This is a genomic window from Streptomyces sp. A0642, from assembly GCF_004795105.1.
Taxonomy (GTDB): domain Bacteria; phylum Actinomycetota; class Actinomycetes; order Streptomycetales; family Streptomycetaceae; genus Streptomyces.
This window is the reverse complement of the sequence record NZ_SSBL01000015.1, coordinates 115,084-165,600: the sequence shown is the minus strand read 5'-3', so window position 1 is coordinate 165,600 and position 50,517 is coordinate 115,084. Positions and strand designations below refer to the sequence as shown.

Sequence of the window (50,517 nt, the reverse complement as noted above, 5' to 3'; positions counted from 1 at the left end):
GCCGCCCATGCTGAAAGTGGGCCTGACCGGTGGTATCGGAGCCGGCAAGAGCGAAGTCTCCCGGATGCTCGCCGGATACGGAGCCGTCCTGATCGACGCCGACCGGATCGCACGCGAGGTCGTCGAGGAGTTCGGCAGCGGCATCCTCACCGCCGAGGGGACCCTGGACCGCCCGAAGCTCGGGTCGGTCGTCTTCGCCGACAGCGAGCGCCTCGCCGCCCTCAACGCGATCGTCCACCCGCTGGTGGGCGCCCGCTCCGCCGAGCTGGAACGTGCCGCGGGCCCGGATTCCGTGGTCGTCCACGACGTCCCCCTCCTCACCGAGAACGGCCTCGCCCCGCTCTACGACCTGGTCGTCGTCGTCGACGCGGCGCCGGAGACCCAGCTCGACCGGCTCGTACGCCTGCGCGGGATGACGGAGCAGGAGGCGCGCGCCAGGATGGCCGCCCAGGCCACCCGGGAGCAGCGGCGTGCGGTGGCCGACCTGGTCATCGACAACGACGGACCGCTCGCGGCGCTGGAACCGCAGGTCCGCACGGTCTGGGCGGAGCTGACCCGGCGGGCCGCGGCCGCCTGACGCCGGGCCGGGACAGTTGAAGCGGCCTGACGCCGGGCCGGGGCAGGCGAGGCTTCCCGACCCCCGCCGCGGAACACGGGACGCCGGGCCGGTGTTCACGTGACGATGGATGAGGGAAGGATGCGACTGTGCCCGAGAGGAACCCGGAAACCCATGTCATCGACTTCCGCGCGGCTGAGCAGCTTCTCGCCGCGCGCGATCCGCGTGGCGCGGTCCACCTGCTCGACTCGGTGATCGCCTCCCACCCGGAGAACACCGCCGCCCGGCTGCTGCGCGCCCGCGCCTTCTTCGCGGCAGCCCAACTGCGCCCCGCTGAGCTCGAGTTCGAACTGGTCCTGGAGCGGGAGCCGGACAACGCGTTCGCGCACTTCGCGCTCGCCCGCACCTTCGAGCGCTCCGGCCACCCGGAGCGGGCCAGACGGCACTTCCGGCTGGCGGCGGCCCTCGACCCGAACCCGGAGTATCTGAGGGCGGCCCGCTTCGACGCGGAGGGCTGACGGGCTCGCACCGACGCGGAGGACTGAGGGCTCCAGCTCGCACGTCCAGCGCCTGTACCGCCGCCGCGCTCTCAGCGCTCGCGTCGCGCCGACTTCCCGTGATCGGGTTCGTACGGCGGGATGGTGCGGCCCGGCTGGTAGTGCGGGCCCTGACGCATGCGGTGGACGACGACGGCCAGGTCGGTCAGGACCAGCAGGAGGAGCACCCCGCAGGCCGCGGCCCAGCCGGGCCGGCCGTTGAGGCTGAAGGCGATAAGGCCGAATGCCGCCCAGGCCGTGCCCCACAGACTCAGCCAGAGCCGCATCCGCAGAGGACTGCGGGCAGTCGTCGGTTCGTTACCGGTACGCATCGCGATCGCCTCTCCTCCCAGCATGGACCCGCGACGGTGCTCATGCGGTGATCCGAGGGAAAAAAGTGGGGTGGGCTGGGAACGGCACGGCGCGGGAGGACGGCACCGGATCGTGAACGGCGCAGCTGGGAGGACGGCGCGGTCCGCAGGTCCCGGGTTCGCGGGCGTCCGCCCGGTCGTCGGTGCTCAGCCGGCGGGCGGTTGGGGTGAGGGCCGGGGAACGGTGCGCGGGTCGGGGGTACGGCGAGTGCCGGCCGCTCGCCGGGGAACGGCGGGTGCCGACCGTTCGTTCGGCCGGTATGAGTGGACGAGTGGTGCGTGAGGGGTATTCAGGGTCGGGGCCCGGTGCGATCACCCCGGACGGCTGCGCGGTCGAGCTGTACACCCGCCTGGCCGTCGCCGACGAACCGGACGTGATCGCAGCGGCCGTCCCCGCCGGAGCGAGCATTCTGGAACTGGGCTGCGGGGCGGGCCGGGTGACGCATCCGCTGGTCGGCCGGGGCTTCGACGTCACGGCGGTGGACGAGTCGGCGCAGATGCTGGAGCAGGTGCGGGGCGCGCGCACGGTGTGCAGCCCCATCGAGTCCCTGGACCTCGGCGACGAGACCTTCGACGTGGTCATGCTGGCGTCCTTCCTGGTGCATGCGGGCGACCACCAGGTGCGGGACGGGCTGCTGCGGACCTGCCGGAGATATGTGCGCGACGGCGGATCGGTGCTGCTCCAGCGCGAGGGCGAGGACTACCACGCCCGACTGCCGCGTGAGCGCGTCCATCCGGCCGGGTACACCACGCGGATCGTCTCCTCCGAGCCGGTGGGGGACGGGGTGCGTTCGGTGCGCGCCGAGTACGACTTCGCGGACGCGCGCTGGACCCAGACCTTCCTCTCGCGGCCGCTGTCGAAGGAGCAGTTCGAGGGATATCTGGAGGCGGCCGGGCTGCGGGTGGACCGCTATCTGACGGACGACGGTGTCTGGGTGCGGGCTGTGCCCGAGTAATCGGGCGGCAGGTGTCGGGGCGCGCGTCCGGGTGCGATGCGGGCTGTGCCCGAGTATTCGGGCGGCGGGGGTCGGGGCGCGCGTCCGGGTGCGGGCTGCGCCCGAGTGTGGGGGCGGCGGGGCGGATTCGCGGGTGGCGGAGCGATGAGTTGTCGGCGGGTGAGGGGTCTGACCTTGTGTGAGCGACACCGCGCACCGCTTCCCCGAGGAGACCATCATGTCCGAGTCCACGACGGCCGCATCCGCGTCTGCCGCCCCCTCTTCTCCCGCTGCCGCCGGCCGCCGTGGCCGGGGCGCCGTCGCGCTGAATGTGGCGCGCTACGTCCTCGCCCTGTTCCTGGGCTTCAGCGGCGTCGCCAAGCTGATCGCCCATGAGTCGGCTGTCGAGTCCTTCGACCGGATGGGCTGGGGCCACGGTGCCATGTACGCCATCGGCGGGCTGGAGACGGCCGGGGCGATCGCGCTGCTGATCCCGGTCCTCGCCGGAGTGGCGGCCATCGCCTTCTGCGGACTGCTGGCCGGCGCGTCCATCGTCCAGTTGACGCTGCTCGACCCGCCGAACGCGGTCATGCCCGCGGTGCTCATCGTGGTGATGGTCCTGATCGCCCGGGACCGCCGGGACGGAACGGCGGCCCTGGTCGCCCGGGTCCGCCGCAGTGCGTGAGGCCGATGCCGGAACGGGCAGGTACCGGGAGCGCCGCCCGTCAGGGCCGCGCACCCGGTACCTGCCCGTTCCGGGGTTCCGGGAGCTCCGAGTTCCGGCGTCCCGGGAGCTGCGGCGGTCAGTGCACCGTGGTGAAGCTCCGCCACGGCCGCGCGCTGGGCGCGTTGACGTCGGAGAGCGTGGTTGCGACGTACGTCGTGCCCGGGCCGGTGCAGTCCCGTGTGGGGTACAGGATGATGTCGATCAGGGTCTCGTTGAACACTTTCTTGGCTCCCGCGGGGGCGAGCCGGTGGCATCCCTTCACCGAGGGGCTGTTCACCATGATCACGGCGTCCCGCTCGGTCGTGTAGATGACCGGACCGACAGCGGTCCGGCCGAGGCCCGAACAGCCCGCGACGGTGAGGGTCAGGAGCGCGGTCCCGGCGGCGATGCCGAGACGGCGGCGTCGGTGGTCGATCACGGGCATGGGCGGGTCCTCGTCTGTCTCGTCCGGCTCATCCGTACGCACTCCGTCACGCCACTCCGTACGCCACGGAGGGACGTGCTGACGCTGGTCACCCTGCCCGCTCCGGGTGGGCCCGGCATCCGGGGAGAGGCCGGGCGGGGGACGGGAGCGCGGGCGGAGGTTCGCCCGATGACAAAACGGGGCATAACGTGGTATTAGCGCCTGATGTGGACGGTGCTTGACAGGGAGGGCGTCCGGTACGGCGCGAGGCAGATGTTCCGTTCTTCCGGCCGGCAGGGGGCCGTCATGGTCCAGGAGCTCTTGATCGCAGCGGTCGGGGTGGTGTCGGCGGGCGCCGTGTACACGGTGGCGGCCGCCCGGATCGTCAAGCAGTACGAACGGGGCGTCGTGCTCAGGCTCGGCCGACTCCGCGACGATGTGCGCGGGCCCGGCTTCACGATGGTGCTTCCCGGCGTCGAGCGGCTTCGCAAGGTCAACATGCAGATCGTGACCATGCCCGTGCCGGCGCAGGACGGGATCACCCGGGACAACGTCACGGTGCGCGTGGACGCGGTCATCTACTTCAAGGTGGTCGACGCGGCGAGCGCGGTCGTCGAGGTGGAGGACTACCGGTTCGCCGTCTCGCAGATGGCCCAGACATCACTGCGTTCGATCATCGGCAAGAGCGATCTGGACGATCTGCTCTCCAACCGGGAGAAGCTCAACCAGGGCCTGGAGCTGATGATCGACAGCCCCGCGGTCGGGTGGGGCGTGCAGATCGACCGGGTGGAGATCAAGGACGTCTCGCTGCCGGAAACGATGAAACGCTCCATGGCCCGCCAGGCGGAGGCCGACCGTGAGCGGCGTGCCCGGGTCATCAACGCGGACGCGGAACTCCAGGCGTCCAGAAAGCTGGCCGAGGCGGCATCGGAGATGTCCGCGCAGCCCGCGGCGTTGCAGTTGAGGCTGCTGCAGACGGTGGTGGCCGTCGCCGCGGAGAAGAACTCCACCTTGGTGCTGCCCTTCCCGGTGGAACTCCTCCGCTTCCTGGAACGGGCCCAGCAGCCTGCCCCGCAGCAGACCGCCCAGCCGGTCCCGCAGCCCGTGAACCCCGCGCCGGAGGCGCCGAGCACCGGGGGCGGCGGCTCACCGGACGTGCCGGCCGGACAGCCCGGTGTACGCACGCCGGAGACACCGAGCGGTGGGGCGGAGTCCGCACCTCCGTCGGGCGAGCCGCCCGCACCGGCCGAAGGTCTTCCGCCGACCGAGCCGCCCCCGCCGGCCGAAGGTCTTCCGCCGGCCCCTCCTGCTCCACCGGCGTCGGGCCCCGGCCGCCTGCGCCCCGCTACGCCGACGGTCTCGGCCTCCGATTCCGGGACGTCCCGCCCCACCGGCTCGAAGCCGCTCGCCAGGCACTGACCCCGCCTGCGGCCCCCTCTGCCCGGTCATGCTCCGGTCGCTGCCGGACCCCGTACGAGCTGCGGGCACGGCGGCGGCCGGTTCGCCGCGTCAGCCGGAATCGGGCCACGACCGCTGGCCCGGGCGTCCGACCACGGGAATCGGGCCACGTGACCGCCGACCCGGGCGTCCGACCACGGGTATCGGCCACGGGCATGGATCGGCCCCGGGCCACGCGCCCCTTGCCCGGGCGCCGTCCACCGGAATCGGCCACGGGCATCGATGTCAGACCCCCCGCCTAGACTCGCGTAGCAGAGGGATTCGGTGCGGACAGCGCTGACCAGGCACGGAAGACCGACGACACCGAGGACGCACGGGCTCACGAACGGGCCCCGGCCGGGAAGGAGGAGGGGCCGGTGGGTATCGCACCGCCACCGCAGGACGCGGCCGTCGGCCGCCTGCTGCGCTGTGCCGCAGTCTTCCTGCCCGCCGCGCTCCCGCGCGAGGGGCGGATGGCGTTCTGGGACCCGGAAGGGCACCCGCTGCCCGAGCCCGGTGACCTGTGGGGGCCCGGCGCCCTGGCAGAAGCATCCTCGGAGGCTGCGGGTTCCGCCGGGCCCGCCGAGGCGGACGGTTCGGGCGTGCGGACGTCCGAGATCACCGTCGTGCGTCGCCACGGCGGCCAAGGGGACGTCCGCCGGGAGACCGTGCCCGCCCTGCTGCTTCCCCTGGCCGAAGCCGTGCCCCTGCTGGCCCGGGCCCGCCATCTGCGCTCCGCGCACCCCGCCACCCGCTGCTGGGGCGCCGCCACGCTGCACGCGCTCCACCTGGTGTCCCGCGGCCGGATGCTCCCCGGACTGACCGCCGACGACCACGACGCCTGGCGGGCCGGACCGCGCGACGCCGAGGACGTCGCTCATCTGCGTGCCGTCGCGGCGGCCATGCCCGCCGAGGGATACGCCACCCCTCTCCCCGACCGCACTCCCCTCGAGGTCCCCGATCCCGGGCCGCTCATCGGTTCCTTCCTCGACGCGGTGGCCGACACCCTGCCCCGGACCCCTGCGGCAGCCTTCGCCATGGGCGCGCCCTTCGCCGCCCGGGAGGGCCGGCATCTGCCCGGCGCCCGCGAGTGGGCCGTGGAGGTCGCCGCAGGACTCGACGCGGGCGTACGGGTGTCGCTCCGGCTGGACCTCTCCGCGTACGAACTCTTCGACTCGGAAGACCGGCCAGACACGGAGGCCCCGGCAGACGCGGAAGGTCCGGCAGACCGGGCGCACGACGACGGCCCGGCGGGCCCGGCACGGAACGGCGGCGACGGCGCACCCGCCGCCGCACGGCATGCCGGCGCGGCCATCACCCAGGTGCACAGCCTCGCCGACCCCACCTATGTCGTCGACGCGGCCGCCCTGTGGGACGGCACGGCCGGCGAGCCCTTCGGTCCCCGGGCCCGGATCGACGCCGTGCTCGCGCTCCGCCGCGCCGCCCGCGTCTGGGCCCCGTTGGAACGCCTGCTGGAGCAGCCCGTCCCCGACGTGTTGGCCCTCACCGAGGACGAGTTGTACGAACTGCTGGGCACAGGCGGCGCGCGGCTGGCGGCCGCCGGAGTGAGCGTGCACTGGCCCAGAGAGCTCGCCCGCACCCTCACCGCCGCCGCGGTCGTGCGGCCCGCGCCCGGCTCGGCCACCGACGGCACCTCCTTCTTCGACGCCGAACAGCTCTTCGCGTTCAACTGGCAGCTCTCGCTGGGGGACCAGAAGCTGACCGAGGCCGAGATGGACGTGCTCGCCGAGGCGCACCGGCCCGTGGTGCGGCTGCGCGACCAGTGGGTCGTCGTCGACCCCGCTCTCGTCCGCAAGGCGCGCAAGCGGGAGCTGGGGCTGCTCGACCCGGTCGACGCACTCGCCGTCGCCCTGACCGGCAGCGCCGAGGTGGACGGCGAGCAGGTCGAGGCGGTGCCGGTCGGCGCCCTGGCCGAACTGCGCGCCCGCATCGTGGAGGACGACACCCTCATCGCACCGCCGCCCGGCCTCGACGCCACCCTGCGCGACTACCAGCTGCGCGGTCTGGCCTGGCTGGACCGGATGACGTCGCTGGGCCTCGGCGGCTGCCTCGCCGACGACATGGGTCTAGGCAAGACGATCACGCTCATCGCCCTCCATCTGCACCGCGCCCACCCCTCGCCGACGCTCGTGATCTGCCCCGCCTCCCTGCTGGGCAACTGGCACCGGGAGATCAACCGCTTCGCGCCCGGCGTCCCCGTACGGCGCTTCCACGGCACCGGCCGCACCCTCGCCGACCCCGACGGCGGATTCGTGCTCACCACGTACGGCACCATGCGCTCCAGCGCGGCGGAACTCGCCGCCCAGAGCTGGGGCCTGGTCGTCGCCGACGAGGCCCAGCACGTGAAGAACCCGCACTCCTCCACGGCGAAGGCGCTGCGCACCATCCCGTCCCCGGCCCGGGTCGCCCTGACCGGCACCCCCGTCGAGAACAACCTCTCCGAGCTCTGGGCCCTGCTCGACTGGACGACTCCCGGGCTGCTCGGTCCCCTCAAGGCGTTCCGGGCCCGCCACGCCCGCATCGTGGAGAACACCGGAACCGCTGCCGGGATCGCCAACGACGAAGCGGTGGAACGCCTCTCCCGGCTGGTCCGGCCGTTCCTGCTGCGCCGCAAGAAGTCGGACCCCGGCATCGCCCCCGAACTGCCGCCCAAGACGGAGACCGACCACCCCGTCTTCCTCACCCGCGAACAGGCCACGCTCTACGAGGCCACGGTGCGCGAGACCATGGCGTACATCGAGGCGTCGGAAGGCATCGCCCGGCGCGGCCTGATCATGAAGCTGCTGGCCTCGCTCAAGCAGATCTGCAACCATCCGGCGCAGTATCTGAAGGAGGAGCCGACCCGGCTCACCGGCCGGTCGGGGAAGCTCGCCCTGCTCGACGAGCTCCTCGACACGATCCTCGCCGAGGACGGCTCCGTGCTCATCTTCACCCAGTACGTGACGATGGCCCGGCTGCTCTCCGCCCACCTCACCTCGCGGGCGGTCCCCTCCCAGCTCCTGCACGGCGGTACGCCGGTGGCCGAGCGGGAACGGATGGTGGACCGCTTCCAGTCCGGCGAGGTGCCCGTCTTCCTGCTCTCCCTCAAGGCCGCAGGCACCGGCCTGAACCTCACCCGGGCCTCCCACGTCATCCACTACGACCGCTGGTGGAACCCCGCCGTCGAGGAGCAGGCGACGGACCGTGCCTACCGCATCGGCCAGACCCAGCCGGTCCAGGTGCACCGGCTGATCGCCGAGGGCACCGTCGAGGACCGGATCGGCGAGATGCTGCTGGCCAAGCGGGCACTGGCCGACGCCGTCCTCGGCTCCGGGGAGACCGCGCTGACCGAGCTCAGCGACCGCGACCTGGCCGATCTCGTCTCGCTCCGGAGGCCGTCATGAGCCCCCGCCCCCGCCCCGCCTCCGGGCCGTCGCCGGCCGCAGGGCGTGCCGCGCGGCCCGTCGCCCGGTCCCGGCCGGGCCCCGACGACCTCCGGCGGACCTTCGAGGCCGTGCCGGCGCGCACGTCCGGCGACGACGAGCCGTTCGCGGACAGCTGGTGGGGCCGGGCCTGGGTGGCCGCCCTGGAAGACCTCTCCATGGACGGTTCCCGGCTCGCCCGCGGACGCGCGTACGCGGACAGCGGGAACGTCGCCGCGATCACCGTCACCCCCGGACGCGTCGTCGCCTACGTGCACGGCAGCCGCCCCCGCCCCTACCGGGCGGAGCTCCGGCTGCGCACCCTCGCGGACCCCGACTGGGACACCTTCCTCGACGCGGTCGCCGCCCGCCCCGGCCATCTCGCCGCGCTGCTCGCCAAGGAGATGCCGTACTCCCTCGCCGACACGGCAGCCGCCGCCGGTGTCGCCCTGCTCCCCGTCGCGGACGACCTCGATCCCGGCTGTTCCTGCCCCGACCGCGGCTGGCCGTGCAAGCACGTGGCGGCGCTCTGCTACCAGATGGCCCGCCTCCTGGACGCCGACCCGTTCGTCCTCCTGCTGCTCCGGGGCAGGGGCGAGCGCGCACTCGTGGAGGACCTCGGCCGCCGCAACGCCGCACACTCCGCGCGGGAGCGGCCCGCGGCGCCCGCCACCCCGTCCGTACCGGCCCAGCAGGCGCTCGCCGACCGCTTCCTGCCCCCGCTGCCCGCCCCGTTCCCCGTGGAGCCGCATCCGGGCCAGCCGCCCTCGTACCCGGAGTTCCCCGGGGCCAGGGACCCGCTCGCCCTCGACCAGCTCGCCACCGACGCGGCCGCCCGCGCCCACGCGCTGCTCACCACCGGGGCGGACCCGCTGGCCGGGCTCACCGCCTGGCAGGACGCGGTCAGGCTGGCAGCCGCCCGTCCCACGGCCGGGCTCACCGCCACCACCCGCGCCCTCTACCGCGAACTGGCCTCCGCCACCGGCCGCAACATCACCGACCTGGCCCGGGCCGTCGCCGCCTGGCGTCAGGGCGGAGTGGAGGGGCTCGCCGTCCTGGAGACACCGTGGGACCCCCCGGCCGGCCCGTTCGACCGCGCCCGTCCGGCCCTCGCGGCGGCCGGCTTCCCGCGCTTCCAGCCCTGGCGCAATCACCTCAACCACCCCGGCGGCACGCTCCAGCTCCGCTTCGGCCATGACGGCCGGTGGTACGGCTACGAGTCCGAACCCGGCGAGGACGAATGGTGGCCCCGAGCCGCGCCGGATCCCGACCCGGTGGGCGCGCTCCTGGAGCTCAGCGGCGGCTGACCGGCCGGCCCCGTGGGCTCAGCTGTTCAGGAAGATCAGCAGCCCGATCAGCAGGACGACGACGACCGGAAGCATGATCAACCGCGCCTTGCGGAAGGACGCGTCCTCCTGCTGGGCCAGCCCCCGGCCGGCGCCGTGAGCGGCCGCCAGGTGCTCTCCGGCCATGTCGAGGATCCGCCGCGTCGTCAGGAGCGACGGCGACCAGTCGCAGTGCGTACAGACGAGGAAATCCCGGTACGGGTCGTACCGGAAATCCCGCTCCATGTTCACCGTGAAGACCTGCCCCTGCTCGGTCGTCGCGGTGAAGTGACGTATCGGCGTGCCCATGCGGCTGCTCCCCACTGGTCGGCGCCCGGTGCCCCGGCACCCGGCCGCGGAACAGTACCCGACGGCTCACGCGTCACCGCGGGCGGGCAGCACGGCGCCGACGGCGGCAGCGGCGAAACCCGGCGGAACGGGCTCGCTCCGCAACAGCGCGCGCATCCCTGCGGCTCCGGCGACGAGGCCGAGCAGCAGCATCGGGTCGGTGCCCGGGGGAGGTCCGCCACGAGCGGCGGCGCGGGCGAACACCGGCTGCTCCGGGGAGAACCGGTCGGCGAAGAAGACCGGCTGCTCCCGAAAGAGCCGGTCGGCGAAGAAGTCGCGTGTCAGCCTGGCGAGTTCGTCGTCCGGCAGGCCCGACCCCGAGGTGACGGCCCGCGCGCACCGGCGGACGCAGCCCGTTCTCCGGCGCCGTGCTCGTCGGCTTGGGACTTCACGGCGTGGCGCACCTGGCTCAGTCGGCGGCGTACGGCGGACACGCCCCGGGGGCGGCCGCGTCGCCGACCGTCGTCATCCCGTACTCGCTCTGGGCGCTGCACCGGAGCTGCGAGCGGCGGGCGTCCCGGTGGGCGGAGGCAGGGCCCTGACCGCCGGGGCGGCGTTCCTGCCGGTGGCCGTGGTGGGCGTGCACGCGGCAGCCCGCGCCCTGACCGGACGGCGTACGGCCGGCGCGTGACCGGGCGGGGCGGGTGCGTGACCGGGCGGGGCCGACGCGTGACCGCCCGGCGCCGACGGGCGCCCCGGGTGCGGCCCTCGCCCCCGCGCCGGGGTCAGAAGTCGGCCGTCGTACGCTCCTCCAGCCGTGCCACGGAGTCCTGGGCATACGCCTTCTCGTAGGCGTCGCGGATCCGCTCGATCTGGGGATCGCGCAGGCGGGCCTCGGATGCCGGGTAGAGCAGGGTCAGTTCGTAGCTGCGTTCCCGCTCGATGACTCCGTGGGAGTCCCGCCACTGTCCCCGCCCGTCCTGGATCGTCAGCCCGTTGGGGAAGCGCGGGGTGACCTCGGCGTCGATGAAGTCCAGGAACTGCCGGTCGGTCACATCGGGGCCCCCGTCCGGCCGTTCGGTGCCGAAGAACAGCCGCGTCTCGACGTAGTCCTTGCCCCGTGTCGCGGCGACCGGTGCCGGCCGGTTCTCGGCGGACGAGCCCGCACCCAGCGTGGCGTACGCGACGGGCGTGCCCACGGCCAGGGCCGCCAGGCAGGCGACGGCCGCGGCGAGCGCGGGGCGGCGCCGAGGGCGGAGGCGGACGTCCGCGGATCCCGGGCGGCGGGGAGCGGCCGGGCTGCTCGCGGCGGTGAAACGGGGGAGGGGGGAGAGGCGGGGGAGACGGGACATGGAAAGCCCTTCGTTCCAGGAGCGGGGAGGGGCGCGTACGCGCGGGGCTCACTGTCGCAAGCGGCCCCCGCCGGACAGCGGAGGGACATGGGCCGTGCGGGCGATCCACCCGAACGGGCGGGAGCGCATCGGTGCGACCGGGCGCATCCAGCACGGCAAAAACCGCTGGTGCGACCCGTGTTGTCGTTGCTAGCTTCCTGGACGTGGCGAAACTCAATCAGATCATCGCAGTGGAGAAGGGCGTCAAGTCCAAGGCTCACCAGGACCTGACGGCGGCACATCACGGCCTCCAGAAGGCCGGACTGCTGGCCGGCATCTCCCGGACGTACCAGCCGAAGGACGAGGAGGGCGAGCAGTTGCCGCCCGAGTCGACCCTGGTGCAGATCAAGGCCGAGGACGTGCTGCGGGAGACCGCGGCGACCCTCACCCGCCTCTTCGACGTGACCGCCACGAAGGACTGGGCGAACTGCGCGGCCCGCGCCGACGTCTCGGTCGACGGACGCGTCCTGGTGAGCGACGTGCCGGTGTCGTATCTGCTCTTCCTGGAGAAGCAGCTCACCGACATCAACACCTTCGTCCGTAAGCTCCCGGTGCTCGACGCCTCCGAGGCGTGGACCCAGGACCCCTCCACCGACTCCTGGAAGACCGAGCCGGTGCGGACCCTCCGTACGAAGAAGGTGCCCCGCAACCACGTGAAGGCTGAGGCCACCGAGAAGCACCCGGCGCAGGTCGAGGTGTACTACGAGGACATCCCGATCGGGTACTGGACGACGGTGAAGTTCTCCGGGGCGCTGCCCGCGCGGCGGATCAACGAACTGCTCGACCGGGTGGAGAAGCTCCAGCAGGCCGTCAAGTTCGCCCGCGAGGAGGCCAACGGCGTGGACGTCACGGACCAGCGGGTGGGTGATGCGGTCTTCGGTTACCTCTTCGGATGAGGTGACCGACCATGGAATCCCCGGCGGCGGCCAACGCCGCCGGGGTGCGCGAGGAGCGCAAAGCTGAAACTGAAGTTTGTCGTGACGACGCGGTTCAGGTGGAGGTTCGAGTCCTCCCCCCGGCACTTCCGTACCTTCCGTACGGACGCGGGCCGGGGTAGCCCAACTGGCAGAGGCAGGCCGCGATCAATCTCAGACTCTTGCTCCAGACTCAGCATGCGCCGCCTATCGCCGGATCAACCGGGCCCGTGCCCGTGCGCGTCGAGATGCCGGTTCGACTCCGGCCCGCGGAGCTTCGATCCGCGGTCGTCTAAAGGCAGGACGCGGCGACATCAGACTGACACGGGACCTTTAAAAGTGCCGGCGTGCCGTACAGGCGGCAATCACAGGGCTCGGGGGCCGGCTACGCCCCCGGGCCCGCTCCCGTTCCGGGCGTGCGTCCACCCGCCGCCCGCAGGGACACCCCGCGCCCGGCGAAGAAGCGCTCGAACCCGGCCAGCGGCAGCTCGGCCGCCCGGGACGCGGCCGAGGTGCCGGACGGGTTGTGGAAGTGGACGCCCGTCCCGTCGGCGGTGCGTGACGTCACGAGCACCAGGTGCCCACCGCGTCCGGGAGCCGGCCGTCGCGGGTGGCGGATCGCGTAGTGGACCGACGCCATGACGGACCGGCCCTCGTCCAGCAGATCCAGGATCTCCGCCGGTGCGAGATGCCGGTGGACCGTGGCCTCCAGGCCGTGCTTCTCTCGTGCGTAGGCGGCGAAGGGCGCGTAGACGAGGCCCCGGATCGTGCCGTCGCCGTCCTCCGTGTACGCGCCGTACCCCAACGCTCCGTCCCGCAGCGCGAAGAGCGACGGGGCGTCCGTGCCGAGCGCCATGCGCAGACAGGTCATCCCGCACAGATGACCCGCCCAGCGCGCGTACTCGGCCGCCGAGCTCGCGCCCGAGTCCGCCCAGGCGGGGTCGGACGCCGGGTCCAGCCCGTCCTCGACGATCGGCCCCACGAGGTCGAACGAGGCGAACTGGGTGTGCACCGGGACCTGGCAGGCGGGACAGCTCACGATCGGTATCCGTTCATCGCCGGCGGCCGCTCACTGCCGGTAGCCGGCCAGGAAGCGGCCGATGCGGCTGATCGCCGCGTCAAGATCGTCAGCGTACGGGAGGGTCAGGATGCGGAAGTGGTCGGGCCGCGGCCAGTTGAAGCCCGTGCCCTGGACGACCTGGATCTTCTCCCGCAGCAGCAGGTCCAGGACGAACTTCTCGTCGTCGACGATCGGATGCACCTTGGGGTCGATGCGCGGGAAGGCGTACAGCGCGCCCTTCGGCTTCACGCATGACACCCCGGGGATCTCGTTCAGCTTCTCCCAGGCGCGGTTGCGCTGCTCGTACAGCCTGCCCCCGGGCACCACGAGGTCCCGGATCGTCTGACGGCCGCCGAGCGCGGCCTGGATCGCGTACTGCGCCGGGGCGTTGGGGCACAGCCGCATGGAGGCGAGCATCGTCAGCCCCTCCAGATAGTTGCGGGCGTGCTGCTGGGGGCCCGAGACCACCATCCAGCCCGAGCGGAACCCGGCGACGCGGTACGTCTTCGAGAGCCCGCTGAAGGTGAGGCAGACCAGGTCGGGGGCGAGGGTGGCCACACTGTGGTGCTCGGCGTCGTCGTACAGGATCTGGTCGTAGATCTCGTCGGCGAACACCATCAGGCCGTGCCGGCGGGCCAGGTCGAGAATGGACTCCAGGACCTCGCGCGGGTAGACGGCGCCGGTCGGGTTGTTCGGATTGATGATCACGACGGCCCGGGTGCGGTCGGTGATCTTCGAGGCCATGTCGGCGATGTCGGGGTTCCAGTCCGAGGCCTCGTCGCACACGTAGTGCACGGCCTTTCCGCCGGCCAGCGTCGTGACCGCGGTCCACAGCGGGTAGTCGGGGGAGGGGATCAGGACCTCGTCGCCGTCCTCCAGCAGCCCCTGCACCGCCATCGAGATCAGCTCGGAGACGCCGTTGCCGAGAAAGACGTCATCGACGCCGACCTCGGTGAGCCCCATCGTCTGGTAGCGCTGGGCCACGGCCCGGCGGGCGGACAGGATGCCGCGCGAATCCGTGTAGCCGTGGGCCTGCGGGAGCATCCGGATCATGTCCTGGACGATCTCCTCCGGCGCCTCGAAGCCGAACAGCGCCGGATTGCCCGTGTTGAGCCGCAACACGCTGTGGCCCGCCTCCTCCAGGGCGTTGGCGTGCTCGATGACGGGGCCCCGGATCTCGTAGCAGACCTCGTTGAGCTTGCTGGACTGGCGGAATTCCATGCGGTGCCTCCCCGACCCGATTGCGATACTTGGTTTTACCAAGCTTGGGCTTGGAAAGTCCAACAACATGTCTAGACTGCGTCGCATGCCACGTCAGCAACAGCCCGCAACCCGCCCGGTCCGACGCCGGAGTTACGACCAGTTCTGTGCCGGCGCCCGGGCGCTGGACGCGGTCGGCGACCGGTGGACCCTGCTGATCGTCCGTGAACTGCTGGCCGGGCCGCGCCGCTACACCGACCTGCACGCGGACCTCCCGGGTGTCAGTACCGACGTACTGGCCTCGCGGCTCAAGGACATGGAGCAGGGCGGGCTGGTCACCCGCCGCAGACTGCCGCCGCCCGCCGCCGCCACGGTCTACGAACTCACCGAGCGGGGGCACGGGCTGCTGCCCGTCCTCGCGGCGCTCGCCGAGTGGGGCGCGCCGGCCCTCGTGGAGCGACGGCCCACGGACGCGGTCCGGGCGCACTGGTTCGCCCTGCCGCTGCTGCGCGCGCTGGACGGGGCCGGGGGGCCGGACGCCGCCGGAGTGGTCGATGTGCGGGTGGACGAAGGCGAGTTCCATGTCCGTACGGGGAAGCCGGTGCCGGGCGAACCGGTCTACGGGGACGGGCCGGCCGCTCGCGCCGACGCGCGCATCGTTCTCGACGCCGAACTCTGCCTGGCGCTGGGCCGGGGTGAGCTGACGTTCGCCGAGGCCGTGAAGGACGGGCGGATCGAGGTGACCGGCGACGGGCCGCTGGCGGCGGATCTACGCGGCGCGTGACAGCGGCGGTGGTGTGCGATGGCGCGATTCGTACGGTCAACTTCTGGGTAGCATCGGGGCATTTGGGATGTCCGGGACACCGAGAGGCAGGAGTCGCCCGTGAGATTCGGCAGACACCAGGAGAGGCAGTCGCGACAGGGGCGGCGGTCGCAGGGATCGTCGCAGGGAGGGCTGAGGAAGGCGCTGGTCATCGGGGGCTGCGTGGCCGCGCTCGCCTTCGTGCCGGCGGCGGCCGTCGCCACCCCCGGCAGCGGGGTGGGCGGCACCGTGGTCGCACAAGGAACCTCGCTGGGCACGCTGAAGGTCAAGACGCCGAAGGGGCGCACCGACGTCACCTTCCGGACGATCACCATCGAGCCGGGCGGCTCCACCGGCTGGCACACCCACAGCGGCCAGCTGATCGCCGTCGTCAAGTCCGGGACGCTGACCCGGACTCTGGACGACTGCACGGTCGAGGCGACCCCCGCCGGCACGTCCTTCATCGAGCCCTCGGGCGCGAAGCACCGCCACATCGGCCGCAACCTGGGCAGCGAGCCCGTCGTCCTCTGGGTGACCTATCTGCTGCCCGAGGGCAGCCCCCTCTCCGACGACGCCGACGCGGTGGACTGCGGCCCGGGGAGGTAGTACGCGGCACCCGCCCTCCGGCGCCCCCGGCCGGCCACCGGCCGGCGGGCGCCGGCCGTCAGCGGGCGAGTGTCTCCCCGTACGCGCCGAGGCCGGAGCTCACCAGGCCGTCGCGGAAGGTCAGCACCTCGTACACCCGGCCGCCGATCTGGTTGCGGTAGTCGATCACCACCGTGTCGACTCCCACCCGCACGTCCATCACCTCGAACGCGAGGTCGGGGATGAGCTCCAGGCCCCGCGCCCAGTAGGCGCGCAGCGCGCTCTTGCCGCGGACCGTGCCCGAGGCGTCGCCGGTGAACCGGGCGATCATCGGGGAGCTGAAGATCACGTCCTCGTGGTAGTGGGCCAGGATGCGTTCCAGGTCGTGGGAGTTCCAGTCGTCCTGCCAGTCGGCGGCGAACTTGCGGGCGCTTGCGAGATCCATGCGCAGGACCGTATCGAGCCCGACCGCTGCGGGCTGCGGATTTTCGCCAGGGGGGAGCAGGATGGGCCCGTGCGATTCGAAGCGATCACCTGGCAACGGCTGGCGGACGAGCTCGCCGCGTACGCCGACGCGCTGAAGCCGGCCGACGGCGGGCCCTGGCTGAAGATCGCCGTCGACGGCGCTCCGGCCGCCCCGACCGGCGAGCTGGCCGAGTCCGTCGCCGAGGGGCTGAGGCTGCTCGGCCGGGCGGTACTCCCGGTGTCCACGGCGGGGTTCCTGCGGCCGGCCAGTCTGCGGTACGAGTACGGCAGGACGGACCCCGACTCGTACTACGGCAGCTGGTTCGACACCGGCGCGCTGTGGCGTGAGGTGTTCGGTCCGCTGGAGCCCGGTGGCAGCGGGCAGGTGCTGCCCGATCTGTGGGACCCGGTGACGGACCGGGCCACGCGGAGCCCGTACCGGCACCTGCCGGAGGGCGGGGTGCTGGTTCTGCACGGCCCGTTGCTGCTGGGGCACTGGTTCCCGTTCGACCTGAGCGTCCACCTGAGGCTGTCGGCGGCCGCCCTGCGGCGGCGTACGGGGGAGGGCGAGCAGTGGACCCTGCCCGCTTTCGCCCGGTACGAGGAGGAGGTGGCGCCCGCCGGCAGCGCGGACGCGGTCGTGAGAGCCGACGATCCGCACCACCCCGCCTGGACCGGACTGCGGCAGGACGGGTAGTCGGCGAGTCGCCGGGTACGGACGGGCCCCTGCCCGGCAGCCGGGAGTGAATGGCGCGGTCGTCTCTAGCCGGCGGGCAGCGGCGGCCGCCCGCCCACGGTCATGACGGCCTCCGCCCCCGCCCGGCACCCCGCCGCGACGGCCGTCGCGTCATCGGCGCCCGCCAGCCGGGCGGCCAGGAAGCCCCCGGTGAACGCGTCGCCGGCCCCCGTGGAGTCCACGGCCGTGTGCACGGGTTCGGCCGGAACGCGGGCCGTCACCGCCCCCGCGGTCGCCAGCAGGGCGCCGCCCCCGCCCAGAGTCACCGCGACCTGAGGGACCAGCAGGCTCAACTTCGCGGCCGCGTCGGCCGGTTCCGGCAGGCCGGTGAGCAGCCTGGCCTCGTCCGCGTTGGGCAGCAGGAGAGCCGCACCCTCGGTCAGGGCCAGGAACCGGTCGACGCCCAGCTCGGCGAGGAATCCGGCCGACGCCGGGTCGATGCTCACCGGAACGTTCCGCCGCCGGGCCTCCCGGAGGGCGAGCAGGGCCGTCGCACGGCTGGTCGCGGCGAAGAGCAGGTAGCCGGAGAGATGGAGGTGGGCGACGCCGTCGAGCATCGAGGGAGACCAGTCGTCGACGGAGAGCCGCAGCACCGCCCCGCTGTCGGTGAGGAAGGTGCGCTCGGCGGACGGATCGACGAGCGCGACGACGGTGCCCGTCGGCGCGTCGTCGTCCACGGCCAGCAGGGCGCGCACGCCCGCGCGCCGGAGCAGGTCGCGGTGCCAGTCCGCGGAGTCGGTGCCGACACGGGCCACCAACCGCACGTCACGGCAGCCCGAACGAGCCGCCCAGCAGCTCACGTTGGCCCCCGCGCCGCCGGCCCGCGTCCGGATCCTGGCGGCCGTGTCCGTGCCGTGGACCAGGGCCGAGCCGTGCCGGGCCACCACGTCCGTCACCACGTCCCCGACGACGAGGAGCCCGCCGGTCACCGGACGGCCCAGGCCGCGGCGATCCGTCCGGCGAGCGCCACGTTGCCGCGGACGGCCGCCAGATTGGCCTCCAGCGAGGCCCCCTCGGTTCCCCGCATCAACTGGTCGAGCAGATACGGCGTGACCGCCTGCCCGGAGAGGTCGTGCTCCCGGCAGGATTCCAGGGCCCGGTCCAGCACCCGGTCGTGCAGGACGGGATCGAGCTGCTCGTCCCGCGGTACGGGGTTGGCCACGATCAGCGCGGCGTCCGGACCGCCGAGCGCGTCCTGCGCCTCCATCACGGCGGCGACCTCCTCGGGCGAGCGTACGGTCCAGTCGACGGGCTCGCCCGAACTGCTCAGATAGAAGCCGGGGAACCGGTCGGTGCCGTAGCCGAGCACTCCCACCCCGAGGGTCTCCAGGCGCTGCAGCGTGGCGGGCACGTCCAGGATCGACTTCACTCCCGCGCAGACCACGGTGATGCGCGTCCGGGCCAGCAGCCGCAGGTCCGCCGACTCGTCCTGCGTTTCGGTCCAGCCCCGGTGCACGCCGCCCAGCCCGCCGGTAGCGAAGACGCGCAGGCCCGCCCGGGAGGCGAGGAACGCGGTCGCCGACACCGTCGTCGCCCCGCTCGCACCCGTCGCCAGCGCGGGCGCGAGGTCCCGGTGCCCGAACTTGCGCACCGCCGGGTCCTCGGCGACCCGTTCGAGCTGGGCCTTGTCCAGGCCGACCCGGGCGGTGCCGTCCAGCACGGCCACCGTGGCGGGCACGACACCCGCCGACCGCAGGATGTCCTCCAGCTCCTCGGCGACGCGCAGGTTGCGGGGACGGGGCAGGCCATGGGCGATGATCGTCGACTCCAGAGCGACGACGGGCCGGCGCGCGGCAAGGGCCTCCCGTACCTCCGTGGAGAGAACCGGAGCGACGGGGGTGGCGGGGGACGGCTCAGTGGGTGACATGTCCACATCCCTGTCGCGCACGGGCCGCACTCAAACGTGTGCTCCCCGGGGCGGCCGGAAGGCGCCCCCTCGCGTGCCGGCGGCGGCGGTGGCGTGCCGATGCCGGTGCTGGAGCCTCGGACAGCGCTGCTCCCGGCGGGCGGCCTCGGGAACGGTCCGGCGTCCTGGTGGTGAGACGCCCACGGACAGTGGCTAAGGTGACCGGCCATGACCACAATTGATCAAGCTGTCCCCTCATTTGCCGTGAGCATTCCTGACGCCGTCCTCGAACCGGAACCGCTCGCACCCGGGCAGATCGTCTCGGGCGACCCCGAGGTCACCGGCAAGGTGCTGTGGGAGTCACCGGACGGCAAGCAGGTGCGCGGGATCTGGCAGATCACGCCGGGCGTGGTCACGGACACCGAGGCCGACGAGCTGTTCGTCGTCGTCAGCGGGCGCGCGACCGTGGAGGTAGAGGGCGGCGCCACGCTGGAGATCGGGCCCGGCGACGCCTGTGTCCTGCGCGAGGGCGACCGTACGACGTGGACCGTGCACGAGACGCTGCGCAAGGCCTACCACATCAGCCTCTGAGCGTCCGTCGGACAGCCCGCTCGCCGGGGGGTTCCGCCCGGCGGGCCGGGTTCAGGCGGGGGCGCGGCCGGCGAGGGTCCTGCGCAGGGCCAGCGCCGCCATCGGCAGCAAGAGGCATGCTCCGGTCACGTTGAGCCAGCCGTAGCCGGCCTGGGAGACGATCACCCCGGCGGCCGCGCCGCCGATGCCCGCCGAGGCGTTCATGGCGAGGTCGGACAGCCCTTGCACCGCCGCGCGTGCGGCCTGGGGCACGGAGTCGGTGAGCAGCGCCGAACCCGCGACCAGTCCCGCGGACCAGCCGAGTCCGAGCACGAACAGGCCGGCCGCGGTCCGGCCGTGCGAGGAGCCCGCGGTACCCGCGAGAAGGGCGGCGAGGGCGAGCAGTCCGGCGGCCAGCCCGATGACGGTCAGGCGGCCGAAGCGGTCCGAAAGCCAGCCCATCACCGGGGAGAACGCGTACATCCCGGCGATGTGGCCGCTGATCACGAGGCCGATCAGCTGGAGGTCCGCCCCGTGGTGGCCGAGGTCGACCGGCGTCATCACCATGATCGAGACCATCGCGGTGTGCGAGACCGTGACGGTCACCAGAGCCAGCCGGGCCATGGGCGATGCCCGCACGGCCGCGGCGCCCGCGCGCAGCGAACGGCCCCCGGCGGACCGGCTCTCCTGCGGGGCCAGAGACCGGGCGGTGAGCAGGGGGTCGGGTCGCAGCAGCGTCGCGACCACGACGGCGGCGAGCAGGAAGATGCCGGCGGCCCAGACGAAGGGGCCGGCCGTCTCCGAGACGGCGGTGCCGCGGAAGACCCGGCCCGCCGGGGCCGCGATGTTGGGCCCGAGCACCGAGCCGATGGTGGTGGCCCAGATGACGGTCGAGATCGCCCGCCCGCGCCGGTCGGGTTCGGCCAGATCGGCGGCGGCGAACCTGGCCTGAAGGTTGGCCGAGGAACCGGCGCCGAACCCGGCCATGCCGAGCAGCAGCAGGGGGAAGCTCTCCACCACGGTCGCCAGCACCACGAGACCCGCGCCCAGCGCGCCGATCAGATACGCCAGCACGAGTCCGGGGCGGCGGCCGCGCGAGGTCATCAGCGCGGCCAGCGGCAGCGACAGCAGGGCCGTGCCGGTCACCGACGCGGTGGGCGCGAGGCCCGAGAGCGCTTCGGAGCCGCTCACCCGCGTGGCCAGCACCGGGGCCAGGGCGATGCCGATGGGCACGCCGAGGCCGCCGAGTATCTGGCTTGCGATGAGCACGGCGGAGGTCCGGCGCCGGAGTCCGGGCAGGTCGGCCGCGGTGACGCCCTTGGCCGGAATCGGTTCGCCCGGGGTCTCGGAAGCGTCGAGGATGTTGGTCACCGACGCAGTGTGCCAGGAGGGCCCGGACACACGGAACGGAGCGTGCGGTGGGGGTGCGGCCGGGTAGCGGCCCGGCGGAGGCGCCCGGACAGGGCCGGTGGGTACGGGCCGCTGGGCCGGTCGGTCTCATGGGCCCGATCAGCCCGACGGTCGGCCGACCGTCTCCTCAGCCGTCCCACTCGCCCGGGTCAGAACAGGGGCTGCGGCAGCACGCCCTCCAGGGCCAGCAGCTGCCGCTTGGTCTCCAGTCCGCCGCCGAAGCCGCCGAGCCCTCCGTCGCTCTCCACCACCCGGTGGCAGGGCACCACCACGGGCAACGGGTTGGACCCCATGGCAGCGCCGACCGCCTGGGCCGCCCCCGGCTGGCCCACCCGGTCGGCGAGGTCCCCGTACCCCGCCACCGCGCCGTACGGCACGCCCGCAGCCAGCTCGCGCAGCACCTGGCGGTTGAACCCGCTGGTCAGCGACCAGTCCAGATCGAGCGAGAAGTCCCGCAATGTGCCCGCGAAGTACGCCGCGAGCTGGCGTATCGGCTCGGCGAGGCGTGCGGAGCCGGGCGCCTCGACGGGCTCCGCGCCGAGCCGGGCGGCCAACCGCTCGAGCGCGCGGTCCCGGACCGCCGGCCGGGCGTGGAAGACCACGGTCACCAGGCCGGTATCGGTCGCGGCCAGCATGAGCGGCCCGATGTCGCTGTCGACGACGGCCCACTCGACGACCCCGTTGCTGTTCATGGGACCACCGTACGGCCGGCCACTGACAACGGTCGGCGGTCGCCGCCATGAGCTCTCCGAGCGGTCAGCCGGCGGAGCGGGGGCCGGCCGCATCCGCTCCCCGGGCGGTCAGCCGGTGGAGCGGGGGCGGTGGTCGCGACGCTTTCCGACCTCAGCCGGTGTAGCGGGGGCGGTGGCCAGGGCGCTTTCCGGGCGGTCAGCCGGTGGCCTTGCGCACCACGTCAGGCCTGTTGGTGAGGATGCCGTCCACGCCGTGACGGGCCATCCGCAGCGCCTGCGCCGCGTTGTTCACCGTCCAGGCGTTGACCTGGAGCCGCTTGCCGTGGGGGCCCTTCAGCGCGTGCACCGCCGCCACGTACGCGCGGGAGACCGACGCCTGCGACGGGTTGATCCGGTCGGTGAACGCGGCGTACGAGGGAAGGTCGGCGACGGCCGGAGTGCCGAGGAGGGCCGTGATGACGTCGGGGCGCTGCTCGTGCACCTTGCGCACGCTGCCGGCCCCGAAGCTCTGGATCACCAGGCGGCTGCGGACGTGCTCGCGGTCGAGCCATCCCTCCTGGCCCAGGACCCGCAGCGTCGCCCGCTCGATTCCGGGGTAGGTCTCGGGACTCTTGATCTCCAGGAGCAGGTTCTGGCCGTTGCGTCCGATCCGCCGCAGATACTGCTGGAGCGTGGGCACCCGGGCCCCGGCGTACTCCGGACCGAACCAGCTGCCCGCGTCCAGGCGGGCGATCTCGGCGGCGGTGAAGTCCTTGACCGCCCACGGCGCACGGTCGGGGAAGACCTCCTCGGCATCCGTGGTCCGCTTCAGGCCGGTGTCGTGGATGACGACCAGTACGCCGTCCCGGGTCAGCTGGACGTCGTTCTCCACCCAGTCGAAACCCAGGGCGTCGGCCTTGTCCACGGCGGCCAGGGTGTTCTCCGGCGCGTACGCCGACGCGCCCCGGTGGGCGATGACGAGCGGGGCGGCCGCCCGGCTCCGGGCCGGTTCCCCCGCCGGCCGGGCCCCTGTGTCGGCGGCAGCCGGGCGGGCCGCTGCCGCGGGACGGGCGCCGCCGCCCCCCGCCGGGGTGCCGGTGGTCGTGGCCAGCACCAGCGTGCCGGCCCCCAGCAGGACGGCGGCAGCGACAGAGGCGGTTGCGGCGCCTGCGCGCACGGGGACTCCTTGGGTCTGAGGTGCGGACGACCCGAGGGTCCCAGCCGTCCCGGAACGCGGGACAGGTGAAGGGTAGCCATCACATGAACGCAGCTCGGGGACCGGGTCACGGACGGCCGCCCCTGTCGATAAAATGCAGCTCTTCTGTTTGTTGCCGGGCCTTGCGCCTCAGGGTCATCCGAACCCGGGCTTCTGCGAAAAGGGCGTACGAGCATGCAGGGCACAATCGACGGGTTCGGCTACGGAGCGGTCACTCCCGTGGCCGCGTTCCTCATGGCGTGTCTCGGCGCGGCCCTGGGCCTGCGCTGCACCACCCGGTCGCTGCGCACCGAGCGGTCCTTCAAGGCCGGCTGGCTGGCTCTGGGCGCGACCTCCATAGGCTCCGGGATCTGGACGATGCACTTCATCGCGATGGTGGGTTTCACCGTCGAGGAGGTGCCGATCGGCTACGACAAGCCGGTCACCTTCGCCAGCCTCGGCATCGCGATCGTGATGGTCGGCGTCGGGATCTTCCTGGTCGGGTACCGCGGCGCCACCCCCATGGCGCTGGTGACGGGAGGAACGATCACCGGACTCGGCGTGGCCTCCATGCACTACCTCGGCATGGCGGGCATGCGGCTTGATGGGCAGTTCGAGTACGACACGATCACCGTGTCGCTCTCGGTCGTGATCGCCGTGGTCGCCTCGACCGCCGCACTCTGGGCCGCCGTCTCCATCCACGGCTTCCTGCCCAGCCTGGGCGCCAGCGTCGTGATGGGTGTCGCGGTGAGCGGCATGCACTACACCGGCATGGCCGCCCTCAGGGTCCACCTGCACCCCGCCGCCCCGACCGCCCCCGCCGGCGGCTCGGGCGACAGTGCGACCGCGCTGCTCGTCCCCCTGCTGATCGGCCCGGCCTGCTTCCTGGTGCTGGCCGCCGTGGTCGTGATGTTCGACCCCCTGGTCGTCATGGGCACTCCGGACTGGAACGACCCCGCGGCCGGCCACGGGGACAGGGCCCCCGGAATCCCGGTCCAGCGCCAGGTGCCCCGGTTCGGCACGCACGCCGATCCGGCCTCGTTCCACTCCCAGCGCCGGGAGCCCGCGGAGCCCCAGGACTGGTGATGTGAGGCCGCCGCGAGCGCCGTCCCGGCCCCGTTGTCAGTGGGGGGTCGTACGGTGGTTGCATGCGGCCCGTTTCGAAGATCGAACGCTCGGTGGCGCCTTTCGAGGTCGTCAGTCCCTACCAGCCCAGTGGCGACCAGCCCGCGGCCATCGCCGACCTGGAGCGGCGCGTCCGGGCGGGCGAGAAGGACGTGGTCCTCCTCGGCGCGACCGGCACCGGTAAATCGGCGACCACCGCCTGGATGATCGAGAAGCTCCAGCGCCCCACCCTCGTGATGGCGCCGAACAAGACCCTCGCCGCCCAGCTGGCCAACGAGTTCCGCGAGCTCCTGCCGAACAACGCGGTCGAGTACTTCGTCTCGTACTACGACTACTACCAGCCCGAGGCGTACGTCCCGCAGTCGGACACCTACATCGAGAAGGACTCCTCGATCAACGAGGAGGTCGAGCGCCTCCGCCACTCCGCCACGAATTCGCTGCTCACCCGGCGGGACGTCGTGGTGGTCGCCTCCGTGTCCTGCATCTACGGCCTCGGTACCCCACAGGAGTACGTGGACCGGATGGTCCAGCTCAAGGTGGGCGACGAGATGGACCGCGACCAGTTGCTGCGCCGCTTCGTCGAGATGCAGTACACCCGCAACGACCTCGCGTTCACCCGGGGCACCTTCCGGGTCCGCGGCGACACCATCGAGATCTTCCCGGTCTACGAGGAGCTCGCCGTCCGCATCGAGATGTTCGGTGACGAGATCGAGGCGCTCTCCACGCTCCACCCGCTCACCGGCGAGATCATCAGCGAGGACCGTTCGCTCCACGTCTTTCCCGCCAGCCACTACGTCGCGGGTCCCGAGCGCATGGAGAAGGCGGTCGGGCGGATCGAGCGGGAGCTGGAGGAGCGCCTCGCAGAGCTGGAGAAGCAGGGCAAGATGCTGGAGGCCCAGCGCCTTCGCATGCGTACGACGTACGACATCGAGATGCTCCGCCAGATCGGCACCTGCTCCGGCGTCGAGAACTACTCGATGCACTTCGACGACCGCGACCCCGGCACCGCCCCGCACACCCTCCTCGACTACTTCCCCGAGGACTTCCTCCTCGTCCTGGACGAGTCGCACGTCACGGTGCCGCAGATCGGCGCGATGTACGAGGGGGACGCCTCCCGCAAGCGGACCCTCGTCGACCACGGTTTCCGGCTGCCCTCGGCGCTGGACAACCGGCCGCTGAAGTGGGAGGAGTTCCTCAAGCGGATCAACCAGACGGTCTACCTCTCCGCCACCCCCGGCAAGTACGAGCTCTCCCGGGGCGACGGTTTCGTGGAGCAGATCATCCGGCCCACCGGCCTCGTCGACCCGGAGATCGTCGTCAAGCCCACCGAGGGCCAGATCGACGACCTGGTGCACGAGATCCGCAAGCGCACCGAGAAGGACGAGCGGGTCCTGGTCACCACCCTCACGAAGAAGATGTCGGAGGACCTCACCGACTACTTCCTGGAGCTGGGCATCCAGGTCCGCTACCTCCACAGCGACGTCGACACCCTGCGCCGTATCGAACTGCTGCGGGAGCTGCGCTCGGGGGAGTACGACGTCCTGGTCGGGATCAACCTCCTGCGCGAGGGCCTCGACCTGCCCGAGGTGTCGCTCGTGGCCATCCTCGACGCCGACAAGCAGGGCTTCCTGCGCTCGGCGACCTCGCTGATCCAGACCGTCGGACGCGCGGCGCGCAACGTGTCGGGCCAGGTCCATATGTACGCGGACAAGATCACCCCGGCGATGGCACAGGCCATCGACGAGACCAACCGCCGCCGTGAGAAGCAGATCGCGTACAACACCGAGCGCGGACTCGACCCGCAGCCGCTGCGCAAGAAGATCAACGACATCGTCGCGACGATCGCCCGCGAGGAGGTCGACACCGAGCAGCTGCTCGGCACCGGCTACCGGCAGACCAAGGGGTCCAAGGCGCCCGTCCCCACTCTGGGCATCAAAGCCGGTGCCTCGAAGGGGAAGGCCGGCGCGGGCAAGGCGGCGGTCACCGACCGGCCGGCCGCCGAGCTGGCCGGGATCATCGAGGAGATGACCGACCGGATGCGTGCGGCAGCCGCCGACCTGCAGTTCGAGGTGGCCGCGCGACTGCGTGACGAGGTGGGGGAGTTGAAGAAGGAGTTGCGCCAGATGCGGGAGGCGGGCCTGTCCTGACGCCGCCGCGCCCGGTGTGTTGCAAGACCGACACAAAACGGCTCGCGCCGGCTGCGTCGGCGGGGGGAATGCGTAGGGTGCTGGAAAACCGCGCAAGGACGGTTGCGGGGACAGCGGAGAGGGGACAGCGCGTGACGGTCAATATGACCAAGGGTCAGGCCATCAGCCTGCAGAAGAGCGACGGGGGGACCCTGACCGCGGTACGGATGGGGCTCGGCTGGCAGGCGGCTCCGCGCCGCGGTCTGTTCGGCTCACGCACCCGGGAGATCGACCTGGACGCCTCGGCGGTCCTGTTCGCCGACAAGCAGCCGGTCGACGTCGTGTTCTTCCGGCACCTCGTCAGTGACGACGGCTCGGTCAAGCACACCGGGGACAACCTGGTCGGCGGCGCCGGCTCGGGCGGCGACGACGAGGCGATCCTGGTCGACCTCCAGCGGGTGCCGGTCCACATCGACCAGATCGTCTTCACGGTGAACTCCTTCACCGGCCAGACGTTCCAGGAAGTGCAGAACGCCTTCTGCCGCATCGTGGACGAGACGAATGGCCAGGAGCTCGCCCGCTACACGCTGGACGGCGGCGGGCAGTACACCGCCCAGATCATGGCGAAGGTGCACCGTTCGGGGAACGGGTGGCAGATGACCGCCATCGGCACCCCGGCCAACGGCCGCACCTTCCAGGACCTCATGCCGGCGATCCTGCCGCACCTGTAGGCAGCTCCGGACCCATCGGGCGCGTTACGAGAGTCCCGCCTGCCCGCCGTTCGGGCGGAGGGCGCTCCTTTCGCCACGCGTCCCGGGTCCGCATCATGACGCGCAGCTCCCGGCGGCATCGTCCGCCGGGAGCTGCCCGCATCGCAGCACCGGCACCGGCCCAGCACCGGCCCGGCGCCGGAGCGGGCCGCACGGCAGGGCGCCATGGGCGACCGCAGGACACCGCAGCGCGCAGTAGCAACTCGTCGAGGGGACAGGGCAATGACGGCCGAGCTGGTCCGGGGGCAGAACCACACGTTGCCCCAGACCCGTCTGGAGATCCGGGTTTCGGCCGGCACGCCCGTGGTGGCCGGTGCCACGCTCGGGGACGAGCACGGCACGGTGCACGGCGTGGAGTGGATAGCCCACCCCGGGTCTCCGCAGCTGCCGGGGCTGGAGGTGTCCAGGCAGGCCGCGGCCGAGCACCGCCTCGCGGTCGACCTCGACGCCTTGGCCGAGGCGGTGCACCGGGTCACGGTGCTGCTGGCGCTGCCGCTGCAGGCGGGCGGCCCGACCCGGTTCGGGGCCGTCGCCTCGCCGTTCGTCGCGGTCACCGGCCTCGACGGCACGGAGATCGCCACGTTCACCCTGACGGGTCTGGACACCGAGTCGGCGGTGACCGCGCTGGAGCTCTACCGCCGACAGGGGGCCTGGAAGGTCCGCGCGGTCGGCCAGGGCTACGCCGGCGGCCTGGCCGCGATGCTCGCCGACCAGGGCGTGGCCGGTGCGGCCGAACTGGCGAGGTCGATCCAGGAAGCGGTCGCCCGCGGTCTGGCCCGCTCGGTGGCCCCGCCCCCGCCCCGCGCCCCGGAGGGCGGCCGGGTCACGCACGCCGCGCATCCCGCGTCGCCCCAGGGCGAGGGCAGAACGCAGGCCACCCCGCAGCCCGGCCCCCTGGACGAGCCGTCCTCCGCGCCCACCGCGCCGGTCACCCCCTCCACCCCTTCCGCAGGGGGACTCATCGATTACGCGCACCCCCGCCGTGAGGCGACCGCACCCCCGCCGCCTCCGCCCACGGCGCCCCCGGCCGAGCCGGGCCGGCCCGCGACCCCCGTGGCCGGGGACGCCACCGGGTGGTCCATGGAGGAGCGCCTGTACAACCAGGTCTGGGGCATGTTCGAGGACCTGGCCCGGGCCACGGCCGCCTACCGCAGCGCCGTCGACTTCGCCGAGTCCCGGATGGACCAGGAGCTGGAGCGCACCCTGTCCGATCCGCGCAGCCGGATCGGCGGCGCGGGGGACCGCGCCCGTGAGCAGGCCCGCGCCAAGCGCGACGAGCTGACCGGCCGCGCCCGCGAGGCACTGGACCGCGACCTCGCCCAGCTCGCCGCCGAGTCCGCCGTGGTGGAACCGGCGCTCCCCGCCGCGTACGCCGGCTGGGACAACCCCGTCTGGCACGCCTACCGGGTCCCGATGGAGATCCCCATGGCCCTGCGGATCGGTGACCTCCATCTGCCCGAGAGCGCCGGGCTGAGCATCCCGCTCCTCGTCCGGCTGCCGCTGGAGCGCGGCATGTGGATCGACAGCGGGCGCACGGCGTCGGAGGCCGCCGCCCTGACCGGTCCGGACCAGCTGCGCCGGCTGGCCATGGAGAGCGCCGTCCTCCACGCGGCGCGGATGCTCGCCGTCTACCCGCCCAACGAGTTCTCCGTTCATGTCATCGACCCGGCCGGCTCCGGCGCCGCGGCCCTGGCCCCGCTGGTCGGCGCCGGGGTCCTCGCGAGCCCGCCCGCGTCCGGGGCGGGCGGGGTGTCCTCGGTCCTCGCCCGCCTCACCCGGCGGGTCGACCTCGTGCAGATGGCGATCAGGGCCGGAGCCTCCGATGCGCTTCCGCCCGACCTGGACCCCGCCGAGCAGTTGCTGATCGTCAACGACTTCCCGCACGGCTTCGACGACCGTGCCGTCACCCAGTTGCGGTATCTCGCCGACGAGGGGCCGTCCGTAGGCGTGCATCTCATGATGGTCGCGGACCGCGAGGACGCCTCCGCGTACGGTCCGGTGCTCGACCCGCTGTGGCGGTCCCTGCTCCGCGTCACGCCCGTCGCCGACGACCACCTGGCCGACCCCTGGGTCGGCCACGCCTGGACGTACGAGCCGCCGGCCACCCCGCCCGGCAGCAGCGTGCTGGCGCAGGTGCTGGAGCGGGTGGCCGCCGCACGACGCACCGGGCATCGCTGAGCCGCCCGGCTCCCGCCTCCCGTCACCCGCAACTCGCTTCCCGCTTCCCGCCACTCGCTCCCCGCCTCCCGCCACGAGCCTCCCGCCGCACCGGGCACGCTGAGCCACCCGCCCGGCGGGTCGGCCCCTTTCCCTCGCCACCTGGCATTTTGGCGCCTCCTTACCCTTCTCTTTACCTTTCCTTGGTGATTCCTGTACTGTTCTTTGGGCGGAGGGGAGTACTCCCGATCGCGGCGTTCCCGTCAGTACGGACTGTGACCGGTCCCGGGGCGCCGGCCCAGGCGCGCAGTCCCGTGCGCCCGGGTGGAAGAGACCTCCGGCAGCGACGACGCTGATCAGTAGCCGTAGCGAACTGCCGGAGGCGCAGTGGACGTTTCATGGACCCTCTGGGCGCTGACCATTCTTGGTCTGAGCGCCCTCATCGCCGTCGACTTCTTCATCGGGCGCAAGCCCCATGACGTCTCGACCAAGGAAGCCGGAATCTGGACGATCGTCTGGATCGCGCTGGCCGCCCTCTTCGGGCTCGGCCTGCTCGTGTTCGGTGAGAGCCAGGCATCGGGCGAGTTCTTCGCCGGCTTCATCACCGAGAAATCGCTGAGCGTCGACAACCTCTTCGTCTTCGTGCTCATCATGGCGAAGTTCTCGGTGCCCTCCCATCTCCAGCAGCGGGTGCTGCTCGTGGGCGTGCTGATCGCACTGGTGCTGAGGGCGATCTTCATCGCCGCCGGCGCCGCGGTCATCGCCAACTTCTCCTGGGTCTTCTACATCTTCGGCGCGTTCCTGATCTACACCGCCTGGAAGCTGATCCAGGAGGCGCGGGCCGACGAGGAGGAAGAGGAGTTCGAGGAGAACCGCCTCCTCAAGAACATCGAGCGCCGCTTCGGTGTCGCCGACCGCTACCACGGCACCAAGCTCTTCATCCGCAACAACGGCAAGCGCGTCCTGACGCCCCTGATGGTCGTCATGCTCGCCATCGGCACCACCGATGTGCTGTTCGCGCTGGACTCCATCCCCGCGATCTTCGGCCTGACCCAGGACCCGTACATCGTGTTCACCGCCAACGCCTTCGCGTTGATGGGGCTGCGGCAGCTGTACTTCCTGATCGGCGGCCTGCTCAAGAAGCTGGTCCACCTCAGCTACGGGCTGTCGGTCATCCTCGGCTTCATCGGCGTCAAGCTCGTGCTGCACGCGCTCCACGAGTCCGGGGTGCACGTCCCCGAGATCTCCATCCCGGTCTCGCTGGGCGTCATCTGCGGGGTGCTCGTGATCACCACGATCACCAGCCTGATCGCCAACAAGAAGCAGGCCGAGGCGGACGCCGCCGTCGAGGCGGGGAAGTCCGGGGAAACCGTGGACAAGGGCGCCGGCATAGACGCCTGACCGAGACGGGCGGTGCCGGGTGCGCGGTCCGCGCACCCGGCACCGCCCCGCCGTGTCACCAGCCCCGTGCGCGCCATTCGGGCAGCCGCGGTCGCTCGTCACCGAGTGTGGTGTCGTGCCCGTGGCCCGGATAGACCCAGGTCTCGTCGGGCAGCGCGCCGAAGAGCTTGGTCTCCACGTCGTGCAGCAGGCTCACGAACGCCTCGGGGTCCCCGAAGGTGTTGCCGACCCCGCCCGGGAAGAGGCAGTCCCCGGTGAACAGGTGCGGAGCGCCGTGCGGGTCGTCGTAGACGAGCGCGATGGACCCCGGGGTGTGGCCGGTCAGATGGCGCGCGGTGAGCGCGACCCGCCCCACCCGGATCGTGTCGCCGTCCTCGACGAGCACGTCGGTGGCGACCGGGATCCCCTCGGCGTCGAAGTGTCCGGCGTACGTGCGCGCCCCGGTGGCCGCCACCACCTCGCCGAGTGCCTGCCAGTGGTCGCCGTGCCGGTGGGTGGTGACGACCGAGGCGATCGAGTCGTCACCGATCAGCCGCAGCAGGGTGCCGGCCTCGGCGGCCGCGTCGATCAGGAGCTGCTCCCCGGTGGCCCGGCAGCGCAGCAGGTACGCGTTGTTGTTCATCGCGCCGACGGCGACCTTGGAGATCATCAGATCGGTGAGCTCGTGTACGTCAGCCCGCCCGCCGACCTTGACCGCTCCGCTGTACGTCATGTCCTCAGCCTATAGCGGGGGCAGCGCGGGAAGGGCTCCGCCTTCGACGGCCAGGGCGGACCCGTCACGCCGCCCGCTCAGCCATCCGAGCAGATCGGACGCCGTGCCGCGGACCACGACGGACCCGCCCTCCGCGCCGCCGCCGGTCGTCCAGGTGCGGCCCGTGTGGTCGGCCAGACCCGACGGGACGACCGCGGGATGTCCGGTGAAGCGCTCGGCCAGGAAGTCGATCTCCCGCGCGGTGAACTCGTCCGGCAGGTCCTCCAGCTCGTAGCCGACCCCCAGGTCGACGTGGTGCAGCTCGACCTCGCCGCGGCGGCGGAAGGGGACCCGGGACGCCGCGTCCGTCACGCCGTTGCGCAGTTCCACCGTGCGGGACCAGTCCGCCGGCACGGCGGCGGCCGCGAGGAAGCGGTCCGCGCTCGCGGCCAGGTCGGCCAGCTGCTCGGCCTGCGGCCGGGGCGCGTCGCGCTCGATGTCGCGGTCCCGGGTTTCGCTGTCTGCGTACATCGGCCGGCCTCGGAGAACATTTGCCAGCGCGTCGGCGTTACGTGAGAGGTGCGCGACGACATGACCCCGGCTCCAGCCCGGGAGCCGCGACGGTTCGGCGAGTGCCGCGTCGTCCAGTTTCTCCGTGGCGCTGAGCAGCCGGTCGGTCGCTTCCCGGAGTGCTGCCAGGTCGTACGCATGATCAGTCATGGGGCCGAGCCTAGCCCCGCCACTCATTCGGGTGAAGGAGTTCTCAGCCGTCCGTAAATCGAATGCGCGTGCTATACGCTCGGAGTCGAAAGCTTCGTACACCGCTGTGGCACCCCCCATACCCTGGGGCAGGGGCTCAGTTCCCCCGCTTCCCTCTAGAAAGGTGCGGACCGGCGTGACCGACCGTCTCATCGTCCGTGGCGCTCGCGAGCACAACCTCAAGAACGTCTCGCTCGACCTCCCCCGCGACTCCCTCATCGTCTTCACCGGGCTCTCCGGGTCGGGCAAGTCGTCGCTCGCGTTCGACACGATCTTCGCCGAGGGCCAGCGGCGCTACGTGGAGTCCCTCTCCTCGTACGCCCGGCAGTTCCTCGGCCAGATGGACAAGCCGGACGTCGACTTCATCGAGGGCCTGTCGCCCGCCGTCTCCATCGACCAGAAGTCGACCTCGCGCAACCCGCGCTCGACGGTCGGCACCATCACGGAGGTCTACGACTACCTCCGGCTGCTCTTCGCGAGGATCGGCAAGCCGCACTGCCCCGAGTGCCACCGCCCGATCTCGCGCCAGTCGCCGCAGGCCATCGTGGACAAGGTCCTCGGCCTGCCCGAGGGCAGCCGCTTCCAGGTGCTCTCACCGCTGGTGCGCGAGCGCAAGGGCGAGTTCGTCGACCTCTTCGCCGACCTGCAGACCAAGGGATACAGCAGGGCCAGGGTCGACGGCGCGACCATCCAGCTCTCCGAGCCGCCCACGCTCAAGAAGCAGGAGAAGCACACTATCGAGGTGGTCATCGACCGCCTCACGGTCAAGGACAGCGCCAAGCGCCGGCTGACCGACTCGGTCGAGACCGCGCTCGGCCTCTCCGGCGGCATGGTCGTGCTCGACTTCGTCGACCTCCCCGAGGACGACCCCGAGCGTGAGCGGATGTACTCCGAGCACCTCTACTGCCCCTACGACGACCTCTCCTTCGAGGAGCTGGAGCCGCGCTCCTTCTCCTTCAACTCCCCCTTCGGCGCCTGCCCCGACTGCACGGGTATCGGCACGCGGATGGAGGTCGACCCGGAGCTGATCGTCCCGGACGAGGACAAGTCCCTCGACGAGGGCGCGATCCACCCCTGGTCGCACGGCCACACCAAGGAGTACTTCGGCCGCCAGATCAACGCCCTGGCCGAAGCCCTCGGGTTCCGTACCGACATCCCCTGGGCCGGGCTGCCGCAGCGCGCCAAGAAGGCCCTGCTCTTCGGCCACAAGATCCAGACCGAGGTCCGCTACCGCAACCGGTACGGGCGCGAGCGCGCCTACACCACGCCCTCCTTCGAGGGCGCGGTGCAGTTCGTCAAGCGCCGGCACTCGGAGGCGGAGAGCGACTCCAGCAGGGAGCGCTTCGAGGGCTACATGCGCGAGGTGCCCTGTCCGACCTGTGAGGGCACCCGGCTCAAGCCGATCGTCCTCGCGGTCACGGTGATGGAGAAGTCCATCGCCCAGGTCGCCGCGATGTCGATCAGCGAGTGCGCCGAGTTCCTCGGCCGCCTGAAGCTGAACGCCCGCGACAAGAAGATCGCCGAGCGGGTCCTCAAGGAGGTCAACGAGCGGCTGAAGTTCCTGGTCGACGTGGGCCTCGACTACCTGTCCCTGAACCGCGCGGCGGGCACCCTGTCCGGCGGAGAGGCCCAGCGCATCCGGCTCGCCACCCAGATCGGCTCCGGCCTGGTCGGCGTGCTGTACGTGCTGGACGAGCCGTCCATCGGGCTCCACCAGCGCGACAACCACCGGCTGATCGAGACCCTGGTCCGGCTCCGCGACATGGGCAACACGCTCATCGTCGTCGAGCACGACGAGGACACCATCAAGGTGGCCGACTGGGTCGTCGACATCGGCCCCGGTGCCGGCGAGCACGGCGGCAAGGTGGTCCACTCGGGGTCGCTCAAGGAGCTGCTGGCCAACGACAAGTCGATCACCGGTCAGTACCTGACCGGCAAGAGGTCGATCGAGATGCCGGAGGTCCGGCGTCCCGTCGACCCGGCGCGTCTGCTCACGGTCCACGGCGCCCGCGAGAACAACCTCCAGGACATCGACGTCTCCTTCCCCCTCGGCGTCCTGACCGCCGTGACCGGTGTCTCCGGCTCGGGGAAGTCGACGCTGGTCAACGACATCCTCTACACCCACCTGGCGCGTGAGCTGAACGGCGCCAAGTCGGTGCCCGGCCGGCACACCCGGGTCGACGGGGACGACCTCGTCGACAAGGTGGTGCACGTCGACCAGTCGCCCATCGGTCGTACCCCCCGGTCCAACCCGGCCACGTACACCGGTGTCTTCGACCACGTCCGCCGGCTGTTCGCGGAGACGATGGAGGCCAAGGTCCGCGGCTATCTGCCGGGCCGGTTCTCCTTCAACGTCAAGGGCGGCCGCTGCGAGAACTGCTCCGGCGACGGCACGATCAAGATCGAGATGAACTTCCTGCCGGACGTGTACGTCCCGTGCGAGGTCTGCCACGGAGCGCGCTACAACCGGGAGACCCTGGAGGTCCACTACAAGGGCAAGTCCATCGCCGAGGTGCTGGACATGCCGATCGAGGAGGGCCTGGAGTTCTTCGAGGCCGTCCCGACCATCGCGCGTCACCTGCGGACGCTCAACGAGGTCGGTCTGGGATACGTCAGGCTCGGCCAGTCCGCGCCGACGCTCTCCGGCGGTGAGGCCCAGCGCGTGAAGCTGGCCAGCGAGCTCCAGAAGCGCTCCACCGGGCGCACGGTCTACGTCCTGGACGAGCCGACCACCGGTCTGCACTTCGAGGACATCTCCAAGCTCATCAAGGTGCTCTCCGGCCTGGTCGACAAGGGCAACTCGGTGATCGTCATCGAGCACAACCTCGATGTCATCAAGACCGCCGACTGGGTCATCGACATGGGCCCCGAAGGGGGCAACGGCGGCGGTCTGGTCATCGCCGAGGGCACGCCGGAGTACGTGGCCGGCGTCCCCGCCAGCCACACCGGGAAGTTCCTCCAGGGCATCCTGGACGCGGACCGGGTGAGCGAGGCCGCCGTGCCCGCGGCCCGCAAGCCGGCGCGGAAGACGGCGGCGAAGAAGGCGGTCGCCGCCAAGTCCGCCCCCGCCCGGAAGGCGGCGACGGCGAAGACCACCACGGCGAAGGCCGCCGGGACGGCCGCGGCGAAGAAGCCCGCGGCCAAGAAGGCGGCCCGCGCCCGCAAGGCCTGACGCCAGGAGCACGCGGCGCGAGGCGGCGGTCCCCTCCGGGGGCCGCCGCCTCGTCGCGTCCGGTCGTGGCCGTCCCGTCCCGACCAGGGCTGACCAGGCACGACCGCGTGCCACCGGCCCGCGCGCGGAGGCGTCCGACTCCGCCGGTATCGTCGGTTACGTCACCGCTGTCCTCTGCCGCCCCGGCGCCCCGGCCAGCCCTGACGCCCCTTCCCCTCTGACCCCTGGAGACCGCATGTCCGGCCAGCCCACCGCCCGCCGCACCGTGCTGAAGGGCGCCGCTCTCGCGGGCGTCGCCGGGCTGGGAGTGGCGGCCTGCTCGACCGACTCGAAGCTCGGGCACGCCCAGACGCCGACCCCCACCGCGCCCGTCGAGCTCGGCGCCCCCGACGAGATCCCGGTCGGTGAGTCCAAGCTCTACCGCGAGCAGCGCGTCATCGTCAGCTGCCCGGCCAAGGGGCAGTACAAGGCGTTCAGCGCCCAGTGCACCCACGCCGGCTGCCTGCTCGACAAGGTCGAGAAGAACGAGGGCCACTGCCCCTGCCACGGCAGCCTCTTCGACACCACGACCGGCAAGGCCGTGCACGGTCCCGCGACCGTCCCGCTGCCCTCCGTCCCGGTCAGGGTCGAAGGCGGCAGGCTGATCGCGGGCCCCGACGCCTGACCCACGGTCCCCCCGCTCCGGCGGGCGCGTCCGGCATGACGGCTCACTCCCAGTCCCAGTCGATGCCGACCAGGCCGGGACGCACCCCCTGTTCGACGAGATGAACCGTCCGGTGCCGGCCGGTGAGCGTGAGATCGGTCCGCGCCCCGCGCGGCGCCCCCGCCGAGACCTGCGCGAACCGCCGGCACCGTACCGGCAGCGCCTCCTCGTCGAACCGGACCTGCAGCACGTACTGCCCGCCGCCGAAGGTGAAGCCGCGGACGTACTCGTCGCACGGCCCTCCCGTACCGTCCTCGAAGCCGTAGCCGAAGAGGTACGTCTCGCCCGCCCGCAGCCGGGTGTCGAAGAGCAGCTCCGCGACCAGCACCCCCGTCTCCGCGTCCCAGCGGACCCGGCCCGTCCGGCAGTTCTCCCGGGCGCTCACCCCGACCCGTGCCGGATCGCAGCCCGGGTCGCCGCGGTACACGGCGAGATAGCGGTCCACGCCGTCCCGGTGGGAGCGCACAACGTGCTGCGAGCTCCGGTAGCGCATCTGACGGCCGGCCCCGATCCGTACCCGCTCCTGGTGCCCCACCGTGTGCAGCCCGCCGTCCGCGGGTGACTCCATCGCCGCGAGCAGCCGCTCCACCGTGCCGGACGCCTCCACCAGGGAGCGGTACGAGCGGGCCGGCGGGCGGTCCGTGTCCGCGCGGGACTCCCCGGCGCCGAGCAGCCCGAGCAGCGCGTTCGCCGGCAGCTCCAGCACCTCCTCCAGCGCCTTCACGGCCCGGAGGGACTCCGGCCGCTGCGGACGGCGGGCGCCCTGCTGCCAGTAACTGAGACTCGTCACACCGACCTTGACGCCGCGGTGTGCCAGATGGTGCTGCACCCGCTGGAGCGGCAGTCCGCGCACCGAGAGCGCGGTGCGCAGCGCCAGATGGAACGGGCCGGTGTGCAGCACCTGCGCCAGTTCGGCCTCGGTGTGCTGCATGGGTCCTCCAGGTGAACGTTCACGGCGGACGACGGGCGGGCCGCGCCGGCGGGTGGGGGGCCGCAGGTGGCCGGGGGAGGGCGTTCACACACCCGCCACCGGCGTTCACACCGCGGTGTTCCCCCGCATTGAAGCGTGTTGACCCGTTCCCGACAACGGTTGATGCTCCTCGGCAGCGTCCGGACGCGCTCCTCGGATCCCCCACCCCCCTCCCCGGGAGGAACGCCATGCGCAACCGAAGAATCCGGCTTCTGCGGATGCCGGTGACAGCGGTACTCGCCGCCGTACTGCTCGGCGCGCCCACGGCGACCGCCACCGCCGCCGACCCGTACCACGCCGCCTCCGCGACGACGGGCGCCCTCGCCGCCGCCCAGCGGCTGAACATCACCATGCAGGCGCAGCAGAAGACGAACTGGTGCTGGGCCGCCTCCGGCAACACCATCGCCACCTGGTTCGGCCGGACCTCCACCCAGAACCAGTTCTGCAACGCCGCCTTCGGCCGGGCCCAGGGCTACGAGTGCCCCAACTCGCAGGCCTCGCTGGGCAACGTCCAGGACGGTCTGGACTGGGCCGGCGTCAACCCGGGTTCGTACGTCACCGGCTGGCTGCGCTACCCGACCGTGCAGACCGAGATCGCCGCCGGACGGCCGGTGGAGACCCGCATCCAGTGGTCGTCGGGCGGCGGCCACATGCATGTGCTGTACGGGTACGACGACGCGAACAGCTGGGTCTACTGGGGCGACCCATGGCCTTCCAGCAACCGCTACAACTGGGCCTCGCACGCCTGGTACGTGAACAACGGCGAGTTCTCCTGGACCCACTCGCTCTACCGGATAGGGGCGTGACGGCATGACCTCCACCCGTTCCGCGTCCCGTCCCGCACGGGCCCTGGCCGCCGCCCTCGCCGGCGGCGCCGTACTGGCCGGAGCCGCCCTGCTCACGGTCGCCCCGCAGGCAGCGGCCGCCACCGGTCCCTCGGCCACCCCGGGGGCCCTGGCGGCCGCCCACGAGGCGGCCACCGAGGCCACCACCCTGGACACGCTGTCCCGGTTCTTCGCCCGTGAGGGCGCCGTCACCAGGGCGGCGGCCGCGCCCCGGATCCAGGGCGCGGCCGTGCCCGTACGCACCCTGTCCGCGGACTTCGTCGCGGGAGAGCCGGGGGCGCCCGTCGCCGCTCTGGAGTACCTGGCCAGCACGGCGGTGTCCTCGGACGGGCAGAAGGCATCCCTCTGGACCCTGCCCGGGCCGGGCGGGGACGGGGCCTGGCAGGTGGTGAACATCGCCACCGGCGACGACGAGGCCCGGTACGCGGCCGCCGGCGCCCGCGCACTGCCCGGCGGCACCGTGTTCCGGGAGCCCCAGATCGACGCCTGGTACGTCCAGAAGGGCGGCCGGGTGCTGCCGCTGGACGGGGACGCCGTCCGCGCGGTCGGCGCGGGCGGCACCACCCTGGCCGCCTACCGCAGCCGGGTCCGCGCCGCGTACGGGGACAAGCTTCCCGGCTCCGGCTACGCCCGCCAGGGCCGGGCCGGCGGCTACGGCCCGTCCGCCCAGGCGCCCGCCATCGCCGCGGAGGCCCCCGCGGCGGCCCCCTCGGAGACCGCCCTGACCGCGACCTCCGCCGCGGCGGCCGCGGGCGCCGTCGCCGTACTCGCCCTCTGCGGCGTCACCGCCCTGCGGACCCGCGGCCGCCGGCGCGGCGACCGGTGACCGGGGGCCCCGCCCGGGCCCGCTGACCCCGCGCTCCGGGACACGTGCCCCCACCCCGTGTCCCGGAGCGCGGCGATACCGGTCAGCACGCCGTGCTGTCACTGCCCGCCAGTAGGGTGGGAGGCATGGCAGACCCCTCCAGCTACCGCCCCAAGCCGGGACAGATCCCCGACTCCCCGGGGGTCTACAAATTCCGCGACGAACACCGCCGGGTGATCTACGTCGGGAAGGCGAAGAGCCTGCGCCAGCGCCTGGCCAACTACTTCCAGGACCTGTCCGGCCTCCATCCGCGCACGCGCACGATGGTCACGACCGCCGCGTCCGTGGAGTGGACCGTCGTCTCCACGGAGGTCGAGGCGCTCCAGCTGGAGTACTCCTGGATCAAGGAGTTCGACCCCCGGTTCAACGTCAAGTACCGCGACGACAAGAGCTATCCGTACCTCGCGGTCACGCTGAACGAGGAATTCCCCCGCGTCCAGGTCATGCGCGGCGCCAAGAAGAAGGGCGTGCGCTACTTCGGTCCGTACGGGCACGCCTGGGCGATCCGCGAGACGGTCGACCTGATGCTCCGGGTCTTCCCGGTGCGCACCTGCTCCGCGGGCGTCTTCAAGAACGCCGCCAGGACCGGCCGCCCCTGCCTCCTCGGCTACATCGGCAAGTGCTCGGCCCCCTGCGTCGGCCGGGTCACCCCCGAGGAGCACCGCGAACTGGCGGACGACTTCTGCGACTTCATGGCCGGCCGCACGGGCACGTACATCCGCCGTCTGGAGAAGGACATGATGGCGGCGGCCGAGGAGATGGAGTACGAGCGCGCGGCGCGCCTGCGTGACGACGTGGAGGCCCTCAAGCGCGCCATGGAGAAGAGCGCGGTCGTGCTCGCCGACGCCACCGACGCCGACCTGATCGCGGTCGCGGAGGACGAGCTGGAGGCCGCCGTCCAGATCTTCCACGTCCGCGGCGGCCGGGTGCGCGGCCAGCGCGGCTGGGTCACCGACAAGGTGGAGAACGTGGACACCTCGGGCCTCGTCGAACACGCCCTCCAGCAGCTGTACGGGGAGGAGACGGGCGACTCCGTTCCCAAGGAGGTCCTCGTTCCGGCCCTTCCCGAGGACCCCGAGGCGGTCTCCCAGTGGCTGGCCGGCCGCCGGGGCGCCCAGGTCAGCCTGCGCATCCCGCAGCGCGGGGACAAGAAGGACCTGATGGCCACGGTCCAGCGCAACGCCCAGCAGGCCCTCGGACTGCACAAGACCAAGCGCGCCTCCGACCTCACGACCCGTTCCCGTGCCCTGGAGGAGATCGCCGAGGCGCTCGGTCTCGACACGGCACCGCTGCGCATCGAGTGCTTCGACATCTCCCACCTCCAGGGCGAGGACGTGGTGGCGTCGATGGTGGTCTTCGAGGACGGCCTGGCCCGCAAGGGGGAGTACCGCCGCTTCCAGATCAAGGGCTTCGAGGGACAGGACGACGTCCGCTCGATGCACGAGGTGATCAGCCGGCGCTTCCGGCGCTACCTGGCGGAGAAGGAACGCACCGGGGAGTGGGAGGAGGGCCCGGCCGCCACCGGCCCCGTCCCGGCCGCCACCGGCCCCGTCCCGGCCGACGCGATGGCCGGTGCCGCACCGGCCGCACCCGCCGAAGTGGTCGCACCCCCCGTACCGGCCGCACCCGCAGCCCCGGCCGCACCCCCCGTACCGGCCGTGCCCGCAGCCCTCGCCCCACCCGTCGAATCGGCCGAGCCCCGTGAGGACGACGGCCGGCCCAAGCGGTTCGCCTACCCGCCCCAGCTCCTGGTGGTCGACGGCGGGCAGCCCCAGGTCGCCGCGGCCAAGCGCGCCCTGGACGAGCTGGGGATCGACGACATCGCCGTCTGCGGCCTGGCCAAGCGCCTGGAAGAGGTCTGGCTGCCCGACGACGACGATCCGGTGGTCCTGCCCCGCTCCAGCGAGGGCCTCTACCTCCTCCAGCGCGTCCGCGACGAGGCGCACCGCTTCGCCATCACCTACCAGCGCGCCAAACGGGCCAAGCGCGTCCGCTCCAGCCCCCTGGACACGATCGCCGGTCTCGGAGACACCCGGAAACAGGCGCTGATCAAGCATTTCGGCTCCGTCAAGAAGCTGAAACAGGCGACAATCGACGAGATCTGCGAGGTTCCGGGGATAGGCCGCAGGACGGCGGAATCAGTGGCTGTCGCCCTCGCCGCGTCCGCCCCGGCCGCGCCCGCCGTGAACACGGCGACAGGAGAGATCATGGAAGACGACGACGGGGGCAGCACGACATGACCGGGAACGAGCATGAACACGGGGACGACCGCACAGAGCGACCCGGGCACGACCGCACAGACCGAGCAGACGGAGCAGCACACGTGAGTACGGGCACCTCGATCGAGACGGGCGACAGCACGGTGGCCATCCCGGAGCTGGTGATCATCTCCGGTATGTCGGGCGCCGGCCGCAGCACGGCGGCCAAGTGTCTGGAGGACCTCGGCTGGTTCGTCGTCGACAACCTGCCGCCCGCGTTGATCCCCACCATGGTGGAGCTCGGCGCCCGCTCCCAGGGGAACGTGGCGCGGATCGCCGTGGTCGTCGACGTCCGGGGCCGCCGCTTCTTCGACAACCTGCGCGAATCCCTCGCCGATCTGGAGGCCAAGGGCGTCACCCGGCGGATCGTCTTCCTGGAGTCCTCCGACGACGCACTGGTCCGCCGCTTCGAGTCGGTCCGCCGGCCGCACCCCCTCCAGGGCGACGGCCGCATCGTCGACGGGATCGCAGCCGAGCGCGATCTGCTGCGCGAGCTGCGCGGCGACGCCGACCTGGTGATCGACACCTCCAGCCTCAACGTGCACGAACTGCGGGCCAAGATGGACGCCCAGTTCGCGGGCGACGAAGAGCCGGAACTCCGCGCCACCGTGATGTCCTTCGGCTTCAAGTACGGCCTCCCGGTCGACGCCGACCTGGTGGTGGACTGCCGCTTCCTGCCCAACCCGCACTGGGTCCCCGAGCTGCGCCCCTTCACCGGCCTCAACGAGGAGGTGTCCGCCTACGTCTTCGACCAGCCGGGCGCCAAGGAGTTCCTCAACCAGTACACGGAGCTGCTCCAGCTCGTCGCCGCGGGCTACCGCCGCGAGGGCAAGCGCTACGTGACGATCGCCGTCGGCTGCACGGGCGGCAAGCACCGTTCCGTGGCCATGTCGGAGAAGCTGGCCGCCCGGCTCGCCACGGAGGGCATCGAGACCGTGCTCGTGCACCGGGACATGGGGCGCGAGTGACCAGTCGCAACATGCGTCTGCGCAGGCTGCGCAGGGGCACCCCGCTGTCGGGCCGCAAGCGCGGCGCGCAGCCCAAGGTCGTCGCCCTCGGCGGCGGCATGGGCCTGTCCGCCTCGCTCACCGCGCTGCGGCGGATCACCGGCGACCTGACGGCCGTGGTCACCGTCGCCGACGACGGCGGATCCAGCGGCCGGCTCCGCGAGGAGCTGGGCGTCCTGCCGCCGGGCGACCTGCGCAAGGCGCTGGCCGCCCTGTGCGGCGACGACGACTGGGGCCAGACCTGGGCCCAGGTCATCCAGCACCGCTTCCAGTCCAAGGGCGACCTGCACGAGCACGCGGTGGGCAACCTGCTGATCGTCGCCCTGTGGGAACAGCTCGGTGACCACGTACAGGCCCTGGACCTGGTCGGCAAGCTCCTCGGCGCGCACGGGCGGGTGCTGCCCATGTCCGCCGTGCCGCTGGAGCTCCAGGCCCTCGTGAAGGGCCACGACCCGGAGCGGCCCGAGGACGTGGACACGGTCCGCGGCCAGGCCACCGTGGCGCTGACCCCGGGCGAGGTCCAGTCCGTGCACGTGGTCCCGCACGACCCGCCGGCCGTCCCCGAGGCGGTCGCCGCCGTCCTGGACGCGGACTGGGTGGTGCTCGGACCCGGGTCCTGGTTCTCCTCGGTGATTCCGCATCTCCTCGTGCCCGATCTGCTGGACGCACTGATCGAAACGAAGGCCCGGAAGGTCCTCTCGCTGAACCTCGCACCGCAACCCGGCGAAACAGATGGCTTCTCTCCGCAGCGTCATTTGGAGGTTTTGGGACGACACGCCCCTAAACTCGCCCTGGACGTGGTGCTGGCCGACGAGGCCGCCGTGCCCGACCGCGAGTCCCTCGCCGACGCCGCAAAACGGCTCGGAGCCGCGGTCGAGCTGGCGCCCGTGGCCTCACCCGACGGCGATCCGATTCATGATCCGGAGCTGTTGGCCGCCGCGTACGACCGTATTTTTCGGATGCATGGAAGGATCGGCCCATGGCGATGACGCCAGCGGTGAAGGACGAAATCTCTCGGCTTCCCGTCACCCGGACCTGCTGCAGGAAGGCAGAGGTCTCGGCGATTCTTCGGTTCGCGGGTGGGCTGCACCTGGTGAGCGGCCGGATTGTGATCGAGGCGGAGCTGGACACCGCGATGGCGGCGCGCCGGCTGAAGCGCGACATTCTCGAGATCTTCGGGCACAGCTCGGAGCTGATCGTGATGGCTCCCGGCGGGCTGCGGCGCGGCTCCCGTTATGTCGTGCGGGTGGTGGCGGGCGGCGACCAGCTGGCCCGGCAGACCGGCCTGGTCGACGGCCGCGGCCGTCCCATCCGCGGTCTCCCCCCGCAGGTGGTCTCGGGGGCCACCTGCGATGCCGAGGCCGCCTGGCGCGGGGCCTTCCTGGCCCACGGCTCGCTCACCGAGCCCGGGCGCTCCTCCTCCCTGGAGGTGACCTGCCCGGGCCCGGAGGCCGCGCTCGCGCTGGTCGGCGCCGCCCGGAGGCTCTCCATCGCGGCGAAGGCCCGTGAGGTGCGCGGTGTGGACCGGGTCGTCGTCCGCGACGGCGACGCGATCGGCGCGCTGCTCACCCGGCTGGGCGCCCATGAGTCGGTGCTGGCCTGGGAGGAGCGGCGGATGCGGCGCGAGGTCCGCGCCACCGCCAACCGGCTCGCCAACTTCGACGACGCCAACCTCCGCCGGTCCGCCCGGGCGGCGGTCGCCGCCGGGGCCCGCGTGGGCCGTGCGCTGGAGATCCTCGGCGAGGAGGTCCCCGAGCACCTGGCCGCGGCCGGCCGGCTGCGCATGGAGCACAAGCAGGCCTCCCTGGAGGAGCTCGGCGCCCTGGCCGACCCGCCGCTGACCAAGGACGCCGTGGCGGGCCGGATCCGCCGGCTGCTCGCGATGGCCGACAAGCGGGCCCAGGACCTCGGCATCCCGGGTACGGAATCCACGCTCAGCGAGGAGCTGGCCGACGGCCTGGTCGGCTGATCCGCACGCGCGCGGACGACGCGCGGCCGGAACGTGCCGCGTCCCCGCCGGCCGGCGGCGGCGGGAACGCGCCGTACCCCCGTCGACGACCCGTGGCGGGAACGCGCCGCGCCCCCGCGGGCGTTGACGCTGCGTAATCGCCGCAGCAGGCGGAGGGCGGTAACCGGAAGCCCATGCTCCTACTGGGGAGTAGGGGCTTCCGTCGTTCCCGCGGGCCCGCTCGATGTCACCCGGAGCGCTTCGGAGAGGTAGGGTCGGAGGCGGTCGGGGACATCCCATACAACTCGCCGGCGTCGAAAACCGGCGTACCTAACGAGGAGATCGGTTCGTGACGATCCGCGTAGGCATCAACGGCTTTGGCCGCATCGGTCGTAACTACTTCCGCGCGCTGCTGGAGCAGGGTGCGGACATCGAGATCGTGGCTGTCAACGACCTGGGTGACACTGCGACCACGGCCCACCTGCTGAAGTACGACACCATTCTGGGTCGTCTCAAGGCAGAGGTGAGCCACACCGCCGACACCATCACCGTCGACGGCCACACCATCAAGGTGCTCTCCGAGCGCAACCCGGCGGACATCCCGTGGGGCGAGCTCGGCGTCGACATCGTCATCGAGTCGACCGGCATCTTCACCAAGAAGGCCGACGCCGCCAAGCACATCGCGGGCGGCGCCAAGAAGGTCCTCATCTCGGCTCCGGCCAAGGACGAGGACATCACCATCGTGATGGGCGTCAACCAGGACAAGTACGACGCGGCCAACCACCACGTCATCTCCAACGCCTCCTGCACCACCAACTGTGTGGCGCCGATGGCCAAGGTTCTCGACGAGAACTTCGGCATCGTCAAGGGCCTGATGACGACGGTCCACGCGTACACGAACGACCAGCGCATCCTGGACTTCCCGCACTCCGACCTGCGTCGCGCCCGCGCCGCCGCGGAGAACATCATCCCGACCACGACGGGCGCCGCCAAGGCCACCGCCCTGGTCCTGCCGCAGCTCAAGGGCAAGCTCGACGGCATCGCGATGCGCGTCCCGGTCCCGACCGGTTCCGCCACCGACCTCGTCGTGACCCTGCAGCGCGAGGTCACCAAGGACGAGGTCAACGCCGCGTTCAAGAAGGCGTCCGACGACGGTGACCTCAAGGGCTTCCTGACGTACACCGAGGACCCGATCGTGTCCTCGGACATCGTCGGCGACCCGTCGTCCTGCACCTTCGACTCCTCCCTGACCATGGTCCAGGAGGGCAACACGGTGAAGATCCTCGGCTGGTACGACAACGAGTGGGGTTACTCCAACCGCCTCGTCGACCTGACCGTCTTCGTCGGCGGCCAGCTCTGATCCTAGGATCGGCAGGCACCACGATGTGAGCACGGGGCTCGAACGGCGCAACGCGGCGCCGTTCGGGCCCCGTCGCATGCTCTCTCGTCCTCCAAGGAGTCCAGACAGATGAAGACGATCGACGAACTTCTCGCCGAAGGGGTCACCGGTAAGCGCGTATTCGTCCGCGCCGACCTCAACGTGCCGCTCAGCGGCACCACCATCACCGACGACGGCCGCATCCGCGCCGTCCAGCCGACCGTGGCGAAACTGGCCGAGGCCGGCGCCCGGGTCGTCGTCGCCTCGCACCTGGGCCGCCCCAAGGGCGCCCCGGACCCGGCGTTCTCGCTGGCGCCCGCCGCCGCCCGCCTCGGCGAACTGCTGGGGACCGACGTCGCCTTCGCGACCGACACGGTCGGCGAGTCCGCCCGCGCCACGGTCGCCGCGCTCACCGACGGCCAGGTCGCCGTCATCGAGAACCTGCGCTTCAACGCGGGCGAGACGTCCAAGGACGACGCCGAGCGCGGCGCCTTCGCCGACCAGCTGGCCGAGCTCGCCGACCTGTACGTGGGCGACGGCTTCGGTGCCGTCCACCGCAAGCACGCCTCGGTCTTCGACCTCCCGGCCCGGCTTCCGCACGCCGCGGGCGACCTGATCGCCACCGAGGTCGGCGTACTGAAGAAGCTCACCGACGACGTGCAGCGGCCGTACGCCGTGGTGCTCGGCGGCGCCAAGGTCTCCGACAAGCTGGGCGTCATCGACCACCTCCTGGAGCGGGCCGACCGCATCCTCATCGGCGGCGGCATGGCGTACACCTTCCTCAAGGCCCAGGGCCACGAGGTCGGCAGCTCGCTGCTGCAGGAGGACCAGATCCCGGTCGTGCGGGAGTACCTCCAGCGTGCCGAGGAGAAGGGCGTGGAGTTCGTCCTCCCGGTCGACGTCGTGGTCGCCCCGGCGTTCCCGGACCTCAAGACCAAGGCCCCGGCCCACCCCTCCACCGTCCCCGCCGACGCCATGCCGGCCGGGCAGATGGGCCTGGACAACGGCCCGGAGACCAACAAGCTCTACGCATCGAAGCTCGCCGACGCGGCCACCGTCTTCTGGAACGGCCCGATGGGCGTCTTCGAGCACCCCGATTTCGCCGAGGGCACCCGGGCCGTCGCCCAGGCCCTCGTCGACTCCTCGGGCTTCAGCGTGGTCGGCGGTGGCGACTCCGCCGCCGCGGTCCGCATCCTGGGCTTCGACGAGAACGCGTTCGGACACATCTCGACCGGTGGCGGCGCCAGCCTCGAATACCTCGAGGGCAAGACGCTTCCCGGCCTCGCCGCTCTGGAGGACTGACCTTTCATGACCACTCGCACCCCGCTGATGGCGGGCAACTGGAAGATGAACCTCAACCACCTCGAGGCCATCGCGCACGTCCAGAAGCTCGCCTTCGCCCTGGCCGACAAGGACTACGACGCCGTAGAGGTCGCCGTCCTGCCCCCCTTCACCGACCTGCGCTCCGTGCAGACGCTGGTCGACGGGGACAAGCTGAAGATCAAGTACGGCGCCCAGGACATCTCGGCCCACGACTCCGGCGCGTACACCGGTGAGATCTCCGGCCCGATGCTCGCCAAGCTGAAGTGCACCTTCGTCGCCGTCGGCCACAGCGAGCGCCGCCAGTACCACGCGGAGACCGACGAGGTCTGCAACGCCAAGGTGAAGGCCGCCTACAAGCACGGCCTGACCCCGATCCTCTGCGTCGGCGAGGGCCTGGACATCCGCAAGGCCGGTGACCAGGTCGCGTACACGCTCGCGCAGCTCGACGGCGCGCTGAAGGACATCCCGGCCGAGCAGGCCGAGACCATCGTGATCGCCTACGAGCCGGTCTGGGCCATCGGCACCGGCGAGGTCGCCACCCCCGAGGACGCGCAGGAGGTCTGCGGTGCGATCCGCGTCCGCCTCGCCGAGCTGTACTCGCAGGAGCTGGCCGACGCGGTCCGCATCCAGTACGGCGGCTCGGTGAAGTCCGGCAACGTGGCCGCGATCATGGCGCAGCCCGACGTCGACGGCGCACTGATCGGCGGCGCCGCACTGGACGCCGACGAGTTCGTCAAGATCGTCCGCTTCCGCGACCAGTGAGTATGCGCTAGCGCGGATCCGTCGTACCCTTGCGGGGGCCGAGGAGGGAAGCCTCCCGGCCCCCGTTGTTCGCACACGCAGTCAGAATTCCGGAAAGTAGGGACCAGCCGTGATTTTGGGGTTCGAGATCGCCCTGATCGTCTTCAGCCTGCTGCTGATGCTGCTGGTGCTGATGCACAAGGGGAAGGGCGGCGGTCTTTCCGACATGTTCGGTGGCGGAATGCAGTCCTCCGTCGGCGGTTCCTCGGTCGCCGAGCGCAACCTCGACCGGATCACCGTCGTGGTCGGTCTGAGCTGGTTCGCGTGCATTGTGGTACTTGGTCTGCTCATCAAGCTGGACAACTGACCCGTCGTACGCGATTTCGGTGAGGGTGTAACTCCAACCACTGGACGCGCGTTGGGCCTTACGTAGACTGGGGCATCTTCGAGCACCATCACGCAGGGAGTTACGACCGTGGCAAGTGGCAACGCGATCCGGGGAAGCCGGGTCGGAGCGGGGCCGATGGGGGAGGCCGAGCGCGGCGAGTCCGCGCCCCGGGCCCGCATCTCCTTCTGGTGCTCGAACGGGCACGAGACGCAGCCGAGCTTCGCCCATGACGCGCAGGTACCGGAGACCTGGGACTGCCCGCGCTGCGGCTTCCCGGCCGGCCAGGACCGGGACAGCCCGCCGGACCCGCCGCGCACCGAGCCGTACAAGACGCATCTCGCGTACGTACGCGAGCGGCGCAGCGACGCGGACGGCGAGGCCATCCTCGCCGAGGCCCTCGCCAAACTCCGCGGCGAGATCTGACAGCTCCTCCCTTCTCCGCAGAAGCAGTTCACCGGCCGGACACCCCCAGGGTGCCCGGCCGGAACGCTTTCGCCGTGCCGCAGCCCGCCGTTGTCCCGTCCGCCGTCCTGATCAATTAAGTTGGAGGGGCAGCGGGGAACTGCGGTTACGAGAAGAAGTGGGCTGATGTCCGGGATGAACACACAAAGCCGAACCAGGCTCAACCAGACGCCGGAATGGACCGCGCTGGGAAAGCACCGTGAGCAGCTCGGGACGACCCATCTGCGCCAGCTGTTCGCGGACGATCCGGAGCGCGGCACGGGATACGCCCTGCGCGTCGGCGACCTGTACGTCGACTACTCCAAGCAGCTGGTCACCGACGAGACGCTGAGGCTGCTCCGCGAGCTCGCCGCGGCGACCGGGGTCGCCGAGCTGCGCGACGCGATGTTCCGCGGCGACAAGATCAACACCACCGAGGACCGCGCCGTCCTGCACACCGCGCTCCGCGCCCCGCGCGACGCCGTGATCGAGGTCGACGGCGAGAACGTGGTGCCCGCCGTGCACGCCGTGCTCGACAAGATGGCGGCCTTCTCCGACCGCGTCAGGTCGGGCGAGTGGACCGGTCACACCGGCCGGCCCATCAAGAACATCGTCAACATCGGCATCGGCGGCTCCGACCTCGGACCCGCCATGGCGTACGAGGTGCTGCGCTCCTTCACGGACCGCTCGCTCACCCTCCGCTTCGTCTCCAACGTCGACGGCGCCGACCTGCACGAGGCCGTGCGCGACCTCGACCCGGCCGAGACGCTCTTCATCATCGCGTCGAAGACCTTCACCACGATCGAGACGATCACCAACGCCACCTCGGCCCGCGACTGGCTCCTGACCGGTCTGAAGGCCGGTCAGGAGGCGGTGGCCAAGCACTTCGTGGCCCTGTCGACCAACGCGGAGAAGGTCGCCGACTTCGGCATCGACACCGCCAACATGTTCGAGTTCTGGGACTGGGTCGGCGGCCGCTACTCGTACGACTCCGCCATCGGCCTCTCGCTGATGATCGCCATCGGTCCCGACCGGTTCCGCGAGATGCTCGACGGCTTCCACCTCGTCGACGAGCACTTCCGCACCGCGCCGGCCGAGGAGAACGTCCCGCTGCTGCTGGGTCTGCTGGGCGTCTGGTACGGGGCGTTCTTCGACGCGCAGTCGCACGCCGTCCTGCCCTACAGCCACTATCTGTCCAAGTTCACCGCGTACCTGCAGCAGCTGGACATGGAGTCCAACGGCAAGTCCGTCGACCGTGACGGCCATCCGGTCGACTGGCAGACCGGCCCCGTCGTGTGGGGCACTCCCGGCACCAACGGGCAGCACGCCTATTACCAGCTGATCCACCAGGGCACCAAGGTCATCCCGGCCGACTTCATCGGCTTCGCCGAACCGGTCGACGACCTGCTGCCCGGCCTGGTCGCCCAGCACGACCTGCTGATGGCCAACTTCTTCGCGCAGACCCAGGCCCTGGCCTTCGGCAAGACGCCGGACGAGGTGCGCGCCGAGGGCGTCCCCGAGGAACTGGTGCCGCACAAGACGTTCCTCGGCAACCACCCCACGACGACGATCCTCGCCGACCGGCTGACCCCGTCCGTGCTCGGCCAGCTGATCGCGCTGTACGAACACAAGGTCTTCGTCCAGGGCGCCATCTGGAACATCGACTCGTTCGACCAGTGGGGCGTCGAGCTCGGCAAGGTCCTCGCCAAGCGGATCGAACCGGTGCTGACGGAGGGCAAGGGCGCCGAACAGCTGGACAGTTCGACCGCCGCGCTCGTCGCCGCGTACCGCGAGCTGCGGGGGCGCTGAGCCCATGACCACGGGGGAGGGGGCGGCGATACGGCAGGTCCGGCTCAGGGCTCCGGCGCACACGCCGGCCCCGCGGGCCGTCGGCTGGTGGCGGGCGCAGTGGCTGCTGCTGACCGCTGCGCCGGTGGTGGTTCTGGCGGTGCTGGGCGTGTTCCTCGCGTCCGCCCGCTTCTGGCTGCTGCTGCCCGCCGCCCTGCTCGCCCTCGTCGGGATCGGCTGCGCCGTCCTCGTCCCCCTCTGGTGGTTCCGCACCCATCGCTGGGAGGTCACGGACGAGGCGGTGTACGTGCGGACGGGGGTGCTGTGGCAGGAGTGGCGGATCGCGCCGATGTCCCGGATCCAGACCGTGGACACCGTGCGCGGGCCGCTGGAGCAGCTCTTCGGACTGGCCACCGTCACCGTCACCACCGCCTCCGCCAAGGGCGAGGTGCGCATCGAGGGCCTCGGCCACGAAGTGGCGGCCGAGCTCGCCGACCGGCTCACGCGGATCACCCACGACACCCCCGGCGACGCCACATGAGCACGGCGACCGGCCGGGACGGCCCGCCGTGGCAGCGCATCCATCCGCGTACGGTCCTGGTCACCGCGCTCGTCACGGCGGGCGTGGCCGCCGGGGCCGCCGTCCCGGCCGCGATAGGGCTGGCCGGGAGGTTCGGGTACGCGAAAGGGATCGGCTGGGTCCTGGCCGGGGCCGTCCTGCTGATCGGCGGCGCGGCCGCGGGCGACTACGTGCGGTGGCGGCGCACCCGTTACCGGATCGGCGCCGAACGCGTCGACCTCCACACCGGACTGCTG

The 50,517-nt window shown here is 71.9% G+C and carries 50 protein-coding genes and 1 tRNA gene (1 of these 51 only partly in view); 35 read left to right on the top strand and 16 right to left on the bottom strand.

Going from position 1 to position 50,517, the window contains the following annotated elements; genetic code table 11:
- Positions 1-7 precede the first annotated feature (7 nt).
- Both coaE and E6R60_RS23970 read left to right on the top strand, forming a co-directional pair.
- Positions 8-577: a dephospho-CoA kinase gene (gene coaE / locus E6R60_RS23975; RefSeq protein ID WP_136328700.1), complete on the top strand. Its 570-nt coding sequence runs from the start codon at positions 8-10 to the stop codon at positions 575-577.
- Between the two features lie 128 nt (positions 578-705).
- The gene (locus E6R60_RS23970; protein ID WP_136328690.1) at positions 706-1,074 is read left to right on the top strand and encodes a tetratricopeptide repeat protein; all 369 of its coding nucleotides are present in this window, start codon (positions 706-708) and stop codon (positions 1,072-1,074) included.
- A gap of 71 nt (positions 1,075-1,145) precedes the next feature.
- Here E6R60_RS23970 and E6R60_RS23965 read toward each other — a convergent pair whose 3' ends face one another.
- Positions 1,146-1,448, bottom strand: coding sequence for a DUF6343 family protein (locus tag E6R60_RS23965; protein ID WP_206309495.1), 303 nt, complete (start codon positions 1,446-1,448; stop codon positions 1,146-1,148).
- A 275-nt stretch (positions 1,449-1,723) separates the two neighbouring features.
- Between E6R60_RS23965 and E6R60_RS23960 the strand changes: the two genes are divergently transcribed.
- Positions 1,724-2,419 carry a class I SAM-dependent methyltransferase gene (locus E6R60_RS23960; RefSeq protein WP_136328688.1) on the top strand — a complete coding sequence of 232 codons (696 nt, stop codon included), beginning with the start codon at positions 1,724-1,726 and terminating at the stop codon, positions 2,417-2,419.
- A 178-nt stretch (positions 2,420-2,597) separates the two neighbouring features.
- A complete protein-coding gene (locus tag E6R60_RS23955; RefSeq protein WP_346766087.1) occupies positions 2,598-3,083 on the top strand; it encodes a DoxX family protein in 486 nt (161 codons plus the stop codon).
- Between the two features lie 118 nt (positions 3,084-3,201).
- On the opposite strand, the gene E6R60_RS23950 is transcribed toward E6R60_RS23955, so the two are convergent.
- Entirely contained in the window at positions 3,202-3,549 is a 348-nt protein-coding gene (locus E6R60_RS23950; RefSeq protein WP_136328687.1) for a hypothetical protein, read from the bottom strand.
- A gap of 285 nt (positions 3,550-3,834) precedes the next feature.
- Here E6R60_RS23950 and E6R60_RS23945 point away from each other — a divergent pair, with 285 nt between their 5' ends.
- From E6R60_RS23945 to E6R60_RS23935, 3 genes are all read left to right on the top strand, one after another.
- Entirely contained in the window at positions 3,835-4,947 is a 1,113-nt protein-coding gene (locus E6R60_RS23945) for a slipin family protein (RefSeq protein WP_240802657.1), read from the top strand.
- Positions 4,948-5,342: 395 nt separating this feature from the next.
- Positions 5,343-8,369, top strand: coding sequence for a DEAD/DEAH box helicase (locus E6R60_RS23940; protein ID WP_136328686.1), 3,027 nt, complete (start codon positions 5,343-5,345; stop codon positions 8,367-8,369).
- On the top strand, positions 8,366-9,694 hold the full coding sequence (locus E6R60_RS23935) for an SWIM zinc finger family protein (protein WP_136328685.1): 1,329 nt from the start codon (positions 8,366-8,368) through the stop codon (positions 9,692-9,694). Before E6R60_RS23940 ends, E6R60_RS23935 begins: the two co-directional genes overlap by 4 nt.
- 18 nt (positions 9,695-9,712) lie before the next feature.
- Here E6R60_RS23935 and E6R60_RS23930 read toward each other — a convergent pair whose 3' ends face one another.
- Entirely contained in the window at positions 9,713-10,021 is a 309-nt protein-coding gene (locus tag E6R60_RS23930) for a hypothetical protein (RefSeq protein WP_136328684.1), read from the bottom strand.
- Positions 10,022-10,087: 66 nt separating this feature from the next.
- Entirely contained in the window at positions 10,088-10,345 is a 258-nt protein-coding gene (locus E6R60_RS37510) for a TetR/AcrR family transcriptional regulator C-terminal ligand-binding domain-containing protein (RefSeq protein WP_276614023.1), read from the bottom strand.
- 83 nt (positions 10,346-10,428) lie between these two features.
- Here E6R60_RS37510 and E6R60_RS37970 point away from each other — a divergent pair, with 83 nt between their 5' ends.
- Positions 10,429-10,602 carry an HXXEE domain-containing protein gene (locus E6R60_RS37970; protein WP_346766086.1) on the top strand — a complete coding sequence of 58 codons (174 nt, stop codon included), beginning with the start codon at positions 10,429-10,431 and terminating at the stop codon, positions 10,600-10,602.
- A gap of 183 nt (positions 10,603-10,785) precedes the next feature.
- On the opposite strand, the gene E6R60_RS23915 is transcribed toward E6R60_RS37970, so the two are convergent.
- On the bottom strand, positions 10,786-11,352 hold the full coding sequence (locus E6R60_RS23915) for a DUF3574 domain-containing protein (protein ID WP_136328682.1): 567 nt from the start codon (positions 11,350-11,352) through the stop codon (positions 10,786-10,788).
- A gap of 203 nt (positions 11,353-11,555) precedes the next feature.
- Here E6R60_RS23915 and E6R60_RS23910 point away from each other — a divergent pair, with 203 nt between their 5' ends.
- Positions 11,556-12,287, top strand: a complete 732-nt coding sequence (locus tag E6R60_RS23910; RefSeq protein WP_136328681.1) for a hypothetical protein — start codon at positions 11,556-11,558, stop codon at positions 12,285-12,287.
- A 38-nt stretch (positions 12,288-12,325) separates the two neighbouring features.
- A tRNA-OTHER gene (locus E6R60_RS36790) sits at positions 12,326-12,412 on the top strand.
- Between the two features lie 278 nt (positions 12,413-12,690).
- On the opposite strand, the gene E6R60_RS23905 is transcribed toward E6R60_RS36790, so the two are convergent.
- Together E6R60_RS23905 and E6R60_RS23900 are read right to left on the bottom strand one after the other, a co-directional pair.
- Positions 12,691-13,344: a peptidase gene (locus tag E6R60_RS23905; RefSeq protein WP_136328680.1), complete on the bottom strand. Its 654-nt coding sequence runs from the start codon at positions 13,342-13,344 to the stop codon at positions 12,691-12,693.
- A 30-nt stretch (positions 13,345-13,374) separates the two neighbouring features.
- Positions 13,375-14,586: a pyridoxal phosphate-dependent aminotransferase gene (locus tag E6R60_RS23900; RefSeq protein WP_136328679.1), complete on the bottom strand. Its 1,212-nt coding sequence runs from the start codon at positions 14,584-14,586 to the stop codon at positions 13,375-13,377.
- 85 nt (positions 14,587-14,671) lie between these two features.
- Between E6R60_RS23900 and E6R60_RS23895 the strand changes: the two genes are divergently transcribed.
- Both E6R60_RS23895 and E6R60_RS23890 read left to right on the top strand, forming a co-directional pair.
- Positions 14,672-15,349: a helix-turn-helix domain-containing protein gene (locus E6R60_RS23895; protein WP_136328678.1), complete on the top strand. Its 678-nt coding sequence runs from the start codon at positions 14,672-14,674 to the stop codon at positions 15,347-15,349.
- Between the two features lie 99 nt (positions 15,350-15,448).
- Positions 15,449-15,973 (top strand): cupin domain-containing protein, encoded by a 525-nt coding sequence (locus E6R60_RS23890; RefSeq protein WP_206309494.1) that lies wholly within the window; start codon positions 15,449-15,451, stop codon positions 15,971-15,973.
- 58 nt (positions 15,974-16,031) lie between these two features.
- On the opposite strand, the gene E6R60_RS23885 is transcribed toward E6R60_RS23890, so the two are convergent.
- Positions 16,032-16,397: a nuclear transport factor 2 family protein gene (locus E6R60_RS23885; protein WP_136328677.1), complete on the bottom strand. Its 366-nt coding sequence runs from the start codon at positions 16,395-16,397 to the stop codon at positions 16,032-16,034.
- Between the two features lie 69 nt (positions 16,398-16,466).
- On the opposite strand from E6R60_RS23885, the gene E6R60_RS23880 reads away from it, so the two are divergent.
- Positions 16,467-17,114, top strand: a complete 648-nt coding sequence (locus tag E6R60_RS23880; protein ID WP_136328676.1) for a uridine kinase — start codon at positions 16,467-16,469, stop codon at positions 17,112-17,114.
- Between the two features lie 65 nt (positions 17,115-17,179).
- On the opposite strand, the gene E6R60_RS23875 is transcribed toward E6R60_RS23880, so the two are convergent.
- Positions 17,180-18,082, bottom strand: a complete 903-nt coding sequence (locus E6R60_RS23875; RefSeq protein WP_136328675.1) for a sugar kinase — start codon at positions 18,080-18,082, stop codon at positions 17,180-17,182.
- Positions 18,079-19,020 carry a pseudouridine-5'-phosphate glycosidase gene (locus E6R60_RS23870; protein ID WP_136328674.1) on the bottom strand — a complete coding sequence of 314 codons (942 nt, stop codon included), beginning with the start codon at positions 19,018-19,020 and terminating at the stop codon, positions 18,079-18,081. The genes E6R60_RS23875 and E6R60_RS23870 overlap by 4 nt, the downstream gene beginning before the upstream one ends.
- 207 nt (positions 19,021-19,227) lie before the next feature.
- Here E6R60_RS23870 and E6R60_RS23865 point away from each other — a divergent pair, with 207 nt between their 5' ends.
- Positions 19,228-19,590 (top strand): cupin domain-containing protein, encoded by a 363-nt coding sequence (locus E6R60_RS23865; protein WP_136328673.1) that lies wholly within the window; start codon positions 19,228-19,230, stop codon positions 19,588-19,590.
- A 51-nt stretch (positions 19,591-19,641) separates the two neighbouring features.
- Here the strand turns inward: E6R60_RS23865 and E6R60_RS23860 are convergent, their stop codons facing one another.
- The 3 genes from E6R60_RS23860 to E6R60_RS23850 all read right to left on the bottom strand — a co-directional run bounded on the left by E6R60_RS23860 (position 19,642) and on the right by E6R60_RS23850 (position 22,827).
- A complete protein-coding gene (locus E6R60_RS23860; RefSeq protein WP_136328672.1) occupies positions 19,642-20,940 on the bottom strand; it encodes an MFS transporter in 1,299 nt (432 codons plus the stop codon).
- 188 nt (positions 20,941-21,128) lie between these two features.
- The gene (locus E6R60_RS23855; RefSeq protein ID WP_136328671.1) at positions 21,129-21,671 is read right to left on the bottom strand and encodes a methylated-DNA--[protein]-cysteine S-methyltransferase; all 543 of its coding nucleotides are present in this window, start codon (positions 21,669-21,671) and stop codon (positions 21,129-21,131) included.
- 196 nt (positions 21,672-21,867) lie between these two features.
- Entirely contained in the window at positions 21,868-22,827 is a 960-nt protein-coding gene (locus tag E6R60_RS23850) for a glycerophosphodiester phosphodiesterase family protein (protein ID WP_136328670.1), read from the bottom strand.
- A gap of 213 nt (positions 22,828-23,040) precedes the next feature.
- Here E6R60_RS23850 and E6R60_RS23845 point away from each other — a divergent pair, with 213 nt between their 5' ends.
- From E6R60_RS23845 to E6R60_RS23825, 5 genes are all read left to right on the top strand, one after another.
- The gene (locus E6R60_RS23845; protein ID WP_136328669.1) at positions 23,041-23,931 is read left to right on the top strand and encodes an MHYT domain-containing protein; all 891 of its coding nucleotides are present in this window, start codon (positions 23,041-23,043) and stop codon (positions 23,929-23,931) included.
- A 62-nt stretch (positions 23,932-23,993) separates the two neighbouring features.
- Positions 23,994-26,117 (top strand): excinuclease ABC subunit UvrB, encoded by a 2,124-nt coding sequence (uvrB, locus tag E6R60_RS23840; RefSeq protein WP_136328668.1) that lies wholly within the window; start codon positions 23,994-23,996, stop codon positions 26,115-26,117.
- Positions 26,118-26,248: 131 nt separating this feature from the next.
- A complete protein-coding gene (locus E6R60_RS23835) occupies positions 26,249-26,827 on the top strand; it encodes a TerD family protein (RefSeq protein ID WP_136328667.1) in 579 nt (192 codons plus the stop codon).
- Positions 26,828-27,088: 261 nt separating this feature from the next.
- A complete protein-coding gene (locus E6R60_RS23830; protein ID WP_136328666.1) occupies positions 27,089-29,044 on the top strand; it encodes a TerD family protein in 1,956 nt (651 codons plus the stop codon).
- Between the two features lie 366 nt (positions 29,045-29,410).
- On the top strand, positions 29,411-30,424 hold the full coding sequence (locus tag E6R60_RS23825) for a TerC family protein (RefSeq protein ID WP_136328665.1): 1,014 nt from the start codon (positions 29,411-29,413) through the stop codon (positions 30,422-30,424).
- 55 nt (positions 30,425-30,479) lie between these two features.
- Here the strand turns inward: E6R60_RS23825 and E6R60_RS23820 are convergent, their stop codons facing one another.
- Both E6R60_RS23820 and E6R60_RS23815 read right to left on the bottom strand, forming a co-directional pair.
- On the bottom strand, positions 30,480-31,136 hold the full coding sequence (locus tag E6R60_RS23820) for an MBL fold metallo-hydrolase (RefSeq protein WP_136328664.1): 657 nt from the start codon (positions 31,134-31,136) through the stop codon (positions 30,480-30,482).
- 9 nt (positions 31,137-31,145) lie between these two features.
- Positions 31,146-31,835 carry a maleylpyruvate isomerase family mycothiol-dependent enzyme gene (locus E6R60_RS23815; RefSeq protein WP_136328663.1) on the bottom strand — a complete coding sequence of 230 codons (690 nt, stop codon included), beginning with the start codon at positions 31,833-31,835 and terminating at the stop codon, positions 31,146-31,148.
- 175 nt (positions 31,836-32,010) lie between these two features.
- On the opposite strand from E6R60_RS23815, the gene uvrA reads away from it, so the two are divergent.
- Both uvrA and E6R60_RS23805 read left to right on the top strand, forming a co-directional pair.
- Entirely contained in the window at positions 32,011-35,046 is a 3,036-nt protein-coding gene (gene uvrA, locus E6R60_RS23810; protein WP_136328662.1) for an excinuclease ABC subunit UvrA, read from the top strand.
- Between the two features lie 235 nt (positions 35,047-35,281).
- On the top strand, positions 35,282-35,710 hold the full coding sequence (locus tag E6R60_RS23805) for a Rieske (2Fe-2S) protein (RefSeq protein ID WP_136328661.1): 429 nt from the start codon (positions 35,282-35,284) through the stop codon (positions 35,708-35,710).
- Between the two features lie 43 nt (positions 35,711-35,753).
- Here the strand turns inward: E6R60_RS23805 and E6R60_RS23800 are convergent, their stop codons facing one another.
- Positions 35,754-36,680, bottom strand: a complete 927-nt coding sequence (locus tag E6R60_RS23800; RefSeq protein ID WP_136328660.1) for a hypothetical protein — start codon at positions 36,678-36,680, stop codon at positions 35,754-35,756.
- 227 nt (positions 36,681-36,907) lie between these two features.
- Between E6R60_RS23800 and E6R60_RS23795 the strand changes: the two genes are divergently transcribed.
- The 14 genes from E6R60_RS23795 to E6R60_RS23730 form a co-directional block, all read left to right on the top strand.
- A complete protein-coding gene (locus E6R60_RS23795) occupies positions 36,908-37,525 on the top strand; it encodes a papain-like cysteine protease family protein (protein WP_136328659.1) in 618 nt (205 codons plus the stop codon).
- 4 nt (positions 37,526-37,529) lie between these two features.
- Positions 37,530-38,390, top strand: coding sequence for a hypothetical protein (locus tag E6R60_RS23790; protein ID WP_136328658.1), 861 nt, complete (start codon positions 37,530-37,532; stop codon positions 38,388-38,390).
- 125 nt (positions 38,391-38,515) lie between these two features.
- The gene (gene uvrC / locus E6R60_RS23785) at positions 38,516-40,669 is read left to right on the top strand and encodes an excinuclease ABC subunit UvrC (RefSeq protein ID WP_136328657.1); all 2,154 of its coding nucleotides are present in this window, start codon (positions 38,516-38,518) and stop codon (positions 40,667-40,669) included.
- Complete coding sequence (gene rapZ / locus E6R60_RS23780) at positions 40,666-41,655, top strand: RNase adapter RapZ (RefSeq protein ID WP_136328656.1); 990 nt, start codon at positions 40,666-40,668, stop codon at positions 41,653-41,655. The genes uvrC and rapZ overlap by 4 nt, the downstream gene beginning before the upstream one ends.
- Positions 41,652-42,683: a uridine diphosphate-N-acetylglucosamine-binding protein YvcK gene (gene yvcK, locus E6R60_RS23775; protein ID WP_136328655.1), complete on the top strand. Its 1,032-nt coding sequence runs from the start codon at positions 41,652-41,654 to the stop codon at positions 42,681-42,683. Before rapZ ends, yvcK begins: the two co-directional genes overlap by 4 nt.
- Positions 42,674-43,663: a DNA-binding protein WhiA gene (gene whiA, locus E6R60_RS23770; protein WP_030919772.1), complete on the top strand. Its 990-nt coding sequence runs from the start codon at positions 42,674-42,676 to the stop codon at positions 43,661-43,663. Before yvcK ends, whiA begins: the two co-directional genes overlap by 10 nt.
- A 328-nt stretch (positions 43,664-43,991) precedes the next feature.
- On the top strand, positions 43,992-45,002 hold the full coding sequence (gene gap, locus E6R60_RS23765) for a type I glyceraldehyde-3-phosphate dehydrogenase (protein ID WP_136328654.1): 1,011 nt from the start codon (positions 43,992-43,994) through the stop codon (positions 45,000-45,002).
- 108 nt (positions 45,003-45,110) lie between these two features.
- Positions 45,111-46,322 (top strand): phosphoglycerate kinase, encoded by a 1,212-nt coding sequence (locus E6R60_RS23760; protein ID WP_136328653.1) that lies wholly within the window; start codon positions 45,111-45,113, stop codon positions 46,320-46,322.
- Positions 46,323-46,328: 6 nt separating this feature from the next.
- Complete coding sequence (tpiA, locus tag E6R60_RS23755; RefSeq protein WP_136328652.1) at positions 46,329-47,105, top strand: triose-phosphate isomerase; 777 nt, start codon at positions 46,329-46,331, stop codon at positions 47,103-47,105.
- Positions 47,106-47,214: 109 nt separating this feature from the next.
- The gene (gene secG, locus E6R60_RS23750; RefSeq protein WP_136328651.1) at positions 47,215-47,451 is read left to right on the top strand and encodes a preprotein translocase subunit SecG; all 237 of its coding nucleotides are present in this window, start codon (positions 47,215-47,217) and stop codon (positions 47,449-47,451) included.
- A 108-nt stretch (positions 47,452-47,559) separates the two neighbouring features.
- A complete protein-coding gene (locus E6R60_RS23745; RefSeq protein ID WP_078622699.1) occupies positions 47,560-47,895 on the top strand; it encodes an RNA polymerase-binding protein RbpA in 336 nt (111 codons plus the stop codon).
- 174 nt (positions 47,896-48,069) lie between these two features.
- Positions 48,070-49,722: a glucose-6-phosphate isomerase gene (pgi, locus tag E6R60_RS23740; protein WP_136328697.1), complete on the top strand. Its 1,653-nt coding sequence runs from the start codon at positions 48,070-48,072 to the stop codon at positions 49,720-49,722.
- 4 nt (positions 49,723-49,726) lie between these two features.
- The gene (locus E6R60_RS23735; RefSeq protein WP_136328650.1) at positions 49,727-50,242 is read left to right on the top strand and encodes a PH domain-containing protein; all 516 of its coding nucleotides are present in this window, start codon (positions 49,727-49,729) and stop codon (positions 50,240-50,242) included.
- A protein-coding gene (locus E6R60_RS23730) for a PH domain-containing protein (RefSeq protein ID WP_136328649.1) crosses the window boundary here: on the top strand, positions 50,239-50,517 show its start. It continues 1,233 nt past the right edge of the window; only the first 279 of its 1,512 coding nucleotides appear in the window; it begins with the start codon at positions 50,239-50,241; its stop codon lies off the right edge, out of view. Before E6R60_RS23735 ends, E6R60_RS23730 begins: the two co-directional genes overlap by 4 nt.

Excerpts from the sequence above, each read along its gene's own strand:
- coaE (WP_136328700.1), top strand. The coding sequence starts at position 8 with ATGCTGAAAGTGGGCCTGACCGGTGGTATCGGAGCCGGCAAGAGCGAA.
- E6R60_RS23790 (WP_136328658.1), top strand. The coding sequence starts at position 37,530 with ATGACCTCCACCCGTTCCGCGTCCCGTCCCGCACGGGCCCTGGCCGCC.
- E6R60_RS23895 (WP_136328678.1), top strand. The coding sequence starts at position 14,672 with ATGCCACGTCAGCAACAGCCCGCAACCCGCCCGGTCCGACGCCGGAGT.
- E6R60_RS23885 (WP_136328677.1), bottom strand. The coding sequence starts at position 16,397 with ATGGATCTCGCAAGCGCCCGCAAGTTCGCCGCCGACTGGCAGGACGAC.
- E6R60_RS23845 (WP_136328669.1), top strand. The coding sequence starts at position 23,041 with ATGCAGGGCACAATCGACGGGTTCGGCTACGGAGCGGTCACTCCCGTG.
- E6R60_RS23965 (WP_206309495.1), bottom strand. The coding sequence starts at position 1,448 with ATGCTGGGAGGAGAGGCGATCGCGATGCGTACCGGTAACGAACCGACG.
- E6R60_RS23855 (WP_136328671.1), bottom strand. The coding sequence starts at position 21,671 with ATGAACAGCAACGGGGTCGTCGAGTGGGCCGTCGTCGACAGCGACATC.
- E6R60_RS23915 (WP_136328682.1), bottom strand. The coding sequence starts at position 11,352 with ATGTCCCGTCTCCCCCGCCTCTCCCCCCTCCCCCGTTTCACCGCCGCG.
- E6R60_RS23950 (WP_136328687.1), bottom strand. The coding sequence starts at position 3,549 with ATGCCCGTGATCGACCACCGACGCCGCCGTCTCGGCATCGCCGCCGGG.
- E6R60_RS23805 (WP_136328661.1), top strand. The coding sequence starts at position 35,282 with ATGTCCGGCCAGCCCACCGCCCGCCGCACCGTGCTGAAGGGCGCCGCT.
- rapZ (WP_136328656.1), top strand. The coding sequence starts at position 40,666 with ATGACCGGGAACGAGCATGAACACGGGGACGACCGCACAGAGCGACCC.
- E6R60_RS23935 (WP_136328685.1), top strand. The coding sequence starts at position 8,366 with ATGAGCCCCCGCCCCCGCCCCGCCTCCGGGCCGTCGCCGGCCGCAGGG.
- uvrC (WP_136328657.1), top strand. The coding sequence starts at position 38,516 with ATGGCAGACCCCTCCAGCTACCGCCCCAAGCCGGGACAGATCCCCGAC.
- E6R60_RS23815 (WP_136328663.1), bottom strand. The coding sequence starts at position 31,835 with ATGACTGATCATGCGTACGACCTGGCAGCACTCCGGGAAGCGACCGAC.
- whiA (WP_030919772.1), top strand. The coding sequence starts at position 42,674 with ATGGCGATGACGCCAGCGGTGAAGGACGAAATCTCTCGGCTTCCCGTC.
- E6R60_RS23820 (WP_136328664.1), bottom strand. The coding sequence starts at position 31,136 with ATGACGTACAGCGGAGCGGTCAAGGTCGGCGGGCGGGCTGACGTACAC.
- E6R60_RS23760 (WP_136328653.1), top strand. The coding sequence starts at position 45,111 with ATGAAGACGATCGACGAACTTCTCGCCGAAGGGGTCACCGGTAAGCGC.
- tpiA (WP_136328652.1), top strand. The coding sequence starts at position 46,329 with ATGACCACTCGCACCCCGCTGATGGCGGGCAACTGGAAGATGAACCTC.
- E6R60_RS23930 (WP_136328684.1), bottom strand. The coding sequence starts at position 10,021 with ATGGGCACGCCGATACGTCACTTCACCGCGACGACCGAGCAGGGGCAG.
- E6R60_RS23865 (WP_136328673.1), top strand. The coding sequence starts at position 19,228 with ATGACCACAATTGATCAAGCTGTCCCCTCATTTGCCGTGAGCATTCCT.
- E6R60_RS23830 (WP_136328666.1), top strand. The coding sequence starts at position 27,089 with ATGACGGCCGAGCTGGTCCGGGGGCAGAACCACACGTTGCCCCAGACC.
- pgi (WP_136328697.1), top strand. The coding sequence starts at position 48,070 with ATGAACACACAAAGCCGAACCAGGCTCAACCAGACGCCGGAATGGACC.
- E6R60_RS23870 (WP_136328674.1), bottom strand. The coding sequence starts at position 19,020 with ATGTCACCCACTGAGCCGTCCCCCGCCACCCCCGTCGCTCCGGTTCTC.
- E6R60_RS23945 (WP_240802657.1), top strand. The coding sequence starts at position 3,835 with ATGGTCCAGGAGCTCTTGATCGCAGCGGTCGGGGTGGTGTCGGCGGGC.
- E6R60_RS23795 (WP_136328659.1), top strand. The coding sequence starts at position 36,908 with ATGCGCAACCGAAGAATCCGGCTTCTGCGGATGCCGGTGACAGCGGTA.
- E6R60_RS23800 (WP_136328660.1), bottom strand. The coding sequence starts at position 36,680 with ATGCAGCACACCGAGGCCGAACTGGCGCAGGTGCTGCACACCGGCCCG.
- E6R60_RS23735 (WP_136328650.1), top strand. The coding sequence starts at position 49,727 with ATGACCACGGGGGAGGGGGCGGCGATACGGCAGGTCCGGCTCAGGGCT.
- uvrB (WP_136328668.1), top strand. The coding sequence starts at position 23,994 with ATGCGGCCCGTTTCGAAGATCGAACGCTCGGTGGCGCCTTTCGAGGTC.
- E6R60_RS23900 (WP_136328679.1), bottom strand. The coding sequence starts at position 14,586 with ATGGAATTCCGCCAGTCCAGCAAGCTCAACGAGGTCTGCTACGAGATC.
- E6R60_RS23960 (WP_136328688.1), top strand. The coding sequence starts at position 1,724 with ATGAGTGGACGAGTGGTGCGTGAGGGGTATTCAGGGTCGGGGCCCGGT.